This window comes from Paenibacillus sp. BC26 (assembly GCF_900116125.1).
GTDB classification, from domain to species: Bacteria; Bacillota; Bacilli; order Paenibacillales; family Paenibacillaceae; genus Paenibacillus_Z; species Paenibacillus_Z lignilyticus.
Map to the genome: position 1 here is coordinate 519,045 of NZ_FPAD01000003.1, position 57,671 is coordinate 576,715.

Below are 57,671 nucleotides of genomic sequence, written 5' to 3' on the forward strand. Positions count from 1 at the left end.
ATCGCCATCGATGCAAAAGGATTAGTGTACACCGTTACGCAGGGGGATGCGAGCGAGTCGATCAAACGGCTGAACATTTCCGGGTATAACCTGCTTCCTTCGGGGATATTCTGGGATCCCACCTATACGGACATGTTCGTTTCCGCCAGCGGCAATATATTCTTAGTCAGTCAGAAGGGATATTTCTATGAGATCAGCTCCGAAGGCGACTTGCTGTTCCAATCGGGCTCCCCGGACGACGGCAAATCACGCAGAGGGTTGCTGCTGAACGGGTCGGGCATCGCGCTTGACTCCGGAGATCATATCTACATTACGGATAAAGAACGAAATATCATCCAAATGTACGAACCGACCGAATTCGCGGATCTGGTTCATCGTGCGCTGGACCTGTACAAGGAAGGCTTCTATGTGAAGAGCCAGCAGCCTTGGCACGAAGTGGATCAACGAAACAGCCTATTCTTCCTGGCGCACAGAGGGCTCGGAGACGCCTATATCAAACAGCAGCTGTATGCGGATGCAATGGACGAATATAAGAAAGCAAACGATGTCGGCGGCTATTCCAACGCCTTCTGGGAGATTCGCAACCGCTGGCTGCAGCAGCACCTGCTGAACGTCATTTTAATTATCATCGGCCTCATGCTGTTGCGCTCGATTTTGCGATGGATCCATCGCAAAACGGGGGTATTCGGAGCGGTAATTCGCGCAAACAGACGCATGCTTAACATCCGAATCATCCAAGAGCTGCTTTTCCTATTCCGCTTCATCAAGAAACCGATGGACGGCATCTATGGCATCAAAGAAGAGAGCAGAACCTCCAATCTATCCGCAACGCTGCTTTATGCGCTGCTTCTGATCGAATATGTATTCACGCTGTACAATACCGGTTTTATCTTCAATCAAGCGGATTCGACCTCCATTAATCTGACCAAAGAGCTGGCGATGTTGATCGTGCCGCTTGCGGTCTGGGTGATTTCGAACTACTTGGTCAGCACGATCAGCGAAGGTGAAGGGAAATTCTCTGAGGTTTATCAAGGGACGATCTACTCCCTAGCCCCTTATCTGATCTTTCATCCATTTGTTGTGATCGCATCCAACGGGCTGACGCTGAACGATTCGTTTCTGTTTAGCTTCGCGAATACGATCATCACGGCATGGTGCGCGATTCTTCTCTTTATCATGGTGAAGGAAGTGCACGACTACACGATTCGGGAAACGTTCCGCAATTTATTCATTACGTTGTTCACGATGCTTATCGTCAGTTTGGTCGTCTTTATCGTGTACGTCATTTTACATCAGGTTTACGACTTCGGTTACTCTGTCATTCAGGAGATGATTACGCGTGCGGAACTATAAATGGATCAAACGTCTGCTATCACTCGGATTGATAGCCGCATGCGTGGCGTTCTTTGCACATCTTTATATGGGCGGGTCCTCGAAGGAACAGGAGGATACGGCTTCCGCCGAGGTGCTGGCAGCCGCTTTCCCGGACAAGCCTGCTGCGCAAAGTCCGCTTTCTTCCGATTATCGGCAGGTAGCCGAAAACGAACAGCTGATCTTGAAGCTGAAGGAAGACACGCTGGGCATTCAAGTGGTCAATAAACGATCCGGCTATATTTGGGCTTCCGATATCGCCAAGCCGGATGCGAACGAGTTGTGGCTGAATTTCATCCACTCGGCGATTTCCATCGATTATTTCAATAAGGCCGACAACAACCCGATTCGCACGGATCTGACCAGTCAAACGAACAAGAGCGTGCAAGTAAAGCCGATCGATCAAGGCTTTCAGGCGACGATTCGCTTCAACGATCTGAAGATCGGCATGGACCTGGTCGTGAAGCTTGAAGGCAGTCAAGTCGTCGTTAATGTTCCGCAGAAGAGCATTATCGAAGGGGCGGACAGCAAGCTTGCATCGTTGATTCTGTATCCGTTTCTCGGCGCAACGAAAGGCGGCGATATCGACGGCTACATGTTCATCCCGGACGGGTCAGGAGCGTTAATCAAGTATGCAGACAATAAGGGCAAATTCAAAACCCAATATGAAACGAAAATATACGGTGCGAATAACGGGATAGAAATTGCGCGGGTAACGGACAATCTCAAGGACGGCGCGAAGGAACCTTATACGGCCCAGTTTCCCGTCTTCGGCATGGTCCATGGGGAAGGACAGCATGCGATGCTTGGGATTGTAGAGAATGGCCGCTATAATGCCAAGATTCTCGGCTACGCCAATGGCGTCAACACGCCTTATAACTGGACGACCGCGCAGTTTCTCATCCGCGAATCGTATTTGCAGCCGACAAGCCGCACGATGGGCGGAATCGTCGTCTATGAGAAGAACCGCAACCCGGAAGATATGCAGCTGCGCTACTCCTTCCTGGATGGAGAAGAGGCCGGCTATATCGGGATGGCGAACGACTACCGTAATTATTTGATCAAGCAGGGAGCTTTCCCGTCTGAGCCGCAGCCTGCGTCGGAGAATGATATTCCGATTCATTTGGACGTCCTTGGTGCGGAAACGGAGAAAGGATTATTCGTAAATGGCATTATTCCGATGACAACGGCGGCGCAGCTTGAATCCATGCTGGATGAGCTCCATACCGAAGGCGTTAAACGGCCATCGGTCGTGTATAAAGGCTGGAACAAAGGCGGGGTATCGGGCACGAATCCTGCTCCGGTCAGCTTCGAATCGGCACTCGGATCGGCAGCGGATTTTGCCGGACTGAACAGCCGCATTGCAGAGTTAGGCGGCAAGCTTTATTACTACGCGGATTTCACGACCGCTTATAAAGAATCGAAGCACTTCTCTGCGCGCGCGGGCGCTGCGAGAAAACTGGATAAGTCGCTGCTGACGCTTCCGACTTATCAGGAAGTATACCCTTCTATGTATTACATGTCGGCTGCCTATGCGCAGCAGGTCGTACGCGATAATCTCGGCAAGTACAGCAAGAAGGGAATCGGCTCGGTTGCAGTGGATATTACGCCATTTGAGCTCTTCTCCGAGCGGGTGGACAGCACGGTTTCAAGCCGCAGCCAAACCGCTGCAGCCTATGACAAGCTCATGGGCATGCTTAAACCGGCCATGACTTCGATGGCGATGTATCAGCCAAACGATTATATGCTCCGTTATGCGGATGAGCTGCTCAATATACCGATGCACTCCTCGCAGTATACGTATACGAGCGAAGAAGTGCCGTTTGAGCAAATCGTGCTGAAGGGGTACAGGAACTATTTTGCCGAGCCGATCAACTTCTTCGCCAACCCGCGTAAAGAAGTGCTCAAAATGATCGAAACCGGCTCGTATCCTTCCTATTATTTAACGAGCGAGCCGTCTTTCCGATTGATGCATACCAACTCCAGCGATGTATACGCGTCGTCGTTTGCGGATTGGAAAGAAAATATTGTGAGCACGTACAAGATGGTCAATGATGCGCTGAAACCCGTGCAATACGCCACCATGAAGAAACGCGAATGGCTTACAGACGGCGTTGTCCAGGTTACGTATTCAAACGGAAAAGCACTCATCGTGAATTATAACGACCATTCCTATGACAGCAAGAACGGCTCCGTGCCGGCACTGGGGTTTCAAGTAATGGAGGTGAATCTGTAATGGCCGCCATTCGAATGACGAACAAACGGCGAAAAGCACTTGTCGGCACGGCATTCGTCGCGCCTTGGATCCTCGGATTCTTCTTATTCGCCCTGCGGCCGATGATTTACTCGTTATACCTAAGCTTTCAGAAGGTGAAGGTAACGCCGCTTGGCATCAAGACCGATTATGTGGGCTGGGATAACTACAAATACGCGTTTGTGTCGGATGCTACTTTCGTCGAGAAAGTGCTCCACTATTTACGAGATATGGCGCTTAATGTGCCGATTATCGTGACCTTCTCCCTGATCATCGCCATGCTGATCAATCAGAAGATTAACTTCCGCGGCTTGTTCCGGACGATCTTCTTCTTGCCGGTCATCATTACGAGCGGCCCGGTTATCAATGAACTGCTCAGCCAAGGCGTGACCACAATACCGAACATCGAATCCTATGGCATGTTCACGCTCGTGAAGGAAAGCTTGTCGCCTGCCGTTGCCGGTCCGGTGATGTATTTGTTCAAACAAATCATTATGGTGCTTTGGTTCTCAGGCGTGCAAATTTTGATTTTCCTGGCCGGGCTGCAAAAGGTCGACCATGCGCTCTATGAAGCAGCCAGAATAGATGGCGCTTCGCGCTGGGAGATGTTCTGGAAGCTGACGCTTCCGATGCTGATGCCGCTTGTGGTCGTCAATTTCATTTATACGATCGTCTATATCTCGACCTTCGCGCTGAATGAAATTATCGCCATGATTCGGGACAACATGTTCAATACTTCGACCGGATTCGGCTATGCAACGGCGATCGCATGGATTTATTTCTTGATTATCGCCATCGTATTAGGCATCTGGACGGCACTTCTGCGCACGAGAAAGAGTTAGAGAGGGGACAGTATGGTGAATCCAAGCATAAGGGCCGTGCTGAGCCGTATCCGCAAGATCGTGTTCGGCGTAGGAGAGAATGACGGACTCGTCTTTAAAGCGGTCGTCTATCTGCTTCTCATTGGAATCGGGTTTATTTACTTATATCCGCTGCTTTATATGTTCGTAAACAGTTTTATGAGCCTCGACGACTTGGTCAACTCGATGGTGAAATGGATACCGACCGAGCTGTATACCGAGAACTACACGAAGGCGCTGCAAGTTCTGGATTTCAACAAAACGCTGCTGCAGACTATTCTGGTGGCGAGCGTGCCTGCGGTCGCGCAAACCATCATGTCTGCCGTTATCGGGTACGGCTTCGCGCGCTTCGACTTTCCGCTCAAGCGGCTGTGGTTCGTGCTTATGATCGCAACCTTTGTCATCCCGCCGCAGGTGACGATGATTCCTACTTACTTAATGTTTAAGGACTATCATTTGCTAGGGACGCTGCAGACGTTTATTTATCCGGCGCTTCTGGGCCAAGGGCTGAAAGGCGCGCTATTCATCATGATTTTCTATCAATTTTTCAAAAAGCTGCCCGCCGTATTGGAAGAAGCGGCTCAGATCGACGGCGCGGGTTATTTTAAAATGTTTTATCGGATCGCTGTTCCGACGGCCGGTCCGGCCTTCATTATCGTCTTCTTGTTCTCGTTCGTCTGGTACTGGAACGAATCGTATTTGGCGGCGCTGTATTTCGGCAATTCGCTAACGATTCTGCCGCTTGAGCTGCAGCGATTCAGCGACAGCTACTCGAAGATGTTCCCGCCGGGCACGCCGGGCAGCCAGCTGAACGAGGCGATCAAGATGGCCGGTACGATGCTGACGATCGCGCCGCTGCTGGTTGTGTATTTCTTGCTGCAGCGTTGGTTTGTGGAAGGTGTGGACCGGACGGGAATCACGGGGGAATAAAGACAAGTGGGGCTGGACCGCTGCGCATGTCGGAGTCGTGTTCCGATCGCTGTTGTCCCCGGAATTCTTTGAATCCAACTCTCACGGAGTTGAATTCCGGGGACAAAGGCGACCACTATCGTTTCTACACACTGACTCCGCCCTGCTTCGCTTTGGCCCCACTTCCCGTGCGCTGTCCGCACGGTTTTTTGGAGCGACTGTCCGCTCGCTGTATGACCTTGCTCGCGTATGTACGCTTCGCGTACTAATCAAACATTGGAGGGACAACAATGACAACGAACAATTATGAAGTATCGGATAACGGTTGGAAGCTGGTATGGAACGAAGAATTTGATGGGCCGGAGATTGATTTGTCGCGTTGGGATTATGATATTGATGGCCATGGCTGGGGCAATAATGAGCTGCAGTATTATACGAGAGAAGCCAGAAACGCTTATATCGAGGACTCGAAGCTGATTATTAAAGCGATCAAAGAGGAATACGAGGGAAGCCCGTATACGTCAGCGAAGCTGGTTACGCGGAATAAGGCGGATTGGACGTATGGACGTTTTGAGATTCGCGCCAGGCTGCCTTATGGACAAGGTATTTGGCCGGCCTTCTGGATGATGTCTACCGACTTGCAAGTTCATGGCGACTGGCCAAGTGCCGGTGAGATCGACCTTATGGAGATGTGCGGGCATGAGCCAAACAAAGTGCATGGCACGCTTCATATGGGCAATCCGCATTACTATAAAGGCGACTGCTATACGCTGGAAGAAGGCATTTTCGCCGATGATTTCCATACGTTCACCGTGGATTGGACGCCGACTCAGATGCGCTGGTACATCGATGGCCGGTTGTTCTATAAGAGCAGCGAGTGGTATACGCGAGAGACGAAAACTTCCGCAGTCGAGCCTTATCCGGCTCCGTTCAACAAGCCTTTCTATCTGATGCTGAACCTGGCGGTCGGCGGCAATTGGCCGGGGTATCCGGATGAAACGACCGTATTTCCGCAGACGCTGGAAGTGGACTATATTCGAATCTATCAACCGGAAGACGGAAACTATGGTCCGGCAATCTAAACGAGCTTAGGGGGATTCATGCGATGACAGATCCGATTTGCACCTATACCGGCATTCAAACAACCTTGTCGCTGCAGCCGATAGACGGGGTACATGTTCCATTTCAGAACGGGATTCCCGTTCCTTCCTTCGATCCACAGGATCGGCTGAAGCTGGATTTGGCCGGCGCATGGAAGAAGCAGCGTTTCGAGGCTGACCATGATTTCTCCATGTCTGCGCGCGATGAGCGCTGGTTCGTGCAAGCGAGGGAGGAAGCTGGAGGCCGTACGGAAATCAGCTACAACGATTCCGCATGGGAGACGATCATGCTGCCTATTCCCGAGAATAAGCTTCAAGGCATAGAGGCGGCAAACTCCAGCGAAACCTACGAGAACGGCGTCTGGTACCGCCGTTCGTTCAAGCTGGGAACGGAATGGACCGGCAAAGCCGTTACGCTCCATGCACTATCCATAAACTACGTTGCTGATGTGTGGGTGAACGGCAAATGGATCGGCTATCATGAAGGCGGTTATACGCCATTTGCCCTCGATCTTTCGCTGCATGTCCGTTATGGCGGCGAGAACACCATCGTCATTCGCGTGGATAATCCGCCTTGGGGCAGCAGAAACGATATTATTCCGGCTACGGCAGGCACGGACTTTTTCAACTATACCGGTATCATCCATGATCTATATGTGAGCGGCAGCGCGCCTTGCCATCTGGCTAGAGTAGATGTCGTCTCGCTTGATGTTGAAGGGAATTTACGCGTGACGGCAATCGTGGAGAACCGCTCAGACCTGCCTGCTGCTTGTAAGCTGCAAGGCTCGTTGTTTGAGGCGGATCAAACGGCGGATGCATTTCTCGGCTCCCCATACGCCTCGCAGATCAAAGGCGCTCTGGCAGCATGGAATGGCGAACTATCCGCCGAGCTGACGCTGCGAGCGAGAGAAACAAGAGCGGTTGTTTTGAGCGCAAAGGTGGAGGATGCGAAGCTGTGGGCATTCTGGCAGCCGAACTTATACATTGCGGAATTCAAGCTTTCGAATACGGAGGGGCAGATAACGGATTGCTTCCATACGCAATTCGGCATTCGGACCATCACGACACAAGGAACCGATATGCTGCTTAACAAGCGTGCGATCTTTCTAGCCGGTATTGCCCGCCACGAGGAGTGGCCGAACTACGGCCGCACAGCCGCATGGGATCGCATTCGCGATGACTTGGTCCAAATGAGAGAAGAACTGCATGTCAACTACGTACGTACGGCCCATTATCCCAACCATGTCTTTACGGGAATGCTGCTCGATCGGCTCGGACTCGCCACGGCAAGCGAAATTCCGCTGTGGCAATTTACGCGGGAGCATTTCGAGGTGCAGGAAGAGAAGCGGTTGAGCGACCAAATGTGGCGGGAAATGGTATTCTCGCAATACAATCGTCCTTCCGTGCTTATGTGGAGCACCCAGAATGAATCGGTCGAGGTGGAGCTGCGGACCGTCTATAACAAACGGCTTGTCCATGATCTGAAGTTGCGCTACCCGGATGGTCGTTTGACGACGCAAAGCGCTGCGGCCGATCAGCCCGGCGCGCATGATCCATCGATGGAGCCGCTGGATGTGGCGAGCTGGACGATGTACTTTGGCATTTTTCACGGAAGCACTTATTACGAAGGAACCCGTCAATTCTTAGAAGATGCCCATCGGCAGTGGCCGAATAAGCCAATCGTAAACACCGAATACGGACACTGGTCCGGTGAAAACAACATCGTGGGCGATATCCAAATCGAGACCTATAAGGAAACGCTGAAAGCATTAATGGAGCAAGCGGTCATTTTGCCGGATGGTACGAGAAATAAAGACGGATTCGTGGCTGGCATTGATTACTGGATTATGTATGATTGGTATGTGAACCACAACAATTGGATTGATACCTTCGGCATCTATCACATGGATCGAAAGACAATCAAACCTGTAGGGGAGCTCATCAGGCAGGATTATCGATCGTTCACCGAGCATGAAGGCGGATTCGTTAACGAAGCACACGAATAGCGATTAGACCGGGAGGAACAGCACGCATGAATTATCAAGTATTCAGCATGAATGAGTGGATCTACCCTGACAGCGTCGTTTCGCAGGACGGTAACACGGCGATCAAGCTGGCGACGGCAAGAGGCAGCTATGCCGCATGCCAGGTTCTATTGAACGACGCAGCGCCAAATGCCGAGATTCATTGCGAGTTTGTACGTTCGACGAGCAGTGTGTTTTTGCGTCAGCCGGAGGTCTATCAATTAATTGATATTTTTGTAGAAAAGAATACCGGGCCGATCAGCCATTGCGTGAACGAAGGCGAATCGGCTGAAGGATACACGACGCGTCAGGCGCCGTTTCGCGTGTATGAGGCGATGAAGCCGCTGACGGAGGGCGTCGTCACTCGCGGGGCAACGGAAGCGTTGTATCTCTGCTGGGAAATTCCTGTCGATGCCGGGACCAGCAGCTTCGCAGGAGAACTGGCCGTTACGATCGGAGACGATACTTGCCTCATCCCGGTCGAAATCGAGGTCTATCAGGCTGTGGTGCCGGCCGAGGAGACGCTTGCGGTCACCAACTGGTTCAGCCTGCCGAACATGGCTAAGCGCTATAACGTGGAGTTGTGGTCGGAAGGGCACTGGGCGATGATCGAGAAGTACGGCAGACTGATGCGCCGTGCTCGGCAAACGCATTTCTGGGTGCCGATGGATGCGGTTCAGGTGAGCCTGGTTGGCGAGGATCGGTATCAGTTTAATTTCGACCGGGCAGAACGGCTCATTCGGCTGTACTTCAGTCTTGGATTTACTCATATCGAAGGCGGCCTGGTTGCAGGGCGCAAAGACTTCTGGGGCTCCGAGTTTTTTATATGGAATACATGGAACGGCGGAGAAGCGTTGAAGGCGGTATCGACGGAAGGGTACGCCTATTTGTCGCAGTTTCTGCCTGCATGGCGGACGTTCCTCGAACAGAATGGCTGGCTGGGCAAGCTGGTGCAGCATGTAGCGGACGAGCCGATCGGGACCAGCGTGGAGGAGTATCGCATCCTCTCGGGTATCGTTCGGAAGTTCATGCCGGGCATTCCGCTACTTGAAGCGGTTGAGACTTATGATCTGGCAGGTTCTGTCGACATTTTGGTACCGAAAAACATTTACTACCTCGAGCATCGCGAGCAGTTCGAGAAGCTGAGATCGCTTGGCGATAAGCTGTGGTTCTATACTTGCTGTTTCCCAGGCGGCGCTTCGATGAATCGCTTATGGGACATGCCTTTGCTGAGGACGCGTTACTTGCATTGGGGCAATTATAAATATGATTTGGAAGGGTTCCTGCACTGGGGACTTAATCATTGCGACGATGACAAAGATCCCTACGAACAGACGGATCTCTGCTTCCCGCCGGGGGATACGCATATCACGTTCCCGGGAACGAACGGTCCGATTGGCAGCGTGCGCTTAGAGGCCATGCGCGCAGGCATTGAAGATTATGAACTCCTGAAGCAGCTGGCGAAGAAGGATAAGGCGCTTGCAGATGAGCTGACGCACAGCTGTTTGATCAGCTTTAACGAAGCCAATGAGGATCCGGCGCACTTCGAGCATGTTCACCGCAAACTGCTGCAGGCACTGTCGGAGGAGAGATAACATGACCCAGACTTTTGAGACCAGATGCATGCATTCGCTAGTGAAGGTGTTCGCCGATGAAGAGCTGAGTGAGTCCGCATTTGTTGAAGGCTCTGCGCTGCTTGGCGAATATTATTCCTTCCAGGTCGCATACCGCGCTGCTTACTTGATGAAGAACATCCGGGTAGTCGCCGAATCGCCGGATTTGGCGGATGCCATCTCGATTAGAAGCGTCGGCCTGGCGCCTTCCGAGCTGACCAACTATAACGATCCCGACGATTATTTGCTGCGGACTACGCCGGGGCTTTATCCGGATCCCCTTTATCCGCTTGAGAATGGTACCGTACATGCGCTCCCGAAGCAGTGGCGATCGGTATGGGTTACCGTTAAGCTCGGAGGCGCCGGCGATGTCAATCCCGGAGATCATGCCATCGTAATCCGATTTACGGATGAATCCGGCGTGGAGCTTGGATCGGAGTCTTTCCGGCTTCGGGTTATGGATGCGGAGCTGCCGGAGCAGCGTCTTCTCCATACGGAATGGTTCTATTTCGATTGCCTTGCGACCCAATACAAGGTCGAGATTTTCTCAGAGGCGCATTGGAGCATCATTGAGACCTATGTCGCTCATTACGCCGAATACGGCATGAACTTAATCTTGACGCCGCTGTTCTCGCCGCCGCTTGAACTGGATTACGGGAAATATCGTCCGACTGTCCAGTTGATTGGCGTGAAGTGCATCGGCAATGGGCCTGAACGAGCGTATCAGTTTGATTATTCGCTGCTGGAGAGATGGGTTGAACTTTGCCGCCGCAACGGCATTCAGCGCTTCGAGTTTTCCCACTTGTTCACGCAGTGGGGGGCGAAGCATGCGCCGAAGATCATGGCGGAGGTCGAGGGTGAACCTGTGCAAATTTTCGGTTGGGAGAGCGATGCCGCCGGAGAGGAATACAAGCGATTCCTCACGCAGTTCATTCCGGAATTGGTGCAGTTCATTCGCTTGCATGGCCTCGAGCAAAGCTGTTATTTTCATCTGTCCGATGAGCCGACGCTTCATGACTTGGAATCGTACACGAGCGCAAGCACGCTTGTCCGCTCGTTGTTTGACGGCGATTTTCCGATCATCGATGCCTTATCCGAGTATGCGTTCTATGAGAAAGGGCTGCTGACGCATCCCGTTGTATCCACCGAGCATATTCACACCTACATTGCCGGCGAGGCGGATCCGCTCTGGGCGTATTATTGCTGCTGCGAGTACAAGCATCATGAGTCAAACCGTTTCTTCAACATGCCATCGGCCCGCAACCGAATTATCGGCGCGCAGCTGTATAAGCACGATATTCAAGGGTTCCTGCATTGGGGCTACAACCATTGGTACTCCCAGCGTTCGCGCCGAGCGATCGATCCGTTCACGGTAACCGATGCTGATCATGCTTTCCCTTCAGGGGATGCATTCTTGGTTTATCCGGGCAAGGATGGTCCGATTACGTCCATTCGCCTGGAAGTGCTGCGCGAGGCATTCCAAGATGTTCGGGCGCTGCAATTACTGGAGAGCCGCATTGGCAAAGAAGCAACGGTGGCACTGCTGGAAGAGGATATGGCAAGCCCTCTCACGTTTAGAGACTATGAGAAAGGCAGTGCATGGCTGCTGCGTATGCGGGAGCGCGTGAATCAGTTGATTGATGCCTGCAAGCAAGAGGAGCTGTCATGCTGAAACGAATCGAGTGGCGGGAGCCGATGCTCGTTCACGAGTCGCAGCCTTGCGGCCCTGTCCCAACCATCTGCGATGAAGAAGGTATCTATCCGTATGTGAGCTTTAGCGAGACAGCCGAACGGCCGGTGCTTCGTAAGCTGCGCATGATTGCCATCGAGAACGACTGGCTGAAGGTAACGGTATGTCCGGATTTAGGCGGCAAAATCCATTCCATCATCGATAAAGCCAGCGGCAAAGAGATTCTATTCCACGCAGGCTCGGTACGGCCGGTGCGTATCTTGCCCCGCATGGCATTCATCAGCGGAGGCATTGAAGTAAGTTTTCCGATTGCACATACACCTGTGCAGATCGAAGCGGTGCATGCCGCTGCCGAGCAAATCGGCGATCGGCTGTATGTCTGGTGCGGGGAGCGGGAAGTGCGCTATGGGATGCACTGGACGGTGGAGTATTCGATCGGGGAGCTGGACCGTTTCTTGACGCAGCGGACAACGTTCATGAATCCCACTTCGCAGGCGCATGCATGGATGTCTTGGTCGAATGCGGCACTTCCGGCGCGTGCGGATTCGCAGTTTCATTTTCCGGCCGGCCGCGTGCTGCGGCATGCCGATGTGCTTGAGGAGCTGGAGTGGAGCGGGGATCGACAATACCGCTTAGCGGATTTCGATCGGATGCAGGGATTCTTCTGGAAGACATCCGACTGCACGGCATTCGGGATGTATACGCCGAGTCTGGGAAGCGGCCTTTACCATATTGCGGACCCCGCTGTAACACCGGGGATGAAGCTATGGTTGTATGGCACGGGGCGCCATGAAGCTTGGGCGCATCAGACAGCGCAGCGTCAAGAGAGCTATGTCGAGATTCAAGCAGGGCCGCTGCTGGAGCAGGCGGACAATAACAAGCTGCAGCCGGGTGCGCGGCATACGCATGTGGAGTTTTGGCTGCCAAGCACCGAGCCGCTGGACATCCGGGAGATTTCGCTTCCGGCTCCAGAGCTCGTGGAGCTTAGCCGGGTACCGATGTTCGACTGGGCGAAGCGGGAGACAACGCTGCCTTGGCTTGCGCTGTTGTCTGCTTACGATGGCGGCGGCAGCGGTGTAAGTGAGGCGTGTTCAGTTCCGCCTGAACCGGAGAGCGGCTGCTGGCCTCCATCCGGGATAGAGCGGCTCGGCGAGGCGCTGCGCTGGGCAGAGGCGGCAGAAGCGGACGAAACGAACCGTTCGCTCTGGACCTACTACCGCGCGGTTTGGCTGGCAGCGCAGGATCAGATGGATGATGCGATAGAGCTTCTGCAAACATTGGAATTGGACTGCGCTTACGCCTTGCTTGGAAGGCTGCTGCGTGTTCTGAAGCAGAACTACGAAGCGTCTAGAGTCGCGTACGATAGCATCGAGTCCGCTGCATGGCGGCTGCATCCGCAGCTGTTCATCGAGCGGGATCTGACGCTGGAAGCGATCGGGCATTCCACGCTGGAGGAGCGGGAGCGCTGGTTCAAGCAGGTGGATGCGCTGCAAGACGACGGGCTGGTGGAGCGCAAGGCAGCGATGTTGATTTCTAGGGGTTCGTTTGTCGAAGCGAAGGCGCTCTTGGAGAGCTATCCGTTCGGCAGCATCCATCAGCGTTATGAACGAACGCTGCTGTGGATGCGAATCCATGAAGCGCTGGATACGCCCAATGTCGAGATCCCCGAGCATCTGGGCGAGGACGATTTGGCCATATACGGCGCATACCGCGTGTCGGATGCGAATAAGGAATGACAGCCGGATCAGCGATGAGCCGCCCCTTCACCCGGTGAAGGAGGCGGCTTTTTGGATATAAGGGCACTCGGAGCCGCATAAAGATAACAGACAACGCTAGCATTCGGAGGCGATCGGTATGAACGAAGAGGTCCGTCGGTATGTGCCGGTACATCAGATTCGTTTCGTTACAGCATCCGCATTGTTTGACGGTCATGACGCGTCGATTACGATTATGCGAAGGATATTGCAGGCGAGCGGGGCAGAGGTCATCCATCTGGGACATAACCGCTCCGTTCGGGAAATTATAAAAGCAGCCATTCAAGAGGATGTGCAGGGAATCGCGGTATCTTCGTATCAGGGCGGCCATGTGGCGTTTTTTAAGTACATGGTGGAGCTGCTCCGGGAATCGGGTGCCGGCCATATTCGCATATTTGGCGGAGGCGGGGGCGTTATTCTGCCGGCAGAAGCGGATGAGCTTCATCGGTACGGCGTCACGCGCATTTTCTCGCCCGAGGACGGAAGGCGTCTTGGGCTGCAAGGCATGATTAACGTCATGCTGGAGGCTTGCGATTATTCGACGGTAGCCGATTTCAGCGATAAGCCTGCGCAGCTTGCCGCTCGAAATGACCGTACGACCGCGAGCTTCATGACATTGGCAGAGCAGCGAGTTGCAGCAGCCGCGACTGAAGCGGCGCAGCTAGCAGAGCTGTTCGCGGAGGTTGCTTCAGCAGCCGGAGATACGCCTGTTCTGGGCATTACAGGTACGGGAGGAGCGGGAAAAAGCTCCCTGACCGACGAGTTCGTGCACCGCTATCTGCAGCATGACCCTGATAAGACGATTGCCGTATTGTCGGTCGATCCGACCAAACAGAAGACCGGCGGTGCGCTGCTTGGCGACCGCATTCGGATGAACGCGGTGTATTCGGACCGCGTGTTCATGCGGAGCTTCGCGACCCGCGGGTCAAGATCGGAGCTGTCCGCGGCAATCGCGGACGCCATCCTAACGGCGAAAGCCGCAGGCTATGATCTGATCGTCGTGGAGACGAGCGGTATTGGCCAAGCGGACAACCAAATTACGGCGGTGGCGGATCTCTCGGTCTATGTCATGACGAGTGAATTCGGCGCGCCGAGCCAGCTGGAGAAGATCGAGATGATCGATTACGGCGATCTGATCGTCATTAATAAGTTCGATCGCCGCGGCTCGGAGGACGCGCTGCGCGAGGTGAAGAAGCAGGTCCAGCGCAGCCGGCAGCAATTTGACCGGAATTGGCAGGACATGCCGGTGCACGGCACGAATGCGAGCCAATTCAACGACGCGGGCATGAGCCGGCTGTTCGCGGCTATTATGCGGAAGATTGGCGAGCGAAGCGGAGAAGCGGGAGCAGGCGCGGCGACAGTAGCGGGGAGTCCGGCCGGCGAGGCGGATGCGTCCCCCGCCATCGCCGCAGCCAAGCCAGCGCAGAAGCAAACGATCATCCCGGATGAACGCAGCGGCTATTTGAGTGAAATCGTGCAAACGGTGCGGCGCTACAACCGGCTGACCGCGGAGCAAGCCGCGGCCGCGCGCATGTGCTACCGCATCGATGGCGCGATTGAAGCGGCACGATCGGTTGGCGACGAGTCCGCGCTCCCTTCACTTGAGCGGCTGCGCGATGCGCATTACGGCAAGCTGAGCGAAGCGTCCCGATCGATGCTGCAGCAGTGGCCTGCGATAGCTGAAGCGTACCGGGCCCAAACGCTCACCACTACGATTCGCGGCCAAACGATCACAAACGAGCTGTACACCAAGAGCTTGTCCGGCCTCGACATTCCGCGGGTCGCAGTCCCGTCCTACGAGGATTGGGGCCAGCTCATCCACTGGACGTACAGAGAGAACCGCCCCGGCGAGTTTCCGTACACGGCAGGCGTATTCCCGTTCAAGCGCGAAGGGGAAGATCCGAAGCGCCAGTTCGCCGGCGAAGGCACCCCGGAACGGACGAATCGCCGATTCCACTACCTCTCCAAGGGCGAGCAGGCCAAGCGGCTCAGCACCGCTTTCGATTCGGTAACCTTGTACGGCGAAGATCCCGCATACAGACCTGACATCTACGGCAAAATCGGCGAGAGCGGCGTCAGCGTATGCACGCTCGACGACATGCGCAAGCTGTACGCCGGTTTTCAGCTCTGCCATCCGGCAACCTCGGTCTCGATGACGATCAACGGGCCGGCGCCGATGCTGCTGGCGATGTTTCTGAATATTGCCATCGAGCAGCAGCTGGAAGCGGCGGCAAGCAAGCTCGGCCGCGCGCTCACCCCGGAGGAAACCGCGGCTGCCCGCAAGCAAACCCTCCACACCGTCCGCGGCACCGTGCAAGCGGACATTCTCAAAGAGGATCAAGGGCAGAATACATGCCTCTTCTCCATGCCGTTCGCGCTTCGGATGATGGGCGATATTCAGCAGTATTTTATCGATCATGAGGTCCGCAATTACTACTCCGTATCGATCTCCGGCTACCATATCGCGGAGGCGGGCGCGAATCCCATTACGCAGCTTGCGTTCACGCTGGCAAACGGTTTTACGTATGTCGAGTATTATCTTAGCAGGGGAATGCCTATCAATGCGTTTGCCCCGAACCTATCGTTCTTCTTCAGCAACGGGCTGGACGCCGAGTATTCGGTAATCGGCAGGGTAGCGCGGCGAATTTGGGCGGTTGTGATGCGGGATCGGTATGGTGCCGATGAGCGAAGCCAGAAGCTGAAGTACCATATTCAGACCTCAGGCCGCTCGCTCCACGCCCAGGAGGTGGACTTCAACGACATTCGCACCTCGCTCCAAGCGCTGATGGCGATTATGGATAATTGCAATTCCCTGCACACGAACTCGTACGATGAAGCCGTCACGACGCCGTCCGAGGAAGCAGTCCGAAGGGCAATGGCGATCCAGCTCATTATTAACAAGGAGCTCGGGCTGATGCGCTGCGAGAATCTGCTGCAGGGCTCGTATCTCATCGAGCAGCTGACGGATTTGGTAGAGGAAGCGGTGCTGTTGGAATTCGAACGGCTGCATGTGCGAGGCGGCGTGCTCGGGGCGATGGAGTCGCAATATCAGCGGGGCAAGATCCAAGACGAATCGTACGTCTACGAAATGAAGAAGCACAGCGGCGAGCTGCCGATCATCGGCGTGAATACGTTTCTGAATCCGCAGCCGAAGGAGCATGTCGCGGAGCTGCAGGTAGCGCGGGCAACGGAAGAAGAGAAGGAGCAGCAGATCACCGGCTTGCGCAGCTTCCAAGAACAACACAAACAGGCTGCGCCTGAGGCTCTGCAGCGCTTGAAGCAGATCGCAATTAGCGGCGGCAATTTGTTCGAGGAGCTGATGGAAACGGTCAAAGCAGCGAGTCTCGGGCAAATCACCCATGCGCTCTATGAGGTCGGAGGCCAATATCGGCGCAACATTTGAAGACCAGTGTACGGCCCAGCGCATCATTGACAACGTCTAATGGACACGGATGACCGTTAGACGCCGCTTTTCAGCAAAATGAGCGCTCTAACGGCCATAAATGTCCGTTATAGCTGTATTTCACGCTGGAATCCTTGTTTTTCAGGTATAACGGCCATAAATGTCCGTTAGATTTCCAATTTCCCTGTATGAAGGCGTCTAACGGTCAAAAATGGCCATTAGACGGCGGTTATGCTAAACGCTCCTTCTTCATGAAGGAGCGTTTTTTGTTTGTTTTCGGTTGCCTTTACTGCGCACGATTTTACCATTCGACATCTGATCGACCGTTTTTGATTGATAGAATTGGGCAGTGTGATGTACGATGTACTGAAAATAGGATGATGGCGAGGATGGCTCATGCGCGGTTCGATTAGACGGTTATGGTCTTTTTTCATGGTGCAAAACAGTATGCAGAAGAAGCTGACGGCAGTGTTTCTCTTTCTCATTATCAGTCCCATCATAGCCATCAGTTATATCTCTTACCAAAACTACATCAGTTCGATCAATGACAATACGACGAAATACATGAACGAAGCGATTTACAACTTCCAGAGCAAGCTCGAAGAGAACATTTCCAACATGATGATGATTACGAAGATCCCTTTGTTTTCCTCCGAGCTGCAGCAGTTTCTCGTCTCGCCGAGCCTCGATTTGTCGAAGCAGAAGAAGATCGATTTCTATATCGGCCTCATGAACAATATGAACAAGGATATGAGCTCCACGTATATTTTGGATCTCTACGGCAACGTCTTTTACAGAATGAAAACGGATTCAGTCCGCTCCGACCTCAAGGAACAATTCCCCGAATGGAAGAAGCTGGCCGCGCAAAGCAAAGGGAATCCGGTCATTCTGAGCACGCAGGAGATATCGATTCCGGGCCATACCCCCTACTATGTATTCTCCGTTATTCGGGATATCCGCGACGTCAGCTCCTATAAGTCGATCGGCACCATCGTCGTCGATACGAAGCTGAGCATCATCGAGGATACGGTGAAGCAGATGGATTCCATCACCAAAGGCAGAACGCTCATCATCGACAATGCGCATCAGGTCATCTACGACAGTCTCAAGAAGTCGATCGGCAAGCCGCTCTCCGACCCGCAGCTGCTCGCAGACATCAAGGGAACGCAGGGCAGCGTGGAAACTGCGATTGACGGCGAAAGCTATATTGCCACCTACAACGAGTCCAAAATAACCGGCTGGCGCACAATTGTCTATATCCCGGTCAAGCATCTGCATAAGGACGCGAAGATTACCCGCAACCTTACAACGGGTTTAACGATTATCATCATGATCGTCGCGCTCATCGTTTCGATTGTGATTTCATTCCGGCTCACGCATCCGCTCCGCAAGCTGTCGAGTCTGATGGGCGCTGTCCAGCAAGGCAACCTCGATATCAGCTTCCGGGTGAAGAATAAAGACGAAATCGGCGTGCTGGGCACCCAGTTCAACCGAATGCTGAGACGGATTAAAGACCTGATCGACGAGATTTACGTCATCCAGAACCGCAAGAACGAAGCCGAGCTCGAAGCGCTGCAAAGCCAAATCAATCCGCATTTTATCTATAACACGCTGGAGACCATTCGCATGAAGGCCATCTTAAACGACGATAACGATGTGGCCGATATGACCTTCATTCTTGGCAAACTCATGCAGTACAGCATTAACCGCGGCAAAGAAATGGTAACGGTGCAGGAGGAGCTCCAGCATCTGGGCAACTATCTCGATCTGCTCAAATACCGCTTCAAGAACCAGTTCCAGTGGGAAGCGGATTTGCCGCCTGAGGTACTGAGCTATCACATGCTGAAGCTGACGTTCCAGCCGATCGTGGAGAATGCGATCCTGCATGGCGTGGAAGGCAAGAAAGCAAAGGTGCATATCCGCGTCTACGCGACATTGGAGAGCGAGCTGCTGCATATTCACATCCAGGACGAGGGGAACGGGATCAATCCGCATACCCTCCGGCATCTGCAGCACTATTTGAACGGGCAAACGGAGCAAACAGAGATGAAATCCGGTATTGGCCTGAAGAACGTGAACGAGCGCATTAAGCTGCGGTACGGGAACGCTTACGGCGTTGCGATCGACAGCCGCGTCGGCGAGGGCACGATCGTGACGCTCTCATTGCCTTATCCGTCGGCCGCGCACAGCATAGAACAGAATACTGGGGGAGTATAACCATGCTCAACATCGCCATCGTGGATGATGAAGAAATTATAAGGCTCGGTCTGGAGAAAATGATTAAGAGATTCTCGAGCGACTACCGCGTTGTCGGCAGCTATGAGGACGGAGCCGAAGCGCTGGCAGCAATCGGCACGCCGGATCTGCAGGTGGATCTTATCATTACGGATATCAAGATGCCTTACATGGACGGGCTGCGGTTCATCGAGCTTGTGAAGGAGAAGCTGCCCGGTATCCGCTGCTTGATTCTGAGCGGCTATAACGACTTTGAATATGCGCGCAAAGCCATTCAGTTCGGCGTTGATGATTACATGATTAAGCCGGTCGATCTGCAGGAGCTGTCGAAGCTGCTGCAGACCGTGGACAAGCAGCTGTCGGAGCGGAGAGAGAACGAAGAACAGCAGGCGTTGGCAGCGAAGCAGCAGAGGGGCCATGAGCTGGAGGAGCAGCTGAGAAAGCTGCTCCAAAGCGGCGGTGCCGGCGAGCATGCAGCGCCAAGCTTGCTGCCGGAATTGCAATCCGGCCGAGGCGCCGTGATCGTATTCCGCACCTCTAATATGCTCGCTCATGAGAGCCTGCTGCATTACCTTGATGAGATCAAAGCGATGTTTCATCATGTCGTCGTCATGGACAATAACCTCATCGCGGTACTGCTTTCCGTTCAAGAAGACGGCAAGCAGCCCGAGAAGAGCGTACGCGCCATCAGTCTCCGGCTGATGGACTATATGCACAACCGCAGCGGCGGCTTTATCGCCATTGGGGAAAGCGTGCTGCCGCACGTCGGCGGCACTTGGCATGGCGCCTACGTCGAAGGGCTTACTGCGAGCAGGCATCAATTCTATAAGGAACGCGAAACGTTCGCGATGAATTTGAAGGACCTGCCCGCGAAGGCAGAGCTGTGGAAATTCAATATGCCTGCGCTCGATGAGCAGTTTAAGACGGCATGCGAGATGCTCGACGCTCAGACGATCAAGACCGTCATTCCGCTGTTCTTCGCGGAAGCGGAGCGGGGCAAAGCCGGCTATGACGAGATCATGCATATGGCCGGACATTTGTTCTACACGCTCACGACCAAGATCGACGGCTTCTTGGATGCGCTCTATGAGCTGCAGGGGGCGACGTTTGATTTTCATCGGACGGTTGCCTCTCATTTTGCGATGCGAGATTTGAAGGAATGGCTGATCGCGATCGTCGATCAAGTGGTGAAGGCGTTGGAGCCGACCCGCAATGCGAGCAGCAAACGCGTCATCGAGACGGTCAAGCTGTGGATCCAGGAGCATTACCGGGAGGAAATCGAGCTGACCGCGCTCTCGGAGACCGTCTTCTTAAACGCGAGCTACCTCAGCTTCCTGTTCAAGCGGGAGACGAATCAAACCATTACGGAGTATATCACTTCGGTTCGCATGGCCAAGGCGAAGGAATACCTGAAGGATAGGCTCGACCTCAAGGCTTACCAGATCGGCGAGCTCGTAGGTTATGCCGACGGCATCTACTTCAACAAGCTGTTTAAGAAAACAGTCGGCGTCACGCCGCAGAAATATAGGAATCAGACGAGCGGCAGCCAGTAGCGGACGGTACCCAAAAAGAAGACAATAAATACAAAACGGCTGCATAGAAAGCGTTCTCAAATTCCTCCATAATTCAAAATGTAAACGATAACAAAACGCTCCAGTACGGATGAGGGGGAAGAAGGAAATGAAGAAGTGGGCATCACTGGTGTTGTCGACGGTTGTATTCGGGGCCGCGCTTGCAGGCTGTTCATCAGGCGGCAACAACGAGAGTAACGAGGGGAATAAAGAAGCGGCGGCGACAGAGAGCACGACCAATACAACGACGAACGAGGCTGCGACGAACGAAGCCGAACCGGCTGCGGAGAGCGCGATTAAAGGGAAGATCGTATTCGCGACGAACCGTACGGATTTAGTCGAAACCGAGCTGAAGGAATACGCCAAGCGGTTCAAAGAGAAGTACCCGGAAGCAACGGTTGAATTCGAAGCGATCAAGGACTACGAGGAATCGATGAAGGTGCGTCTGGCATCCAATGAGCTGCCTGATGTCATTCTCGTTCCGAAGACGGTAACGAAAGCGAATTTGCCGGAGTTCTTCGCGCCGCTGGATGATTTGGGCCTGAACGACCGCATTTATTTTAAAGAAAATTACACGCAGGACGGCTCTACTTACGGTATCGTGTCCGGAAGCTCCGCGATGGGCATTACCTACAACAAGAAAGCTTTCGAGAAAGCAGGCATTACCGCCGTTCCGAAAACATTGGATGAGTTCTATGCCGCTTGCGAGAAGCTCAAAGCTGCCGGTATCGTCGCGCTCTCCACGAACTTCAAGGACAAATGGCCGCTCATGGGCTGGGATCAAGAAGCGTTCCTGTTCGCGAATGACCCGGGTCTGCACAACACGATGGCCGGTCAAGACGAGCCGTTCCCTGTAGATGGCCCGCACTGGAAAGCGATGAATATCATTAAGACGATCGTGGATAAAGGCTACGTGGAGAAAGATCTGATGTCCACGAACTGGGAAGGTTCGAAGAAGGACGTTGCTTCCGGCACGACTGCGATGTACCTCCTTGGCAACTGGGTCATCAATCAAGTCATCGATAATGGCGCGAAGTCCGAGGATGTTGGTTTCTTCCCGCTACCAATCGACAACAGCGGCGAGGCAAAAGCACTCCTAAGCCCTGATTACGCTTACGCAGTCAGCAAGAACAGCGCGAATGTCGAAACAGCTAAAGCTTTCTTGAAATGGCTCGTTGAGGAATCCGGTTATGACGATTTCGGCGGCTTCATTCCGGTGCTGAAGGATAAAGAATCCAAGCTGCCGCAGCTGGCGGAATTCATGTCCTTCAAGCCGCAAGTGGTTGAAATGGTAGCGGAGAGCGACGAGTATGTAAGCATCGGCAACAAAATGCAATTCGATACGAGCGGCTTTGCACAGGATGTCATTATGGCGGACGATGTAGCCAAAGTATTCGCCGACTACAACAAACGCTGGAAAGAAGCACGCGCCGCAGTAGCAGCGAAATAACGTTTTGAGAGAGAGGGGCATGACGTGAACGGTTCATGTCATGCCCCGTTTCTATTGAACCAGGAAGGGGCTTTGCATGTATTCCTCCATTTACAAGAAGCAGAAGACCATCGTGTTATTCACCTTTCTGCTGCTGCCGGTCACCCTATTGGTCCTCTTCTCCTTGTATCCGGGCGCGATGCTGCTCTATTTAAGCTTAACCTCTTGGGATGGCTATAGCGCGGCGAAGGGTTGGGTTGGCTTAGACAACTACCGCGAGATCTTCCGCAACAGCGAAATTTTCAGCGTGTTCTCCCACAACCTGTATTACTTCTTCGGCGGCATTATTCAAAATATCATCGCCCTCTATTTCGCCGTCGTGCTCAATAAGAAGCTGCGCGGACGCAACATCTATCGCGTGCTGATTTTCCTTCCGTACATCATGAACAGCGTAGCGATTGCTTATATGTTCTCGTACGTGTACGACTCGCAGGACGGCTCGCTTAACGGGCTGCTCACGTTGCTTGGTCTCGATAGTCTCATTACGAGCTGGTTGGGCAACAAGCATACGGTCAATATTTCGCTGGCTTTCATCTCCATGTGGAAGTATCTCGGTTTCAATATGGTCATTTATATAGGCGCGTTGCAGTCAATTCCGGATGATCTGTATGAAGCGGCACTGATCGATGGAGCGAATGAACGGCAGTCGTTCTTCTACATCACGTGGCCGAGTATTCTCAAGATCGTCGAGCTCTCCATGCTGCTCACCGTAACAGGCGCGCTGGAAGTGTTTGATTTGCCGTTTATTATGACCAAGGGCGGACCGGCGGGAGCCAGCGATACCTTTGTGACGAAGACGGTGGATACGGCTTTCCATTACAGCAACTACGGCCTTGCTTCGGCGATGGGCGTCGTGCTGCTGCTCATTGTCATAGTTGTCATTACGATTCAGCGTAAATTTATTCTTCGGGAAAAGAAGGGATGATGGAACTCCATGTCGTCGATCTTTAAACGCAACAATCCCTTTCTTGCCCTGCATTACTTGCTGCTGACGCTGGCTGCCTTTCTCGTTCTTTTCCCGCCTTATGTCGTGATTCTGAACGCCTTCAAGGGAACGGAGGAGTACAACGCCTCATCCGTATTCGAGCTGCCGCGCAGCTTCTTCAACCTGGAGAACTTCGAGACGGTGATGCGAATCGGACATATGGGGCGCGCCTTCTGGAATACGAGCATTATCCTCGTGCTGGCGCTGATCGGGAATATCATCATCGGTACGATGGCAGCTTACGCGCTCGGTCGATTCCAATTTAAACTCAAGAAGTATTTGCTTGGCGCTTACGTGCTCGCAACGCTGATTCCTTCCGTGACCACGCAGGTGGCTACGTTCTCGATCGTGAAGGAGCTTGGACTGTTCAATTCGCATATGGCGCCGGTGCTGCTCTATTTGGGCACAGATGTGGTGCAGATTTATATCTTCCTGCAATTCATTCGCAGCATTCCGTTTGATCTTGACGAGAGCGCGATGATGGAAGGCGCGAGCTTGGTGCGGATCTTCCGTTCCGTGATCTTCCCGCTGCTCATTCCCGCGACGGCAACGGTCACGATCATTAAGACGATTTCCATCTATAACGATATGTATATTCCGTATCTGTACATGCCGGCGCAGAAGCTGGGCGTCGTCTCGACATCGCTTATGAAATTCGCCGGGGTGAACAGCGCCCAGTGGAATTTGATCAGCGCGGCCGTTGTGATTATCTTAATTCCTACTGTAATTATGTATCTGTTTCTGCAGCGTTATATTTTCTCGGGTATTGTAAGCGGTTCGGTAAAATAAGCTTTGCTTCTCCACACATTCCATGTTCGGGAGGTAACGATCTTGTTCAAACGTTATATACCTATCCTGATGACCCTGGCTCTCACGGTGTCATCTTTTTTATCGGTTTTTTCTGCCCCTCAGCGGGCTGAAGCAGAGGATTTGCCTGCGGCTGCATCTGTTTTTGAGCATTTCATCACGCGTGATGGGGATACATTGAAGGACGGCGGGGCGACGTTTCGGTTTATTTCGGCCAACGTGCCCACGCTTAGCATGATTGAGGATATCTATTGGCGGGTTCCGATGGCTTGGGAGCAGGAGGATGCCTTTCAAGCACTCGTTCAATTGGGCGGCACCGTGACGCGGCCTTATGTGCTGTCTGTAAAGAAAGCGGATGACACGACGGAGGAGCGGGCTGTTATGGGGCCGGCAACGCCGGAAGGCCCGCTGCAGTTTAACGAAGAGGTGTTCAAGGCGCTGGATAAAATGCTGCAGCTGGCCAATCAGTACGGCGTGCGCATTATTCTGCCGTTCGTCGATCAGTATCAGTGGCAAGGCGGCATTAAGGAGTATGCGGCTTTTCGCGGCAAGAGCGAAGCGGCTTTCTGGAGTGATCCGCAGCTGATTGCGGACTTTAAGTCGGTCGTTGCTCACGTGCTGAACAGGGTGAACAGCTATACAGGTGTAGCTTACAAGGATGATCCTGCGATCCTCGGCTGGGAGACAGGCAACGAGCTGGTGCCGGCGTCGCAAGCATGGACCCGCGATATCGCGGCTTACATCAAGAGCTTGGATTCCAATCATTTGGTCATTGACGGCAAATACGGCATTGACGATGCTTCGCTGAACGATCCTAACATTGACATCGTCTCCAACCACTATTATCCGGACCATTACTCTGATTACGGCGCGCAGGCTAATCTGGATATGGGCAAAGCACGCGGCAAGAAAGCCTTCATCATTGGCGAGTTCGGTTTTAAACCGACGGCGCAGGTGGATGATTTCTTAAGCATCGTGGAGGAAAGCGGTGCAAGCGGTGCTATGATCTGGAGCTTGCGCATGCATAACCGCGACGGCGGCTTCTACCCGCATACGGAGAGCGTGAAGGATGGCGTATTCTACGGCGCGTACCGCTGGCCGGGCTTCCCATCCGGCGACGGCTTCGATGAGACGAATCTGCTGCGGACTTTAAGCAAACATGCTTATCATATTCGCGGCATTGACGAGATTCCGCCGCTGCCTATTCCGGCAACACCGCAGCTGCTGCCGATCGATGCGGTTTCTACGATATCTTGGCTTGGCTCCGCGGGAGCAAGCTCCTATACCGTTGAACGCGCGGATGCGGTTGAAGGACCTTGGAGTGTCGTTGGAGATCGGGTTTCCGATGCGGTTGAGGGCGAAACGCAGCTGTTCCATGACACGTCTGCCGTAACGGGCGCGTCTTATTACTACCGAGTCAAAGCGAATAACGCATCCGGTTCATCCGATTATTCGGCTATGGTCGGTCCGGTTGATGCCAAACATGTCATCAAGGATGTCATGCGCAATTTCTCGATGCTGTATGACTATTCGACCGACTTGGAATTCGAAGCGAAGAATCCTTCTCGATTCGGCGGCGATCCTTCGCGGCTCAAGCAGCTCGAAACGTCGCAGGAGCAATACATTACGTACGCGCTGCCGACATCTGAATCCGGTGTGACGGGGCTAGAGGTGAAGGCAACCGCCTATATTGACCCTGCGAAGCTGGCTTCTTCCGCTTATAGCTTGTTCACGTCGGCAGATGGAGAGTCCTATGAGGCACTTGAAGTTACGCCGGTTGATAACGGCGGGCCGTGGCATCAGGTTCAGTATTCGGGCAGTCTGCCGGCAACGGCGAAGTTTGTGAGAATCGTGTTCCCAAGCGACTACAGCGCTTCTGAGCTTGGCGAAGTGGAAATCGAGTACGGCACGGACGGCAGCGCGCTGACCTTCCCGGATTCGATTCAGCGTCCGGAGCTCGCAAACGGCGTGTTGATCGATGATATGAACAATTTTGTCAAAATGAATGACCGCAGCATCAATCTCAGCTTCAGCACCGACAACCCGGATGCGTTTTTTGGCGGTGATAACAAACGGCTTGTCCGCAGTACCGATACGGAAGAATACTTCCAGTATAAGACGAGCGGCGATATGAATTACTTCAAGCTGCTTACGTATGCAAGGCAGGAACCGAGCGTGTATTTGGTGGCGGATTTCAAGTTCTTCACGTCTGCGGACGGTACTAACTTCACGGAATACGGCACGGCCGTGAAAGCGAGCAAAGCCGGAGACGGCTGGTGGACGCGCACCGAGTATACGGCTTATAAGCTGCCTGCCGGAACGCGGTACTTGAAAGTGCAGTTCCCGTTGAGTAAAGCGGATCAGACCTGGAACCCGCAGGTCAGCAGAATCGCGATCGGCGTAGGCGACGAGAAGCTGGATGCACCGACGGAGCTGTCGAAGAGCCAGCTCATTGATGGGTTTGACGGCTATAGCGGCTCGAGTGCTTCACTTCGCAGTGCCTATGCGGTGAATAGTTCCGGTTCGCCGATTACGCTCAGCTTGGATGCTTCGCATAAGAACGAAGGCGATTATGGCATGAAGCTGGAGACCTCTATGAGCCAAGGCTGGGGCGGACTGGAGATGGCGCTGGACAATGCCGATTGGTCAGGGAACAGCGGCATGCAGTTCTGGGTTCAGCCAACGGGCGCCGATATGGGCGTTACGCTGCAGCTAACAGAGGGCATGGATACGGCAGGCGAAGTGTGGAAGACGGATCTGCGGATTTCCGGTACGGATCCGGTTCTTGTGCAAGTTCCATTCAGCCGATTCTACATTCCTCAGTGGTGGAAGGATAGTCATGTTTCGCAAGGCAACGGCATGATCGATGCCGGCAAGGTAGCTTCGTTTGGACTTTACGTGGACGGTGCTCCGGCGGAGAATTATGTGGTTTATTTTGACAGCATTAAGCTGTACCGGCTTCCGACGATCGATACCTTTGAATCGTATGAAGGCGACGATTCACGTTTGCAGGCGGCCTATACGCCGAATTCCGGCGGGGATGCGGTGAGCTTGTCTCTCTCCCCTGATGTGAAGGCCGGCGGAGAATATGGACTGCAGCTGGATTATTCGCTTACGGATGCGAAGGGCTATGCAGGCGTTTCGAAGAACATGGAAGGCATCGATTGGAGCGGCAACAATGGCATCGAGTTGTGGTATAAGCCTGATGGCCGGAACCGCGGGATCACCGTGCAGTTTAAAGAAACAAGCGGCGAATATTGGGAAGCGAAGCTGCGTGTCTCGGGGGATGAAGCAAGGCTTGTGCAAATTCCGTTTCATGCCTTTGCCAGACCGGGTTGGAACGCGCCTGTCAATGGCGTGATCGACCTGGGTTCCATTGCGGAATTCTCTCTCTATGTGGAGAAGGGCGGCAGCGGAGCGGGTGAAGGGACGCTGTACTTCGACTCCATTCAAGTAGCTAAAGTCGGTCATATCGAGGGCTTTGAATACTTCCAAGGCTCGGATAATCTCGCATCTGCTGCTTATGTGAGCAAAAGCGACGGCGATGAAATGGTTGTCAGTTTGGACGCGGCGCATAAGTCCGAAGGGGATTACGGTCTCAAGCTGTCCTATACGCTGACGGATGAGAAGGGTTATGCCGGCGTGACCAAATCGCTCGGCGGAATGAATTTGGCCTCCGGCGGCAACGCCCTTTCGCTGTGGCTCCAATCGGATGGTTCGCAGAACGGCGTCACGCTGCAGCTGAAGGACGCGGATGGGGACTATTGGGAAGCGCAGTTGAATCCAGCCGGAATCGAAGGCGCTGTTTATGAAGTGCCGTTCAGCGGGTTTGCGCGTAACCAATGGTCAAGCGGAGACGGCTTGCTCTCCTTGTCGGCGCTGACGGAATACTCGATCTTCGTCAATAAAGGCGCGGGATCGGCAGGCAGTCATGTGCTTTATGTCGATGATCTGAAGCTCGGGAATGTCCCGATAATCGACAACTTTGACTATTATGGCGGCGGCGAGCTGCTTGCGCAGAAAGCTTACACGAGCAATACGTGGGGCGGACCGGTTACATTGACGCCTGACAGCGAACATAAGGAAGCCGGCAAGTTTGGTCTTCGTTATTCGTACACGTTGACCGTGGCTACGAACTTTGCCGGGATGACGAAGAACCTGAACGGCATGTCTTGGGCAGGTTACGATGGCATCTCTTTCTGGATGACACCGGACGGATCGGGCCGTAAGCTGACCATTCAATTTATTGAACCGGACGGCGAAGCGTGGGAGGCTTACCGCGTGCTGTCGGGTACGGAAGCCGGTATCTTGAAGCTTCCATTCTCTGAATTCCGGCATGCGCCTTGGAATACCAAAGGCAATGGCATCATTGATCTTGGCTCCGTCGCAGAGTTCTCGCTGTACATTAATCAAGGAGATGGACCGGTCGGCGACGGTACGCTCTATGTGGATTCGATAGGCGTTTACAAAGCAGCTGTCGATCCGGAAGATCCGGATGATGGTAATGGCGGACCGGGTTACGTCTATGTGCCGGATCAGGTGCTGCAGAACCAAGAGAAACTGAGCGAGGCTGCAGTGAAGAGCGGCACTAAGGATGGCAAAGTTTCTGTTGCGCTGCAAGGCGGTAAGAATGAATTGCTGATTCCTGCGACTCTGGCGAGTACGTTGGGGAGCAATACCCTTGTGGTGGATGCTGAAGGAGTGAAGGCTTCAATCGCTCCTGAGGTGCTGCAGGCTTTACTTGCGCAAGTGGAGCCGAATGCACGCGGGGAAGCGACGATTTCTCTCCAAATTGCAACGAAGGAGCAGAATACCGACGGAGCTCCTTTGCAAGAGGGTTATCGTTTGGAAGGTAAAGTCTATCAACTGGAGCTCTCTATCGTAACGAAAGACGGGAAGCGGCATAAGCTTGCGAAGTTCGAGAAGCCGGTCATTCTAACCATTCCGGTAGACGTTGGATCGGCGGGACAGCCGGAGCTTCTGGGTATCTACTATTTCAACCCGACTTCCGGTGTTTGGGAATATGTAGGCGGGCAAGTCGATAAGCAAGCAGGCAGCATCTCTGCACCGCTCTCTCATTTCAGCACCTATGCAGCTATGACTTATAAGAAGACATTTAAAGATATGCCAGCTACACATTGGGCTTATGAAGCTGTTACAGAAGCAGCGGCGCATCATCTGGTGAAAGGCGTCAGCGACGATAGCTTCGCGCCGACGCAAGCGATCAGCCGTGCGGCATTCGTTCAGCTGATGGTGAATGTTTTGCAGCTATCGGCAGATAAAGGTGCGAAACAGGTATTCACCGATGTTGCTGCAGATAGCTGGTATGCGGATGCTGTAAATGCCGCCTATGAACATGGATTGATCCAGGGCAGGAGCGCTGATCGATTTGCCCCGCAAGCGACAATCAGCCGCCAAGAGATGGCGGTGCTGATCAACAGAATGCTCGCTTTCAGCAGCAAGAAACAAGCTGCTGGCACAGCTTCGGCAGCAGAAGTACAGCCATTCGCGGACGCGGAGCAGATTGCTTCGTGGGCGACAGAAGACGTGAATCAAACGGTTGCTTCAGGATTAATGAAGGGAACCGGAATGAATAAGTTTGCGCCGCTTAGCACCGCGACTCGCGCGGAAGCCGTGCAGGCGATTATCAATTTCTTGCATCGCCAATAGCGATGACGAAGGCCGGCTGCGGATGCAGCCGGCCTCTTCATTTTGTTAATTTCAGCGCTACGGGTACGGCCACCGGCTGAGTAAGACCGGAACCGTACCGCTTCTGTTTATACTTTGAAGAAATTGATGTTCTTGTTGAGCTCTTCCGAGAGATGCGCAAGCGTCTGCGAGGAGCTTGCCGTTTCTTCGGCTGCAGCCGCGGATTCTTCGCTTGCTGCTGCAATCGTTTCAACGGCGCGCATGACTTCTTCGGATTGCGCGGCTTGCTCTTCGCTCGCTGCCGCGATTTCAGTCACTTGGTCGGCAGTCTCACTGACCATGCGTACGATGCTTTCGAAGGTTTGGCCGGTTTTGGACGTTTGTAGCGTCGCATGCTCCATTGCTCTTAAGCTTTGATCGGTATTATGCTGCATGCCTTTAATGATCTCGGCGATTTGCTGCGTAGCTTCGCTGCTGCGTTCGGCCAGCTTGCGAACTTCGTCGGCGACAACGGCAAAGCCGCGTCCTTGGTCGCCGGCACGCGCCGCTTCAATCGCAGCATTAAGGGCAAGCAAATTCGTTTGTTCGGATATTTCGTCGATCACCTCAATGATTTGACCGATCTTCTGCGAGTCTTTCTCCAGCAATTGCATTTGGGCGGAGAGGTTCTCCATGCTTTGCACCGAGGCGCTGACCGTATCGCTGCCGTCCTCGGCGCCGCGTTTTGTTTTGTCGGACAGTTCGGCCACGACGGATGCTTTGTTCGCAACATCGTTAACGGCGATTGACATTTCGCGTACAAGCTCGCTGATCACTTGGGCCGACTCTGCTTGCTCCGTGCTTCCTTTCGCAATCTCTTCCGTCGTAGCGGAGATTTCTTCGGAAGCCGCGGCCACGCTCTGTGCGGATGTTACGGAATGGCTGATCAGCTGGCGTAAATTATCCATCATATCATTGAACGCGGCTGCAAGCGTGCCAAGCTCGTCCTTGCTCTTGGTGAAGGCTTGTTCGCGCAAATCACCTTTTGCCGCTTTCGTTGCTACGTTGAGAATGGAACGAATCGCTCTTACCATGGATTCGGAGATTAGAAACGCAAGGCCAACACCTACTGCTATGGCGAAGATGCCAAAGCCGATGATAAGCGATTTGCCGACTTTATTCGTTTGCGCGGCGCTGTCGACTTCCGCTTTAACGCCGGCATTATTGAAAGCAATCCAACGACTGAAGTCTTCCGTCACCTTCTTACGATGCGGGGTTAGCTCATTGACAAGTGCATACCCCTTTTCAGGTTCATTGTCTATTCTCGCTTGAATAATTGGCGGCAGCATATCGGAGTAAGCCTGCATGTTGGCGCGGAGTGAATTGAAAATTTCAGTCTCCTCCGGTGAAATAAGGAGATGCTCATAATCCGATAGCCCCTTCATTGCTTTATCCATACTTTCGTTAATGGTTTGTTCAATATTTGCGATTCCGGCAGGATCGCTTTCCAAGTTGATTTTATTGATATTAACGCGCGCTTCCATGAAGTTATCCTTAATGACCCCGATATTATTAAGACTCGGCAACCAGTTGGTTTGAAGAATGGAGCTGGATTTCTGAAGCGACCCCATTTGCACAATGGCTAGTACCCCGATCCCGGTCAGCAGTGCAAGAATTGCAATAAAGCTGGACATTAGTTTTATGCGTATGGACAATTTCACATGGTTCACTCCTGTTTGATAGGATTAGGTATTTCTTTGTTACTAAGATACATGGAAAGTGTTAAAACAAATGGGTAAAAACTATTTGATTTCTGTATGGAATTGGGTAAAAGCAGGTTCATTTCACGATCAATTGCTAGGAAAGTGCGAGGTAAGGCCAGACTGAGGAATAGGGCTTGCTCGCAGTATAAACATAGGATGAAAGGTTCGTAGTTTAGCGGTGAATCCGGTGCAGTTTCTATGAAAATGAGTCATATAGTAGAAGGGAAAATACGAGCTGCAAGCATATTCTTAATGATTAAAGTTTCATTAAAAATCATCATTGACAATGAGAATCATTATCGACTATTATTATTTGTATTCATTGATATTGATTATCATTATTATTTAGGGAGAGTGGTCATGTGTTTTCCAAAGTTTTAACTCGTTCATTATTAGCTGCGTCGGTGCTTGCAGCTCCGTTAGCAGCAGGGTCAGGTCAACCGGCACAAGCAGCAAGTTCATCTATCGGCGTTACTCTCGATGGGAAATCCGTTTCGCTCGATGCCGCTCCTAAAGTAATCAACGGCAGAACGCTTGTACCATACAGCAGCCTCGTTCAAACACTTGGCGGTCGGGCAACATGGGATGCCAAGAATAAAGCAGTTTCCGCTGTCCAAGGCAGCGTTACGGTTAAATTGACAGTCGGTTCTACTTCCGCATACATAAACGGTGAATTGAAATCGCTGGATTCCGCGCCATTGATTGCAGACGGCAAAACTTACGTTCCACTTCGTCTGATCTCTGAAGCTTTTGGCAAATGGGTTACATACAATAAGAACTTCAATTCCGTTGCCATTAACAGCACAATGACAGTGACGACAAGCACCGGCGCGTTTACGCTGAAGAAGAAACCAAGCCGTATCGTAACGCTGTCTTCCTCCGATACCGAAATCATTTATGCACTGGGCAGCAAAGTTGTCGGCCGTTCCACTGCAATCGGCAAAGTATTCCCTTCTGAAGCTACGTCTGTTCCGGAAGTGGGAAGCTCGCACGGCATTAATTTCGAGAAACTGGCTACATTGAAACCGGATCTGGTTATTGCAAGCCCTGCACTTAAAACGCAACAAGCGACGATTGAGAAGCTTGGCGCGCAAGTGATGTTTAACTCCCACAATACCTTTACGGAAATTCAAGCTTCCGTTAAACTTTACGGCCGTATTCTTGGTCAGGAAACGAAAGCCGCACAGCTGATCGCTAAGATGAACAGCGATGTTGCAGGTTTGAAAAAACCGGCTAAAGCACCGAAAACGCTGATCGTTTACGGCGCACCGGGAAGTTTTGTTATTGCGCTTCCTACCAGCTACCCGGGCAACTTCTTGGAGCTGGCAGGCGGCAAGAACGTAGCTTCTTCGTTCAAAGGCATGGATGGCATGCCGCAATACGCGGAGCTGAGCCTTGAGCGGATCGTAGCTGCTAATCCGGACATTATTCTATTCATTACGCACGGCGATGCAGCAGATGTAAAAGCAAGCTTTAAGAAAGAGTTCGAAACAAATGCAGCTTGGAAGAGCTTGCCTGCTGTGAAGAACGACAAGTTCGAAGTGCTGCCCTCTGATCTGTTCGCTGCAAACCCTGGCATCAGAGCGCCGCAAGCGATCGAAACCATCAATAAACTGCTTCTGACGGTGGATTAATCCGATGGCTACAATCGTAACCGGACAAAGAGCGCAAGAGGTGCGGACCTCGAGAAGTATTCGCAGAGGCAGTGTACTAATTATTAGTCTTGTCCTGCTGCTGCTTGCAGGGTTGTATGGCTTGATGTCAGGCTCAATTCCGATTCCGGCGCGCGAGGTGTGGAGCTCATTGCTTCACGCCTCCGACTCGGAATCGAGACAAATTGTTTGGAATCTCAGACTCCCGCGTGTATTGACCGGCATGCTGGCAGGCATCTGCCTGGCGATCTCAGGCACCTTCTTGCAAGGTGTCTTCCGTAATCCGCTTGCTGATCCCGGTATTATCGGCGTTTCTTCGGGCGGCGGGCTTGCGGCAGTTGTCATTATGATTTTGTTCCCCGAGAAAATCGCTTATTTACCCATCGCGGCTTTCCTTGGCGCGCTTGCTGCAGCAGCAGTCGTCTATGCTCTATCGTGGAAAGGCGGCGCTTCGCCGATCCGGTTGATTTTGGCGGGAGTTGCGGTCAATTCACTGCTCGGCGCGGCGATGACGGCGCTTATGATTTTGAACAGCGAGAAGGTTCAATCCGTTCTGCCATGGATGTCGGGCAGCTTGAACGGACGGAGCTGGCCTCATTTTCAAACGCTGCTGCCGTATGCCGTTATTGGCATCATCGCTTCGATCTTCTTGATTAAGACGGCCAACCTGCTCGTCCTCGGCGACGATGCCGCAAAGCTGCTCGGAAGCCGAGTGGAAATCGGAAGATTGCTTATTATTTTGCTGTCTACGTTCCTGGCAGGCGCTTCGATCAGCATCGTTGGGATGGTCGGCTTCGTCGGTCTTGTTGTCCCGCATATCGTCCGGTTGTTAGTCGGCAATGATTATCGGATTCTGCTGCCTATTTCAGCCATTGGCGGGGGAACGTTGGTCATGGCCGCGGATACGGCCGCACGCAGCTGGTTTGATCCGATTGAGTTCCCGGTAGGTATTTTACTTGCACTTCTCGGTGCGCCTTTCTTCCTCTATTTGCTTAGGAAAGGGGTCAGACGATGAATCCTGCAATAGCTGCAGATCAATTAAAGTATGGCTATGAGCGTTCTGCTCCGATCGTGAACGGCTTCAATCTAAAAGTTGCTGCCGGTGAATGGCTCGGTATCGTCGGTCCTAACGGCTCGGGGAAATCGACCGTTCTGCGCATGTTGGCAAGACTTGCTACCCCTCAATCAGGTAAGATTGAGCTGGAGGGCCGGGATCTTGCAAGCATGGACAACAAATCCGTTGCGAGAACGATGACGATGCTTGCGCAAACACAGGAAGGCGCCTTAGACATTACGGTGCGCGACCTGGTTCGCAGAGGGCGTAATCCTCATTTGAAGTGGTACGAAGAATGCAGAGGCCCTCACGAGGAAGTGGTGGATTGGGCGCTGCAGGTTACCAGCATGACGAGGCTGCGGCATCGTTCCTTGTTGGAATTATCGGGCGGCGAGCGTCAGCGTGCGTGGCTTGCCATGTGTATGGCACAGACGCCGCGGGTTCTGCTGCTGGATGAACCGACGACGTATTTGGATATCGCGCATCAATTGGAATTAATGGAGCTGATCCGCAGCTTGAATCAGGATCAAGGCATCACGGTTGTGATGGTCCTGCATGATTTGAATCAAGCGGCTCGTTTCTGCGACCGGATTGTGGCGATGAAGAGCGGGGCGATCGTGAAGCAAGGGACGCCCGGCGAAGTATTCCGCGTGGAGTTCTTCCGCGAGGTGTTCGGCATCGAAGCTAAAGTTTACTACGATGATGGTGTTCCGGTTTATTTGCCAAGCGGTATTGTAAACAAACAGCCTCATGAAGCGACAGCATAAAATTGAGTTATAATGAGGAGGAGATTCGATTGGCTAAACCAGCTTTAAGCACCGAATTGGTACGGGAATTCGTAGGCGCAGCGCACGCGGATTTGAATAAGGTTCAAACTTTGCTCGCGCAAGAGCCTGCTCTGTTGCACGCATCCATGAACTGGGGCGGCGATGATTGGGAGACAGCTCTGGGAGCGGCTTCTCATGTCGGACGCCGTGACATTGCAGAGTGGCTGTTGTCCAAAGGTGCACGGATCGACTTATTTGCTGCCGCTATGCTGGGTGACCTGGAAGTGATCCAATCGACACTTACCAAATATCCGGAATCGATTCATGCGCGTGGACCGCACGGCATTACGCTGCTGCAGCATGCGATGATTGGCGGCGAGCAAGCGAAAGAGGTTGTCTCGTATTTGAAGTCGCTCTTGAATATCGAGGAGAAAGGGAGTAGAACGATGATCGTAGTTGAGAATCGGATTGAGGTTCGTGCCGGCTTTGCGGAGGCGGTATTGGAACGCTTCAAGACGCCTAAGAGCGTACATACATTCCCTGGATTTGTCCGGATGGATGTTCTGCATGCCGTCGTCTCGGAAGAAACCGAAGAGATTCGCGTATGCACAACTTGGGAGAAGGAAGAAGATTTCCAAGCTTGGGCCAACAGCGATTCCTTCCGCCATGCCCATACACGCCGCGAGGGAGCTCAAGGTTCCCCTCATGGGCAAGGACAAGGTCATGGACATGGCCAAGCACATGGTCAGGGTCAAGCGCATGGTCAAGGCCACGGCCAGCCGGCTGCGGAAGCAGCAGCAGGTCCGATCGTCGGCAACAAAGTGACCATCTATCAAGTTGTGGTCTCCCATTTGCCGGAGTCCGCTCCGGTTGAATCAGGCGCTAACTAATGTGAAGATCCAGAAAAGAAGCCTCCATTATGGGGCTTCTTTTTTGTATAAAACCTGCCGAGAACCCGCCGAGAACCCCACCTAGAACCCTATCGAGAACCCAACCAAAACCCACTGAGAACATTATCGAAAACCCACAGAGCCCCGCCGAGCCAATACCGAGAAACCCATCGAGCCCTCACCGAGCCCACTACCGAGAAAACCATCGAGCTCCCACCGAGCCACTACTGAGAAACCCATCGAGCACCCACCGAGTCACTACCCGAGAAATCCATCGAGCCCGCACCGAGCCACTACCGAGAAACCCATCGAGCCCGCACCGAGCCACTACCGAGAAACCCATCGAGCCCCCTACCAGCCTTTCGCTCAATTGCCCCGCATCCCGTCCCGACATTCGGGGCGAAAGATACAATCCCTCGCCGAGGCGGGAGGCGCTGAATTCTAACGGTTGATATAGCGCTTATTTGGTCTTTTTTTGCTTTCAATTTTCTCTAACGGTTGCCAGAGGCCTTATTTGTCCTTTTTCAGATGGAATCCATACCTAAATCGCGAAATAGCCTCTCTGGCAACCGTTAAAATTGTGGGACGCCGAAAAAGGGGAGATTAAGCGCTCTGGCAACCGTTAGACTTCGGGGAGCGACTTTCGAAGGCAGCCAGAAGCTTCTATTATGGAGGCTTTTTGGTTGCACGGTATTTTAACGTGAGTGAGAGTAGGAAAAACCGACTCTCGGAATCCAAACCGCGGCGAAAAGAAGCTGAAAGTCGTGAAAACCGACTCTCAGCAAATGAACCGACCACATTGCCACGGATTATGATGGTGAGCCCCCGCAGAACAGCATTTCCATAGCAAACTAAAAGAAGGGCTGCCCCAGTCATCGAAGATGACCGGGACAGCCCTTCATGCGTATTACCACATCTCTTTTACTTTGATTACCCACACTTGCGTTTGTTTGTCAGTGATTTTCAGGACGCCGTTAGCATCGTATTCGCCAACGCCGAAGTCGTTATCATTGGCGATAACCAGCGTGTTCTTGTTCAGCACGGTCAAACCTTCGAATTTCTCGAACGGATAGTCGAGCGTCGTCAGATCGACAACCAGCTCTTTCGGCGCAGTTGTAACGTTCAGCGCTTTCCAATCGGATGTACCTTCGACGTTACCGCTTACCGCTGCGTTGTTAAGGATGTTCGTTGCTTTCGCAAGGTCGATCCGGTAAACGCGTTTGATTTGCGCTGCCGCGCCTTCGTTCTTATCACGCTCATCAACGAGCAGCACATCATCTGACAGTGCCTGTAGATCGGAGATGACTACGTCCTTCTGCGAAACGTTCACGAATGATTTGGCATCCTCGGCTACATAAACATATTCGCCTACAAGCTTCTTCGTCGCCAGATCCATTTTCAAAATGCGCAGATTGCGCGAAGCCTCACCTGTCGCTTTGTCCGGCACAGCCATCGGGCTTTGGATGGAAGCATAGAGGAATTTGCCGTCAGGGCTGATCGTAACGCCTTCGAAGCCGCGGTTGACGATCCGTTTGGAATAGACAGCGGGGATCGATTCAATGACCGGAATTTGGGCGTTTGCGAGCTTCGTTTTATCGCCTACAGGGACATAGCGGCTGATAATCGTACCATCACGTTTCAATTGAATGAGCGAAGGACGGTACTCGTCGGACATCCAGAACGTGTCATCTGTTGGGCTGTACGCGATGCCTTCGAGATCGAGTCCGTCAGGATCAAGCGGCAGCAAAGTTTTGCCTGCATTGTCGTATGATTTCTCATCGGAGGCGATGTTGCTTAGACCGGTCGTGAAACGGCTGCCCGATACGACGCCTTTTGTGCCTTCCGGAAGAAGCAGCTTGGTCGTCTCGAGAATGTTCACGGAGCTGCCTTCAAGCTTGATTTTATAGAAACGAGGTACATAATCCTGCACCGGGAACGTGCGGTTAACCGTCTTGTCGATCGTAATTTGTCCGTTTGGTCCACGGTCAGCCAGTGTATAGAAGACATTGTCCGGATCGCCCGGCATATGGGCCAGACCGGAGAAGCCGCCTTCCTTCAAGCCGAGTCCAAGGCTCGGAGGGTTCGTCCACGTGTATTTGCCGGCAACATAAGGATACTCGCGTAAGGTCACTTTCTTATTCTTGCTGTCCCAAGCCACTTCTTGTCCAAGTGCCTCGCCCATTGCTCTCACCGGCACGTATAAGCTGCCATTGATCGTGACCGCATCTTTATCCAGCTTCACTTCGGTATCGCCTGCAAACAGCTTGATTTGGACTGCAAGCGCTTTGAGCGCAGTGTCCGCAGCTTGTACAATTTGCGTGCTCCCCATAACGATGCAAGCTGCGCCTGCAACGGCAACCCATTTCTTTGTTAAGGCTTTCATTCCCATCTCTCCTCTATTATACATACTGGCATAGCCATATCTCTGATCAATATAGAGGAGAATAATTAAGCTAATATGATAGCGAGTTGAAGAAATTGTAAAAAGGAACACTTATTCGAAGAGTCAGTCCCATGGCAATCTTGTTGAGTTGCGGGCAGCAGGATTGTTTTTATCCCTCACGAATACTTCATAGATCGATACCTAAATTCACAAATCGGAGTGTGCCAGTCATGGGAGCATGGGGAAACGGAATATTCGAGAATGATGATGTATTGGATTGGAAAGCAGAGCTCCTTGAATCTGAGGATCTCGAGATGATCGCGGCAACCCTTGAAACGGTGATGGACGAAGAGTATATAGAAGTGGATTTAGCATCTAATGCACTGGGAGCAATTGAAATTCTTGCAGCCCTGCAAGGCAAGCCGGGCGAGGAACTAAAGCGTGACTCAGGTGAAGTAGAAGGCCTAAAAGAATGGATTGAGCAGCATCAAGGCCAAGGGAAAAGCTTATTACCGCTTGCCAAGAAAGCGATTAAGAAGATAAAAAAGGATTCTGAGCTGAAAGAGCTTTGGGAAGAATCGGAAGATCACGAAGCCTGGCTGCACGTAATAAAGGACTTAGAAAGTCGCTTGTAAGTTAATGCATGCAGTGGAGAGCCTTTCGGGGCTCTTCTTTTTTATATCGATATCGATCCCGCAAGCTTGTCATGCTAGTCTGCATAATTGTCCAAGTCCTCTCATAGACATAGTACAAGTCAAGCGTAAACGGCTTTCGTCAATGTGTAATTCCGGATACGTTTAAAATTTGTGATGAGGGGTGGATCTCATGCGTCGTCGATTCAGTTTAATCGCCGCTATTTTGCTTTGCCTTACGGCGGTGCTCGCAGGCTGCGGGACTAAGGACGCGGAATCGGTTGTCAAGGAATTGGACAAAACACTAACTAACTTGGGCAGCTACCATGGCAAAGGCACGATGACGCTGTTTACGGGCCAGCAGCCGCTGGAGTATCAGGTGGATGTTTCTTATCAGAAGCCGCAATACTATCGCATCGCTTTGACGAACGCGAAGAAGGACATCACGCAAATCGTGTTGCGCAACGATGAGGGCGTTTTTGTCTTGACGCCGCGCCTGAATAAAGTGTTCCGCTTCCAGAGCGATTGGCCGGCCAACCAAGGCCAAGTGTACCTGTATCAAACGCTGGTCCAAAGCATCCTGCTCGACAACTCGCGCCAATTCGCAGTGGACAACGATGCTTATGTATTTGATGTCATGGCTAATTATCAGAACGGATCGCTGGCAAGGCAGAAGATTTGGCTGAACAAATCCGACTATGCCCCAAGCAAAGTGGAAGTCAGCGATGCCAATGCAGCCGTGATGGTATCCGTCAAATTCGATTCCTTCGAATTCGGCTCCAAGCTCGAGAAGAGCGTGTTTGATACGCAGACGAATATGGGCGCGGCAGCCGACAAACCGACGACAGCCGAGCCGGATTCCGATCAAAGCAATACAAATGTAAATGCAGAGACCGATACGAATACAGATGCGAATACGAACAACACTGTCGATTCCGATGCAACCGCGAATCCGGACAATAACGGAACGAGCAGTGAAGAAACCGATGATGGCTCACAAGGTACTTTAGGACCGATCAATAAAGCTTTCACAGCTATGGAACCGTCCTATCTCCCTGATGGCGTATCGGAAAAAGACCAGCAGGATATCGTGTTCGGCGGCAACGCGGGTATCATCATTCGTTATGCAGGCAGCTTCGACTACACTTTAATTCAAACGCAGCCGAAGGATGTCGCGGTGTCCGCAATGAAAGGCGATCTGATCGATTTGGGCTTTACGTACGGCTCCATCAGCGGCGACGAACAACGTACACTGACATGGACGTACGACGGCACAGAATTCAGAATCACAACCGGCAACCTGCCACAAAATGAAATGATCAAAGTCGCGCAATCCGTACAAGGCGAGATGAGTAAATAGTGTGTACAAAAAACATTTTCCAGCACGAATCGGGCCTGTTCGACCCTCCAATTCATTGACATCAGGAAGCCAAAACGTTTAACATATAGGCTACGGGTTAATAAGATAAACGCCTGCCCTCACCAAGGCGGGCGTTTACTTTTTGGAAATGAAGGTGGAGCAAGTTGGATGTGAACGCTTATTATCGCCCCACTCGGGCAGAGATATCTTTAGATGCGCTTTCTCATAATTTGCAGTCCTTTCGCAAGGCAATGCCTGAAGGCATGCTGCTTATGGCATCGGTGAAAGCGAACGCTTACGGCCATGGTGCCGTCGAAACGGCTCGGGAAGCGGAACGCAGCGGCGTTGACTTTCTCGGTGTCGCTTTTCTGGATGAAGCTCTTCAGCTCCGGCAGGCCGGAATTAAGGCGAACATTCTGGTGCTTGGCTATGTACCGCCGCAAGGTTTAGCTGCCGCGCGGGATGCGGACATTGCAATTGCGCTTTTTAGTGATGAAATCTTGGAAGCTGCGGGAGCATTACCGGCTACCGGCAAGAAGCTTACCGTTCATATGAAAATCGATACCGGCATGGGCCGACTGGGCAAGCTGGCTGGGGACGAGGCGGTTGCCTTTATTTCGCGCGCCATGCAGGAGCCTAATATAGAGGTTGAAGGATTGTTTACGCATTATGCGAAAGCAGACGAAGCCGATAAAGGCTATACGGAGCTGCAGTATGAGCGTTTCTCGGCAGTAGTCGGCAAGCTAAAGGAAGCCGGCTTGCACATTCCGATCATTCACGCGGCCAACAGCGCCGCCGGCATTGACACGCCTCGGATGGGCGGCGGCATGCTTCGCCTCGGGATCAGCATGTACGGGTTGTACCCTTCGGCTGAGGTCAATCGGAAGCGCGTCGAACTTAAGCCTGTGATGACGCTCAAGACCGCTGTCGTCATGGCCAAAGAAGTGCCGGAAGGCTGGGGCATCAGCTACGGCACGCGCTATGTGACGAAGGGCAAGGAGCGGATCGGGACGCTGCCGGTTGGATATGCGGATGGCTTTAGCCGCATGCTGTCAGGTAAAGCGGAAGTGCTGCTGCGTGGTCAGCGAGCACCGGTACTGGGTACGATTTGTATGGACCAGTGCATGATAGCGCTGGATGGCGCTGATGCCTCCGAAGGTCCGGTTCAAGTCGGCGAAGAAGTCGTGCTCATGGGTGGGCAAGGCGACGAGGTGATCTCCGCGGAGGAAGTTGCCGATAAGCTCGGTACCCTCAATTATGAAGTCACATGCATGGTCGCAGCGCGTGTACCGCGAGTATATCTGCGAGGGCAGCAGGTTGTTGCCGTGTCGAATCCGCTGCTGTAAGCGGCATGCATGAGGCACGAATTACCATCTAAGGATTTTCAATGGATTTAAAGGATTTTATCGTCTTATCTCGAATAATGTTGTTAAGATGTTCTTTGTTGTCGGTCTTAAGCGTTTATCTTCGATGCAGCATACTTGATATACGGTCTGCATACATATGAAGGTGTATAATACGGACCAAACAATGACATACTGTTACTGTTTTTTGCTGGAAATGTTTTGGGGGTGCGAGTTCGGTGGCCAATTTGCAAAATACCAAAAGGATTATGATCAGTTTACCGGATCATTTGCTGGAGGAAGTCGACGGAATCGTCGCCAAAGAAAACTCGAACCGAAGCGAATTCATTCGTCAGGCTATGAAATTGTATTTAATCGAGCGGAAGAAACGACAGATTCGCGATTCGATGCAGCGAGGCTATCTGGAAATGGCAAAAATCAACCTAGTGATGGCGTCGGAAGCTTTTCAAGCGGAGGAAGATGCCGGCGATACGCTCGGCCGACTCGTAAGCGGGGTGTAAAGCTTGATCGTTAAACGCGGCGATGTGTTTTTTGCGGACTTGTCACCTGTTGTCGGTTCTGAACAGGGGGGCGTTCGTCCTGTTCTGGTTATTCAAAATGATATTGGCAATCGCTTCAGTCCAACCGTCATTGTAGCAGCCATTACAGCCCAGATCCAGAAGGCTAAGCTGCCGACGCATGTGGAGATTGATGCGGCATTGCATGGATTTGACCGTGATTCCGTTCTGCTTCTGGAACAAATCCGCACGATTGATAAGCAGCGTCTGACCGACAAAATCACTCACCTGGATGATGAGACGATGCGTAAGGTAGACGAGGCGCTTCAAATCAGTGTCGGTCTAATCGATTTTTGAACAAAAGAGCATTACACGACAGCAGGGCCAGATGGCTCTGTTTTTTTTTGTCTTTTTTGGAATCCGTAATATCCGCCTTCGGATGTAGCTCATGTTCCATCCTGCGCCGCTGTTTGCAAGCGTCGTTTCACTCCATAATGAAAGTAACATATGGAATGGATGGAGGGGTCATGAGAATGACGACAATGAATCGACCTGATTTTGCAATTGCGGGAGTGGGAACTACGGGCGGAGGAGACTTTCACCGCGTCGAGCTTGAAGGTGTCAGCAAAGTAGACGGAAGCTTGGATTGTTACTCCTTTAAGATGAACGGCCTAGCTAAGGTGAAAGGAAGCATTTGTGCTGTAGAGCGCTTCGAAGCGTCCGGCAAGTTGACCGTGGATGGTTCGGTGAAGGCGGCAATGGCTAAAATCGAGGGTCAGGCTACGGTGCGCGGCAATTTGGATTGTGAAGTCCTTAAAGCGAATGGTTTTATCAAAATCGTCGGCGATTGCAGGACGCATGGATGCGATGTAAGAGGTGCGATGACCGTGGATGGGGTGCTGGATGCGGACCGTCTGAATATTTACATGGAAGGCCCGGTACGAGTGGAAGTGATTCGGGCCAAGCAAATCAGCGTGAATATTACGAGAAGCGGGACAATTAAACGTCTGATGCAATCGATATTACCGGCACCATGGCAAACTCAACTGCGTGCAGATCGCATTGAGGGCGACGATGTCTATTTGGTTGATACGACGGCAGCGCTTGTTCGCGGCCGACAAGTTAAGATCGGTGCCGGCTGTGTTATTGACCGAGTCGAGTTCGAGTCGGAGCTCATAGTACATCCGGATGCGGTTGTTCGCTCGCGAGAGCGGATTTTCGGCTAGGAGGCGAGGTGTAGATGCAGATGATGACGGGTACAAGAAGAAAAGTGCGGATTACGGGAACAGGCTCGACCTCCGGCGGTTACTACGAGAGCATCCGTGTGTTAGGTGAAGGGCAAGTGCTCGGTTCTATAGAAAGTGAATCCCTCCATAGCATGGGGAACTTGTCCGTATCAGGCGATTTGAAGGTCGGGCTTTATCGCCAGGTTGGGGAAACGAACGTCCGCGGCGATATTTATGGCGCTCAGATGCATGTGCTTGGCGAGTTGGACGCGGCAGGAAGCATTCGCAGCAAGTCGATGAAAGTCCGGGGACAGCTGGCTGTTCGCGGAGAATGCGAAGCTGAATATTTTGATGTTCGGGGCGGATTCCAGATCCATGGTTTAGTAAGTGCGAACGTAGTCGAGATTCGTCCATGGGGACCTTGCCATGCCAAAGAAATTGGCGGCGGGCGGATCAATGTTCGGCGGAGCAAGTGGGGCGGAATGAAGCAGTGGTTCTCAAAGCCGCGTTCGATGGAACTGAACAGCGAGCTGATCGAAGGCGAGAATATTTATTTGGAGCATACGACTGCCGATGTTGTCAGAGGAACGAACGTGACTATCGGACCGGGATGCAGGATCGGGTTAATCGAGTATCGCAAGTCGCTGAAGGTAAGCAAGGGATCGGTTGTGAATGAAGAAATAAAAAGATAACATTTTTTGAGAAAATGACAATTTATGCTAGACAGTGAATATTGGGTCTGTTATTATGAGTTCAATATTATAGTAGCAGAAATTTAGCGACCGCTGTGCGAAGAACGCAAGCTTGGGCTCCATGCCCCTGCTTGCGTTCTTTTTTTATTTATCGCTATTTAAGCTGCGGAAAGGAATCGCCATGAATCGAAAGCGTCATCTATGGGTTACCGCATCGGCCGCCGTTCTATCCGGCTTGCTTGTCTACGGGGTGTATGTACTGCAGCTGCGTCAGGTGAAATTTCAAGAGACGGTGAATGTTGTCGTTCCGGTACGGTTTATAGATGCAGGCGAACGGCTGACAACGGATATGCTGGGCGTGAAGCAGATTGCGAAAGCTTCCTATGTTCCGGAAATGTTTCTGCATGCGGAAGAGATGGACGGCATGGAGGTGATTGTGCCTCTGGGGGCAAACGAGCCTTTGCTTAGCTGGAAGGTGGACAAGTTCCGGTTGCTGCCAAGCCGAGAGCAAGCCACTTTTCAAATCCCGCGCGATTATGTCCTCTCCGTCTCGAATGGAATTCGCGCCGGGGACAAAGTGATGCTTTATTTATCGGGAGAGGCTGTAGCTTCTGCCAGGTTATTTGCCGAATCGGTAACGGTTGCTTCGGTGAAAACATCGGGTAATCTCGAAATTGACGATACTAGCAATTCTAACTTGATGTCGCTGGCCAACTCGGATAAGGAAGGCATGTATGCCGCCAGACGAGATGCGAACGGCATGATCGATTCCGTCAATTTGAATTTGACGGAGGCACAGTGGCTGAAGCTCGATTCGATCTGTAAAGGCGGCAATAGCAAAGTGGTTATTGCTTACTCGTCCGAATCGCTTGATATCGCGGAAGCCAAAGGCGGTGCGAGATGAGTTATTTTGCCGGTCCGATCATCACCTTTCTCGGTACGACACCCAATATCGGTACTACTGCCGCGGCTTTCGCTTCGGCCTGCCGAATTGCAGAGGAGAGCGGGCGGTCAGTTGGGTATCTGTGTCTGAACCTCAAGAGTGCCAAGGTACATCGTTTTCTTGGCGTTGATAAGCCCGGCGCAACACTGGATTCGTTACGACCGGAGCTGCTTACGGGATCTTTGCAGCCGGATAAACTCCTTCGTTCCATGCACCGCTGCCGAGGCGTGCCTGATCTGCACGTGCTGTTCGGCAACATTATGCGAGATCAAGCTGAGTTTTTCACCATTGAAGAGATGGAGCATTTGCTCACTGTCGCAGAACAGACCTTCAGCATCGTGATCGCGGATGTCGGTGCGTATTGGGATAATGCTGCAACTCTCTGTGCGCTCCGTAAGGCACATAAACGGATTATCGTAACGACAAGCGCATTGTCTCACTTTCAAGAGGATGGACAGCGCTGGATGAAGCAGCTTTCCGCTATGTATGGGATTGCCGCTCATGATTATGAAGCGATTATTATACACCAGCCTTGGGGCAAGGGAGGATTTCACGTGAAGGAAATTTGCAAAGAGCTCGGAGTGACGTTTTTGGGGGAACTGGCCTTGTCGGAACCGCTGCTATCCCAGCTTGATAGCGGAACACTCGATGAGTGGCTGCTTAATGACGAGAGAGGGAAGGCGGTCATGAAGGAGCCTTCGAGGAAGCTTATTGAGCAATATGGCTTGAAGCGGCAAATGAGGATGACGGTGCAGCCTTGGTATAAGAAGCTGCTAACCCATCGCGGCGGAGTAAGCTCCTAATGAGAGGCGACGGGCGCTTCTCGCCATCGGCTTTCTCGGCGAAGCTGCTGGCGGTTGAATCGGTGGCTGATACTGCTGCTTCGGTAACTGAGCATGATGCGCAGCGGGACTTCAATCGGTTATCGGAAGATGTGCGCGCCTACTTGGCGCTGCCGCGCGGTGAGACAGAGGAAGAGCGGCGTGAATACAACGAGAGCTTGAATCGAGCGGTGCTTGGCTATACGTACGATCGGGAGCGGATTCTCGCGGTTATTGCGGATCGTCTGCTGCGGCAACGGATTCATGAGCTGCCCGGTTATCAGCATCCGTATTCGACGCTTGCAGAGGCATTGTTCGCCGAAGTGATCGGGATGAGCGTGCTGGAGCTGGTGCTGCTGAAACGTGAAGGACTCGAGGAAATACAGGTTGTTGGCACGAGAATATTCGAAGTGCGTGACGGGCGGAGCGTGCCGTCTCAGTATGCTTTTGAATCGCTTCGCGAGGTGGAGCGGATTCAGCAGAATCTGGTGCTCTACAATAATGATCGCATCAATCCGCGCAAGCGATGGGCAGAAGTGATGCTGCGAGACGGTACCCGCGTCACGATGACCGGCCATGGGTTCACGGCTCAGCCTACGCTGACATTGCGATTCTATACCGTTAGACGGTTTCAATTGGAACAGCTTGGGCGAGCGGAATTAGGAACGATTAATGAGCGGCTTCGGCGGATGCTGCTGGCCATTCTGGAAGCCAGATTCAACGTTGTTGTCGTTGGCCCGACCAACTCGGGCAAGACGAATCTCATCAAGGCGCTGATCGGTGAACTGCCGGACGAGGAGCGCATCGTAACGATAGAGGGCAGGCATGAGCTGATGCTGATGAGGGATTTCCCGACGAAGAATGTGATCGAATATGAAGCAGATGAGGAAGATGCGATGCACCGGTCTTCGCAGGCGTTCAAGCTGGCGCTGCGGCAGTCGCCGCAGCGGATTATCCATGCTGAGATTCGAGATGAGGATGCCAACATCTATGTGCGTGCGTGTACGAGAGGACATGCAGGCAGCATGACGACGCTTCATGCCAATATGCTGGAGGATGTGCCCGAAGCGATTGCAGATATGTGCATGCTTGATGGCCGTGGGATGGACCCGGAGCGGCTGACGAAACGGATCGCCGAATATGTGACTCAGATCGGAATTGAGATGCGTATTGCCGCAGGACGCCGCCGCCTTGTGCGATTGGCGGAGATGGGGTGGGCCGGCGGTGAAGTGTTTGTCAGAGATTGGGCCGTATTCGATGAGGAGCTGGCTGATTGGCGGTATCCACAGGCACCATCCGCAGCGGCGCAGGCAAGATTGATGGCGGCGTCTGCGGAGCACTGGAGCTCTGTATGGCGCCCGGAACCGGAGCGCAAGCTGGGAGCTGAGCCGAAATGATCGTCAAGCTGGGGCTTCTTGCATTCATCATTGCACTCTTCGGTACGGTATATGTTGTAGTTCGAGGAATGATGGGAATATGGCTGCATCGGCAGCAAGTCATCAGTCGGCTGCATTATCGGCGCAATCGCGGTGTTCATGAACGTTTTACGCGTTTTCTGCAGCGCTTCGATCGTTCGTATCGCCATCTGTCTGAGCTGCTTGAATCCCTGCAGCTGAACTGGCATCCGGTCTCATTTGCCGTAACAAGCTTGCTTCTTCTGCTGATTGGCATATCGTTCGGAACCCTGTTTTTTCAAAGCGCAAAAGGAGTATTCCTGCTGGGCGGTGTGATGGTCACCGCACCATATATGCTGCTTCGGACGATGCTGGTGCACCGCCAAATGAAGACGCGAATCGATTTCCTGCCGGCAGTGGAGCTGTTCTATCAGTGCTGCCTCGTCAGCGGGGGGAGGCAGATTAAAGCGGCACTTCAGCGAACCGTAGAAGAGAAACGGCTGCTCGGGCCCATGCAGGCCGTGTTCGAGCAGCTGTACCGAAATGTATCCGTTCGCGGCGATGATGAAGCTAGTTTGCGAATTTTTGCGGCGTCGCTGGGACATGTGTGGGCGGATTATTTTGTGAATATCGTTCGGGCCGGTTTGGCGGAAGGGCATCCAATCGCTGCGAACTTAAAGGATCTGATTACGGATATGCGAAAGGCGCGTAGAGCTAATCAGCAAGAGCGCAATAAGCTGCTCGAAATCCGTATCGCGAATTTCTCACCGATCTTATTTCTGCTTCTCTTTATTGGGATTAACTTTCATTACAATCCCGAGAATGCTTACCAGTATTATATTGTCGACCCGGCCGGGCGGGATTTATTGCTAAATGCAGGGATGATGATATTTGGCTCATTCGTCATGGGATTATGGTTATCCCGCAAGAAAATGTAAAGGAGGTCCATGCCGACTATGAGCGACTCGATTGCGAAACTGGTCATGTGGGCAGCGCTAGCCGGCCAATATGCAGCATTATTCATGCTCTTTGCCTCATTAATGAAGCTGCTGACGTTTAAGAAGCCGCGTTATGTGCATGTCTTCATGAAGCATTGGCGGAAGAAGACGGTCAGCGATCAGTGGCTTACATTTGCGAGGATCAGCCGTGAAAGCAGCTCATTCAAGGAACGGGAACGATTACTCGCCGGATGCGGATATACAGGAGATGCGGCGTTGTATGTGCTGCTGCGCAGACTCTTCTTCCTGCTTATCCCGATCTGGTCGGCAGCAGCGTACGGTTTCACTTATGTGGAATGGAATGCTTTGCCGCGTGTGAGCGCGCCGCTGCTGCTGTCGTTCGTGATCCTGTTTTTGCTCTGGGATCTTCCTTGGCTGGAAGCGATTCGGAAGACGAGAGCAGAGCGGATGACGAAGGAGATTTATATCGTCAGCAATCAACTGCTCTATCTGGCAGGTTCATCGCTGCATATTCATACGAAGCTGATGCGATGCTTGCCTTACACGCGGACGATACGAAGCGAGCTGCAGATGCTGCTTGGCGAGTGGTATCACGACGCGGAAGGGGCATTAAGGCGGCTTAAGCTGCGGCTTGGAACCGAGGAGGGGCTGAGCTTCGTTGAGACGATCGATTCCTTGCGGCTCCATGAGAGCGAACAGTATTACGAGCTGCTGCGAGAACGAATCCAGGATTACAAGGAGAAGCTGGAATTGGCTAAGGACAGTCGCAAGGAATCGACATCCTACTTGTTGTTTGCCATTGCGGGGCTTCCGATCATGTATACCTTTCAGATTTTTATATACCCCTGGGTTCGAGAAGGCCAGAAGCTGTTTAGCTCTCTAAATTAACAGGTGGAGGATATGAAGGAGGTGAGGGCATGCGGAATATTTTGATAACGGTGATGATGCTTGTTGTCGTTGTCCTGTTGTTTAATGCGATTGTCGCCAAGGATACGACAGGAACGAAGGATCAAATCGAAACACAAGGAAATGCTGCGAATACGAAAATAAACACCATTACGATTCCATAAGGAGGCAGTAGCATGCGCTCGCTATTGATGACGCTGCTGCTTATCATCGTTACGGTCATTCTATACAAGGGTGTAACCGGGGGCGAGCAGGGGACGAACGCTCAACTGGAGCAATCCGGCCGGCATATGAGCGATGGGATTCGGAGGATGAGCCCTTGAAGAGTTTGCTTGTATTTATCCTCCTGTCTGCCATGATGTGCTGGTTTATGTTTTCTCCGATTTATAAGCATGTTCTGATTGTCCGGCAGGCCGTTCTTCAGCAGGAAGTCGATTACTTGCTGGAGATTGGCGCTAACGGCGACCATGGTTATATTGATGCCGCAATGCTGCAGGAATCGAGGCTTCGATTAGCCAAGTACGGGCTACTCCCGAGCTCGGTTGAGTTCGTAGTCAGTTCGGGGAGCGGCGGCTCAGCAACCGATGCCAATCAGCCGCTGCTTCGCGGAACTTCCTTGTCGCTGACGGCGAGCTACCCGATAGAAGGCTTGCTCGCCATTGACCGGTTAATTGGGCTGGCACCGCCACCGGCGAATACCAGGCTGCGAGCCTCCGGGATGAAGATGAGCGAATATGTCCCGTAACCATCTCGGGGAGAGGAACCTACCAAATGTATAAGCTGGTGCTTGTCATGCTGATGATGGTCGTATGGATGCTGCTGCACGCGCTTCAAACCGATGAGGAGCTGGCGATAACGGCGCTGTTTCAGGGGAAACATGCGGTGAATCGCGCTGCGCATGCAGCGGCCCAGCAGGTGGATGAAGCCGCATTGGCAGAAGGCCGACTGCACATTGATGAGCTTGCGGCGAGCAGGGCGGCCGGGCTTTACTTGCAGCGCAATCTGCAGCTGGATGAGAGCGGGCAGCCCTTGCCCGGCTCGTATTTACAGGAACGAGTGGAGGTCATGGATTTCCAGGTAGTCAACGGGGACTCGGCGGCTTTTCCCTATACCTATCGCAATGCTGCTTATGATTACGAAGTAACTCTGAATCGACCCGGCGTCATTCTGATCGCCAAGATCGTGTATCCCCGAGTATTTACTGTAATAGAGCAAATTGAATGGACGATTAAAGGAGCAGCGGAGCTGACGTCAGGTTGACGGGACCGCTGCTTTTTTTTGTAATATGAGTAAAACCTCGCAGTGAAAACTCAGTGTATTTGTGCACCTTTTCAGTTTCACAGTGTACCTTTCTGATGAAAGCGTTTGCTATACTGTGTTTATCAAACCGGCAGCGCTTCGGAAAGGGAGAAGGAGGAAGCAATAGTGGCAAAATCAAGCCTGAAGTCGATCGCAGCGCTGCATCCCGGCAGAGCTGCGGCGCCGTCGAAACGCAGCCTATGGCAGCGGATCGTGGATCATCGTGTGCTGTATCTGATGTTTCTGCCCGTTATCGCGTATTACGTTATTTTCCGGTATTGGCCGATCGTGCTGGCATGGATCGTTGCCTTTAAGGATTTGCAGCTGGGTACCGGGGTGTTCAACAGCGAGTGGGTGGGCTTCGGTAATTTTCGGATCATGTTCGAGGACCCCGAAATCGTCAACGTGCTGCGCAATACGGTCGAGATCAGCCTTCTTCGTATTGTAGTCGGCTTCTTCCCGCCTATTATTCTGGCAATTATGTTCCATGATCTGGCGTCGAGCAGATTGAAGAAATGGCTGCAAAGCGCCGTATATATTCCGCATTTCTTCTCGTGGGTCATCGTTTACGGCATTGTGTTTGCGTTCTTCTCCACAGGGTCCGGTTTCGTCAACAACGTGCTGGCGTGGCTGGGTTACAATCGCTTCGAGTTTTTCCTATCGGAAACGTGGTTTCGGCCGCTGTTACTCGGTTCCGCACTGTGGAAGGAAATCGGCTGGAGCACGATCATTTATTTGGCGGCACTGACGACCGTCGATCCGCAGCTGTATGAAGCCGCCACAATCGATGGCGCAGGACCGATGAAGAGAATTACGGCGATTACACTGCCAAGCATTTTACCCGTCATCACCTTTGTGCTGTGTATCAGTCTCGGAAATATCCTGTTCGCCGGCGGTGAGCAGATTCTGCTCTTCTATAATAAGGCCGTGCTGGATTCCGCGGACGTCATTGAGACTTGGGTGTATCGTGAAGGACTTAATCGGCTTCAATTCAGTATCGGTACGGCAGTCGGCGTCTTCCAGTCCATTATCGGAATGGTCTTCATTATATCCAGCAACTTCATCGCCAAAAAATACACCGGTCGTGGTATCTGGTAGAATGGAGGACCACCTGTGATCTATAAATCGCGAAGCGATAAGATTTACCAGACGATTATACATATCATCGTTATTCTCGTGGCAATCACCGCCATCTTCCCGCTGATCTACGTCCTTGGGATGTCGTTTACGACCAAAGCGGAGATGATTCAACGCAATTATTTCGTCATTATTCCTAAGGAGCCGACGCTTGAAGCGTACAAAAGGATCATGGCTTCCTCCGTTGTGTGGCATTCGTTCATGATATCCGTGTTCCGCAGTACGGTCGGACCGCTGCTTTCATTGGCGCTGACGACGATCGGGGCATACGTCTTGGCACAGCGGACGCTGCCGGGCAGAAAGCTGTTTCTGTTCTTTATTTTGGCAACAATCCTGCTGAATGGCGGCATGATTCCTACTTATCTCGTTATTAAGCAGCTGGGACTCATCAACTCCCTATGGTCGATGGTGCTGCCGCTCCTGGTAGATAGTTTCGGTCTGCTCGTCATCAAGATCTTCATCGAGAATCTGCCGGATGGCCTCATCGAATCCGCCAAAATGGATGGAGCCGGAGAATGGAGCACCTTGACGCGTATCGTGCTTCCGCTGGCCGCGCCGGCGCTTGCTGCCATCGGGTTATTTAACCTCGTAGCGCATTGGAATAGCTGGTTTGACGCATTGCTCTATTTGAATGACAAGTCTCTCTATCCGCTGCAGATGGTGCTCAAGAACATGCTGACCGTCGATTCCATCAGCGGTGACAATATGAATGGCATGTTGAAATCTACGCAAGCGGTGAGTACGGAAACGATCAAGATGGCCACCGTCGTCATCGGCCTCGTCCCGATTCTATGCGTCTACCCGTTCCTGCAAAAGCATTTTGTCAAAGGCATGTACATGGGTGCTGTCAAAGGGTAACGATCAAGCAACGTGTAACAGTGGTGTCGAGAAGCCATCCGGAGGTGCTTCTTCACATATATCATTGGTTTCAGAGAGGGGATCAAGAGCCATGAGAAAGAAAATGACCTATACCGTATTGGCCGTTCTATTGGCTTCCGTTACGATGCTGAACGCCTGCTCCGACAACTCGACGAATAACGGCGCCGCCAATAATGCGACGAATAACGGAGGGGGCAATAACGAAGCGACGAATACCGGCAACGGAAATGCTGACAGCGGCAAGGCTGAGCCGCCGCTCCAAGAGCTTAATTTTCCGGATGCGTTCCCGCCGGTTCCCAGAGCAGTGGATCAATCCAGCTATGCCTATGATGATATGAGTAAATCCTACGACCTGGATATTATGGTATCCGGCTCCTTCAACCAGTCGGTGCCTGAAGATAAGGTGAAGGAATTCTTGGAGAAACAATTCAACGTGAAGCTGAAGTTCACGAGCATGAATGCGGATGATCTGAAGAACTCCGTCAGCGTGCGCTTTGCTTCCGGGGACGAACCGGACATGGTCATGATGCCGGTTAAGGATGTCGCCTTATCGCTTTATAATGCAGGTCAACTGCTGGATGGCAAAGAAGTGCTGCCATACATGCCGCAGGCTATGCAATATGTCACGAAGGAATACAAGAACTGGGCTACCACGAAGGATGATCAATTGATCGGGGTGCCGCGTTACAGCGTGTTCCCGGACAACTGGGCTTATTTTATCCGCCAGGACTGGTTGAAGGAATTCGGCATGAGCATGCCGACGAATGAAGACGAGCTGTTCGCTTACGCGAAAGCAGTCGTCGAGAAAGATCCTAACAAGAACGGCAAAGCCGATACTTGGTTAATGGGCGCTGCGGGTGCCGGCAACGGTTGGTCCATGATGGATGCGCTGAAGACGATGTACGGCCATCCGAGCTGGAATGAACAGGACGGCAAGATCAATCATCCGATGCTGGATGGTACGACCAAACAGTTCCTGCAGTTTGTGAAGAAGCTATACGATAACAAGCTGCTCGCACCGGATTGGTATACGATCGGTTGGGAGCCGTTCAAAGCCTACAGCTTGAACGATCAGATCGGCCTCGTCTGGTACCCGGGCTGGAATATCGTGCAGGAGCAGTACGATGCGAAGAAGAAGGATGCAGTGGCAGCTACGCTGTGGGAACCGCTTAATCCGCTTAAATCGAGCGACGGTAAAGGCGGCATGTACGGACCGGGCGGCAATCCGGGCGGATTGTTCATTTTCTCCAAGAAGCTGCAGGATGACCAAGGCAAAATGATGCGTCTTGCCCATATGCTCGATACGATGATTTATCCGAATCAGAATTACTGGGCCGTTTCGCAAGGCGGCGGACCGGAAATCTTCCCGGATGACTCTATGGTTAAGCTGAATGATGACGGTACGAACGTCTTCTTCATCAAGGATTCGCACATCTCGAAGGTGAAACCGGAATACCAATCGCTGGCAGACTGGCAGTTCTTCGGTTACACACTGATCTGGCAAGTCTACGACGATGAGCCGGTCGGCGTCACCGGAAGCAAATGGAATCAACAGGTCATCGCGATGCCGCGCTATAAGAACTTTGATATGAACCTGACGCTCGACGGCCCGACCAGCCAGAAGCTGACGGACTTCCAGAACAAGAATGAAATTTCCTTCGTGCTTGGCAAACGTTCCTTTGACGATTGGGACGCTTATGTGGAAGAATGGAAGAAAGCAGGCGGTCAGAAGCTCATCGACGATGCTGCGTCGCAGCTGGGCGTTGAGAAACAATAAGACAGTAAATGAAGTCGGTATACTCATGAATGTGCATCCGTGCATTCGTGAGTATACTTGTCTATTTACGGGATAACGCCGCCTAGGAAGGGTGCATCCGGATTGAATCCTCGCTTCGCGCTTGGTTCGCGCGCCAAATTGATTCTGCTTTTGTTCATACCAAGCACGTTGTTCGTATTTTTCGTCGTGCAGATCGCCAAGGACTATACGCTCGGTTTCCTCAGGGAAACGCAGAACGAAGCACTTGCCGGCATGTCCAGTCAGGTCACGCACTTGATCTCCATCTATAATAGTGAGATTACCTACAACATGCTGGAGATGGAGCAGACGATCAAGCAGGAAGGCGGCGCCGGCGATAATCTTAGCCGTTCCATGCATACCGCCGCGCAAATCCGCTCGGACTTTGTTCGAGGCATCGTTTATATTCGTAAGGATGGCGTCATTACAGGGTATCCGCAAAATTTCTGGGGCAATTTCTCGGAGAAGGAAGAGCAGCTTGTGCGGAAGCAGGCGGAAGAGAGCCGAGGCGTGTTCGAGTGGTCGGATACGATCCGCTCCGATATCGGCCGAACGGGGGCATACGGCCCGACCAGCCTGGTAACCAAAACGGTTTTCGACGAAGAGGGGCATACGTCCGGCTATCTGGCGTTTCTGGTAGATTTGTCTGGATTTCTGGATCGAAGCGCAGCCTTCGCCGGCAGCTACGATACGCAGACGCTGCTCTATGGCAGCGACAATCAATTGATAGATTACATCTGGGCAAGCCCGTCAACGCAGTTCAGAAGAAAGCTCGTTGAGGAGAAGAACGTAGAGACGCTGCCGCAGGCACTGCGGTATTTCAAGAAAGCCGGCGTCTATCATTCCGTCTCGTACATGAATACGAACCTGAAGTGGAAGGTCATCGTCGTTGGCGACGTCAACAAGCTGGAGAACCGGTTCAAGCCGCTCGGGCAGATCGCTTGGTCGCTGCTGTTGTTCGGTTTGATCGGGTTTCTGGGTATATATATTACGGTCTCTTGGTGGTTTACGAGGCCGATTCTCGCATTGACCAAAGGGATACGGAAGGTTGCCAGAGGCGATCTGGAAGCCAAGGTGCAGGTGAAGCAGCGCGATGAGTTAGGTGAGCTGGCAAATCAGTTCAACCAGATGACGGGCAAAATCTCCGATCTTGTCATCGGCCTTCAGCGAACGGAGGAAGCGAAGCGTCAATCCGACATGCAGGTGCTACTGTCGCAAATCAATCCGCATTTTCTGTACAATACGCTGAATACGATCGACATCATGATTGACGTCAGCCCCAAGCCGGAGCTGCACGAAATGATGGAGGTGCTGTGTCGGCTGCTCCAATACAGCCTGGACGACAACAAACAGCCGCCGCTGGCAGAGGAACTGCGGTATGCAAGCGACTATTTGCATATCCTATCCGTTCGTTACGGCAACCGCTTTCATTTCCGTATTGGATCCGCGCCGCCGGAGATTGCACAGATGCCGGTAATGAAGCTGGTACTGCAGCCGATCGTTGAGAACGCGGTGTTCCACGGCCTGCATGCACTGGAAGGACGGCAAGGCGAGCTTGACGTCTCGGTTCATATCGAGGAACGAGCGGTAGCGATTTACGTGCGAGACAATGGTGTCGGCATTCCGCCTGAGAGGCTGGAATGGCTGCGGCAGGCATTGCGGGAAGACGTAGACCCGGGCAGCGAGCGCGGCATCGGAGTGCTGAACGTTCATCGGCGGATCCGGCTTCATTTTGGAGAACGCTACGGTTTATCCATCCGCAGCGAATTCGGTGAAGGAACGACCGTCGTCATTCTACTGCCACGCTTGTAAAAGAACTCCCGAATCTGTGAGAGTTTGACTCCATCAAATTCCCTATTACAGGAGGTTAGCGCATGCATGAACCTACTTTTCGCCTGCTAATCGTCGATGATGAACCGCTAGCCAGGATGCGAATTCGTTCATTTGATTTGGCGGCCCGCGGTTACGAAATCGCCGGGGAAGCGGAGAACGGCGAGCAGGCTTGGCGGATGATAGAGAAGCTGCAGCCGGATATTGTGATCGCCGATATTGGCATGCCGATACTGGATGGCCTGGGCTTATTAAAGCGAATCCGCGGCATGACATCGCCGCCGGCAGTCATCCTCTTAACCTGCTTCGAGGATTTCGAGAAAGTGCAAAGCGCGATGCGATACGGTGCGGTTGATTATTTGACCAAGCTGCTGCTCAGCGAGACGGAGTTTATCTCCTGCCTGGATCGGGCGGTCGAGGAAATCCGCAAGGCGCGCATGCAGAAGCATTGGACGCTGCGGCAGCTGCTGCAGGATTTGCTGCTATCGGGAGGCACATCGGCATCGGCGGATGCACTGGAGTATGAATTGTCGGCCTTCAAGCAATTTAGGCTCGGGCTGTTGCGGTTTCCCGGTGACGTCAAGCATGATGCGGCGAGGATGATCGAAGCCTATGAGAAGGAATTCGCCCCGTATGCCTCGTTCGTCATTCGGCTGACAGGGCCGCTGTGGGCGGTGCTGATCGCTTCGAGCGAGACGAACGGCAGCGCGGATTTCAATGCCTGGACGATGCAAACCTTGAAGCAAGGCTATGATGAATGTTTGAATCGCGATTTAGAGCCGCTTCAATCGCTATCGGGCTTTAAGTATAAATTGGCTCAGCTGCCGGATGCGCTCGTAACCTGCCGCAAGCTGCTCGAGCAAGCTTTCTATGAGCCTAAAGGGTGCGTCATCGTCGGTGAAAACAGTGCGGAAGGCGAGACTTCATCATCGTCGAATGCCAGACTGAAGACGCTCTATACCGATATCAAAAAGACTGCGGAAGAGGACGATGCCGCAGCACTTGCGACGCTGCTGACTTCGTGGCGCGATGAGATCGCCATGTATTCGAAGCCTGGCACCGAACAGCTGAAGCATGCCGGCTTCGAGCTTAGCAGCTGCTTCCGGGAGGACTTTGATTTGGAGACGGAGGAGAGGGCGGTTGCTGCTCGCGAATGGATTCTTTCCGCGATCGAAACCTGCGAGCATGTTAGCAGCCTCTCCTCGATCATCACACAGTTGATCGAAAGCTTAAATCGCCGGACAATGCCGACGCACCGCTGCCGGCAAGAAATCCGCGAGGCCATCAAGTATATCCGCAGCAACTATCAGGAGGATATCGATCTGGTTACCGTTGCCAGACAGGTTAACTTGAGCCCCAGTTGGTTCGGAACGCTGTTCCGCAATGAAACGGGACACAGCTTCCTCGATTACCTCCAAGACTTCCGACTGGAGCAGGCGAAGGCCATGATGGCACAGTCGGATCTCAAAATCTATGAAATCTCCACCTTAGTCGGGATTGCGAATCCGAGATATTTCTCGCGCCTGTTCAGCGATAAATACCGGATCAGCCCGCAGGATTACCGCAGCAAGGCGAGAAGCAAGCTGCTGGGATGACCCGCCGTATAGTCCATAATCAATCAAATAGACGATCGAAAGAACAGCGGAGCTTTCCGGCAAGTTGACGGAGCCGCTGTTCTTTTGTTGTAATGGAGGAAATAAGCTTGGAGCAAGGAGCGGTTGAGAGTGCAGGTGAA

General features: G+C 52.6%; 43 protein-coding genes and 1 pseudogene (1 of these 44 only partly in view). 42 read left to right on the top strand and 2 right to left on the bottom strand.

What is annotated here, in order from left to right:
* The 16 genes from BM412_RS23315 to BM412_RS23390 all read left to right on the top strand — a co-directional run.
* Positions 1 to 1,353, top strand: the 3' portion of a protein-coding gene (locus BM412_RS23315; protein WP_091223766.1) for a YIP1 family protein. Its footprint begins 678 nt before the window's first position; 1,353 of the gene's 2,031 nt are visible here — the last part of the coding sequence; its start codon lies off the left edge, out of view; the stop codon is at positions 1,351 to 1,353.
* Positions 1,340 to 3,607 (top strand): DUF5696 domain-containing protein, encoded by a 2,268-nt coding sequence (locus tag BM412_RS23320; RefSeq protein ID WP_091223768.1) that lies wholly within the window; start codon positions 1,340 to 1,342, stop codon positions 3,605 to 3,607. Before BM412_RS23315 ends, BM412_RS23320 begins: the two co-directional genes overlap by 14 nt.
* Positions 3,607 to 4,467, top strand: coding sequence for a carbohydrate ABC transporter permease (locus BM412_RS23325; protein ID WP_091223770.1), 861 nt, complete (start codon positions 3,607 to 3,609; stop codon positions 4,465 to 4,467). The genes BM412_RS23320 and BM412_RS23325 overlap by 1 nt, the downstream gene beginning before the upstream one ends.
* Positions 4,468 to 4,479: 12 nt before the next feature.
* Positions 4,480 to 5,415, top strand: coding sequence for a carbohydrate ABC transporter permease (locus BM412_RS23330; protein WP_091223772.1), 936 nt, complete (start codon positions 4,480 to 4,482; stop codon positions 5,413 to 5,415).
* Between the two features lie 269 nt (positions 5,416 to 5,684).
* Entirely contained in the window at positions 5,685 to 6,476 is a 792-nt protein-coding gene (locus tag BM412_RS23335) for a glycoside hydrolase family 16 protein (protein WP_091223774.1), read from the top strand.
* A 23-nt stretch (positions 6,477 to 6,499) separates the two neighbouring features.
* Positions 6,500 to 8,500 (top strand): glycoside hydrolase family 2 TIM barrel-domain containing protein, encoded by a 2,001-nt coding sequence (locus tag BM412_RS23340; protein WP_091223776.1) that lies wholly within the window; start codon positions 6,500 to 6,502, stop codon positions 8,498 to 8,500.
* A 26-nt stretch (positions 8,501 to 8,526) separates the two neighbouring features.
* Positions 8,527 to 10,113 carry a DUF4091 domain-containing protein gene (locus BM412_RS23345; RefSeq protein ID WP_091223778.1) on the top strand — a complete coding sequence of 529 codons (1,587 nt, stop codon included), beginning with the start codon at positions 8,527 to 8,529 and terminating at the stop codon, positions 10,111 to 10,113.
* Position 10,114: 1 nt separating this feature from the next.
* Positions 10,115 to 11,803: a glycoside hydrolase domain-containing protein gene (locus BM412_RS23350; protein ID WP_091223780.1), complete on the top strand. Its 1,689-nt coding sequence runs from the start codon at positions 10,115 to 10,117 to the stop codon at positions 11,801 to 11,803.
* A complete protein-coding gene (locus tag BM412_RS23355; protein ID WP_091223782.1) occupies positions 11,797 to 13,557 on the top strand; it encodes a DUF5107 domain-containing protein in 1,761 nt (586 codons plus the stop codon). The genes BM412_RS23350 and BM412_RS23355 overlap by 7 nt, the downstream gene beginning before the upstream one ends.
* 118 nt (positions 13,558 to 13,675) lie before the next feature.
* The gene (icmF, locus tag BM412_RS23360; protein WP_091223783.1) at positions 13,676 to 16,978 is read left to right on the top strand and encodes a fused isobutyryl-CoA mutase/GTPase IcmF; all 3,303 of its coding nucleotides are present in this window, start codon (positions 13,676 to 13,678) and stop codon (positions 16,976 to 16,978) included.
* Between the two features lie 432 nt (positions 16,979 to 17,410).
* Positions 17,411 to 19,195: a cache domain-containing sensor histidine kinase gene (locus BM412_RS23365; protein ID WP_177246040.1), complete on the top strand. Its 1,785-nt coding sequence runs from the start codon at positions 17,411 to 17,413 to the stop codon at positions 19,193 to 19,195.
* Positions 19,196 to 19,197: 2 nt separating this feature from the next.
* Positions 19,198 to 20,766 carry a response regulator gene (locus tag BM412_RS23370; RefSeq protein ID WP_091223787.1) on the top strand — a complete coding sequence of 523 codons (1,569 nt, stop codon included), beginning with the start codon at positions 19,198 to 19,200 and terminating at the stop codon, positions 20,764 to 20,766.
* A gap of 127 nt (positions 20,767 to 20,893) precedes the next feature.
* Positions 20,894 to 22,234, top strand: a complete 1,341-nt coding sequence (locus BM412_RS23375; protein WP_091223789.1) for an ABC transporter substrate-binding protein — start codon at positions 20,894 to 20,896, stop codon at positions 22,232 to 22,234.
* A 76-nt stretch (positions 22,235 to 22,310) separates the two neighbouring features.
* On the top strand, positions 22,311 to 23,198 hold the full coding sequence (locus BM412_RS23380) for a carbohydrate ABC transporter permease (RefSeq protein ID WP_091223791.1): 888 nt from the start codon (positions 22,311 to 22,313) through the stop codon (positions 23,196 to 23,198).
* 9 nt (positions 23,199 to 23,207) lie between these two features.
* Positions 23,208 to 24,047 carry a carbohydrate ABC transporter permease gene (locus tag BM412_RS23385; RefSeq protein ID WP_091223793.1) on the top strand — a complete coding sequence of 280 codons (840 nt, stop codon included), beginning with the start codon at positions 23,208 to 23,210 and terminating at the stop codon, positions 24,045 to 24,047.
* 42 nt (positions 24,048 to 24,089) lie between these two features.
* A complete protein-coding gene (locus BM412_RS23390; protein WP_091223795.1) occupies positions 24,090 to 29,735 on the top strand; it encodes a CIA30 family protein in 5,646 nt (1,881 codons plus the stop codon).
* A gap of 107 nt (positions 29,736 to 29,842) precedes the next feature.
* On the opposite strand, the gene BM412_RS23395 is transcribed toward BM412_RS23390, so the two are convergent.
* Positions 29,843 to 31,414, bottom strand: a complete 1,572-nt coding sequence (locus BM412_RS23395) for a methyl-accepting chemotaxis protein (protein ID WP_177246041.1) — start codon at positions 31,412 to 31,414, stop codon at positions 29,843 to 29,845.
* 404 nt (positions 31,415 to 31,818) lie between these two features.
* Between BM412_RS23395 and BM412_RS23400 the strand changes: the two genes are divergently transcribed.
* The 5 genes and pseudogenes from BM412_RS23400 to BM412_RS32645 all read left to right on the top strand — a co-directional run bounded on the left by BM412_RS23400 (position 31,819) and on the right by BM412_RS32645 (position 35,819).
* Positions 31,819 to 33,090, top strand: a complete 1,272-nt coding sequence (locus BM412_RS23400; RefSeq protein ID WP_091223799.1) for an ABC transporter substrate-binding protein — start codon at positions 31,819 to 31,821, stop codon at positions 33,088 to 33,090.
* Positions 33,091 to 33,094: 4 nt separating this feature from the next.
* Positions 33,095 to 34,123 (top strand): FecCD family ABC transporter permease, encoded by a 1,029-nt coding sequence (locus BM412_RS23405; protein ID WP_091223801.1) that lies wholly within the window; start codon positions 33,095 to 33,097, stop codon positions 34,121 to 34,123.
* The gene (locus tag BM412_RS23410; protein ID WP_091223802.1) at positions 34,120 to 34,929 is read left to right on the top strand and encodes an ABC transporter ATP-binding protein; all 810 of its coding nucleotides are present in this window, start codon (positions 34,120 to 34,122) and stop codon (positions 34,927 to 34,929) included. The genes BM412_RS23405 and BM412_RS23410 overlap by 4 nt, the downstream gene beginning before the upstream one ends.
* A gap of 29 nt (positions 34,930 to 34,958) precedes the next feature.
* Positions 34,959 to 35,345: pseudogene (locus tag BM412_RS32640) on the top strand (ankyrin repeat domain-containing protein); the annotation flags it as partial.
* 30 nt (positions 35,346 to 35,375) lie between these two features.
* Positions 35,376 to 35,819, top strand: coding sequence for an antibiotic biosynthesis monooxygenase (locus BM412_RS32645; RefSeq protein WP_256256551.1), 444 nt, complete (start codon positions 35,376 to 35,378; stop codon positions 35,817 to 35,819).
* 907 nt (positions 35,820 to 36,726) lie between these two features.
* Here BM412_RS32645 and BM412_RS23420 read toward each other — a convergent pair.
* A complete protein-coding gene (locus BM412_RS23420; RefSeq protein ID WP_256256540.1) occupies positions 36,727 to 38,202 on the bottom strand; it encodes an esterase-like activity of phytase family protein in 1,476 nt (491 codons plus the stop codon).
* Between the two features lie 230 nt (positions 38,203 to 38,432).
* Between BM412_RS23420 and BM412_RS23425 the strand changes: the two genes are divergently transcribed.
* The 21 genes from BM412_RS23425 (at position 38,433) to BM412_RS23515 (ending at position 57,531) form a co-directional block, all read left to right on the top strand.
* Positions 38,433 to 38,837 (top strand): DUF4259 domain-containing protein, encoded by a 405-nt coding sequence (locus BM412_RS23425; RefSeq protein WP_177246044.1) that lies wholly within the window; start codon positions 38,433 to 38,435, stop codon positions 38,835 to 38,837.
* Between the two features lie 190 nt (positions 38,838 to 39,027).
* On the top strand, positions 39,028 to 40,194 hold the full coding sequence (locus tag BM412_RS23430; protein ID WP_091223808.1) for an outer membrane lipoprotein-sorting protein: 1,167 nt from the start codon (positions 39,028 to 39,030) through the stop codon (positions 40,192 to 40,194).
* Between the two features lie 170 nt (positions 40,195 to 40,364).
* Positions 40,365 to 41,540, top strand: coding sequence for an alanine racemase (gene alr, locus BM412_RS23435; RefSeq protein ID WP_091223950.1), 1,176 nt, complete (start codon positions 40,365 to 40,367; stop codon positions 41,538 to 41,540).
* A gap of 236 nt (positions 41,541 to 41,776) precedes the next feature.
* Positions 41,777 to 42,058 carry a CopG family ribbon-helix-helix protein gene (locus BM412_RS23440; protein WP_090644307.1) on the top strand — a complete coding sequence of 94 codons (282 nt, stop codon included), beginning with the start codon at positions 41,777 to 41,779 and terminating at the stop codon, positions 42,056 to 42,058.
* Positions 42,059 to 42,061: 3 nt separating this feature from the next.
* Positions 42,062 to 42,412 carry a type II toxin-antitoxin system PemK/MazF family toxin gene (locus BM412_RS23445; RefSeq protein ID WP_090581240.1) on the top strand — a complete coding sequence of 117 codons (351 nt, stop codon included), beginning with the start codon at positions 42,062 to 42,064 and terminating at the stop codon, positions 42,410 to 42,412.
* 176 nt (positions 42,413 to 42,588) lie between these two features.
* The gene (locus BM412_RS23450) at positions 42,589 to 43,281 is read left to right on the top strand and encodes a hypothetical protein (protein ID WP_091223811.1); all 693 of its coding nucleotides are present in this window, start codon (positions 42,589 to 42,591) and stop codon (positions 43,279 to 43,281) included.
* Positions 43,282 to 43,295: 14 nt separating this feature from the next.
* Positions 43,296 to 43,973, top strand: a complete 678-nt coding sequence (locus BM412_RS23455; RefSeq protein WP_091223813.1) for a hypothetical protein — start codon at positions 43,296 to 43,298, stop codon at positions 43,971 to 43,973.
* A 181-nt stretch (positions 43,974 to 44,154) separates the two neighbouring features.
* Entirely contained in the window at positions 44,155 to 44,877 is a 723-nt protein-coding gene (locus tag BM412_RS23460) for an SAF domain-containing protein (protein ID WP_091223952.1), read from the top strand.
* Positions 44,874 to 45,719, top strand: coding sequence for a CpaE/TadZ family protein (locus BM412_RS23465; protein ID WP_091223815.1), 846 nt, complete (start codon positions 44,874 to 44,876; stop codon positions 45,717 to 45,719). Before BM412_RS23460 ends, BM412_RS23465 begins: the two co-directional genes overlap by 4 nt.
* Positions 45,719 to 47,134 (top strand): ATPase, T2SS/T4P/T4SS family, encoded by a 1,416-nt coding sequence (locus BM412_RS23470; RefSeq protein WP_091223817.1) that lies wholly within the window; start codon positions 45,719 to 45,721, stop codon positions 47,132 to 47,134. The genes BM412_RS23465 and BM412_RS23470 overlap by 1 nt, the downstream gene beginning before the upstream one ends.
* Positions 47,131 to 48,069 (top strand): type II secretion system F family protein, encoded by a 939-nt coding sequence (locus BM412_RS23475; protein ID WP_091223820.1) that lies wholly within the window; start codon positions 47,131 to 47,133, stop codon positions 48,067 to 48,069. Before BM412_RS23470 ends, BM412_RS23475 begins: the two co-directional genes overlap by 4 nt.
* An 18-nt stretch (positions 48,070 to 48,087) precedes the next feature.
* Positions 48,088 to 48,978 (top strand): hypothetical protein, encoded by an 891-nt coding sequence (locus tag BM412_RS23480; protein WP_256256541.1) that lies wholly within the window; start codon positions 48,088 to 48,090, stop codon positions 48,976 to 48,978.
* Between the two features lie 29 nt (positions 48,979 to 49,007).
* Positions 49,008 to 49,160: a hypothetical protein gene (locus BM412_RS32210; protein WP_177246046.1), complete on the top strand. Its 153-nt coding sequence runs from the start codon at positions 49,008 to 49,010 to the stop codon at positions 49,158 to 49,160.
* 12 nt (positions 49,161 to 49,172) lie between these two features.
* Positions 49,173 to 49,319, top strand: coding sequence for a hypothetical protein (locus BM412_RS32215; RefSeq protein ID WP_177246048.1), 147 nt, complete (start codon positions 49,173 to 49,175; stop codon positions 49,317 to 49,319).
* Positions 49,316 to 49,741, top strand: coding sequence for a hypothetical protein (locus BM412_RS23485; RefSeq protein ID WP_091223824.1), 426 nt, complete (start codon positions 49,316 to 49,318; stop codon positions 49,739 to 49,741). The genes BM412_RS32215 and BM412_RS23485 overlap by 4 nt, the downstream gene beginning before the upstream one ends.
* Positions 49,742 to 49,767: 26 nt before the next feature.
* A complete protein-coding gene (locus BM412_RS23490) occupies positions 49,768 to 50,256 on the top strand; it encodes a hypothetical protein (protein ID WP_091223826.1) in 489 nt (162 codons plus the stop codon).
* Positions 50,257 to 50,421: 165 nt separating this feature from the next.
* Positions 50,422 to 51,393, top strand: a complete 972-nt coding sequence (locus tag BM412_RS23495; RefSeq protein WP_091223828.1) for an ABC transporter permease — start codon at positions 50,422 to 50,424, stop codon at positions 51,391 to 51,393.
* A gap of 15 nt (positions 51,394 to 51,408) precedes the next feature.
* Positions 51,409 to 52,290 carry a carbohydrate ABC transporter permease gene (locus tag BM412_RS23500; RefSeq protein ID WP_091223830.1) on the top strand — a complete coding sequence of 294 codons (882 nt, stop codon included), beginning with the start codon at positions 51,409 to 51,411 and terminating at the stop codon, positions 52,288 to 52,290.
* A gap of 91 nt (positions 52,291 to 52,381) precedes the next feature.
* Positions 52,382 to 54,088, top strand: a complete 1,707-nt coding sequence (locus tag BM412_RS23505; protein ID WP_091223833.1) for a type 2 periplasmic-binding domain-containing protein — start codon at positions 52,382 to 52,384, stop codon at positions 54,086 to 54,088.
* Between the two features lie 102 nt (positions 54,089 to 54,190).
* On the top strand, positions 54,191 to 55,918 hold the full coding sequence (locus BM412_RS23510; RefSeq protein WP_091223835.1) for a sensor histidine kinase: 1,728 nt from the start codon (positions 54,191 to 54,193) through the stop codon (positions 55,916 to 55,918).
* 62 nt (positions 55,919 to 55,980) lie between these two features.
* Positions 55,981 to 57,531 carry a response regulator gene (locus tag BM412_RS23515; RefSeq protein ID WP_091223837.1) on the top strand — a complete coding sequence of 517 codons (1,551 nt, stop codon included), beginning with the start codon at positions 55,981 to 55,983 and terminating at the stop codon, positions 57,529 to 57,531.
* The last annotated feature ends 140 nt before the right edge of the window (positions 57,532 to 57,671 follow it).

What these genes read in the sequence shown, in the direction of transcription:
- BM412_RS23515 (WP_091223837.1), top strand. Translation starts at nt 55,981, where the DNA reads ATGCATGAACCTACTTTTCGCCTGCTAATCGTCGATGATGAACCGCTA.
- BM412_RS23325 (WP_091223770.1), top strand. Translation starts at nt 3,607, where the DNA reads ATGGCCGCCATTCGAATGACGAACAAACGGCGAAAAGCACTTGTCGGC.
- BM412_RS23365 (WP_177246040.1), top strand. Translation starts at nt 17,411, where the DNA reads ATGGTGCAAAACAGTATGCAGAAGAAGCTGACGGCAGTGTTTCTCTTT.
- BM412_RS23430 (WP_091223808.1), top strand. Translation starts at nt 39,028, where the DNA reads ATGCGTCGTCGATTCAGTTTAATCGCCGCTATTTTGCTTTGCCTTACG.
- BM412_RS23470 (WP_091223817.1), top strand. Translation starts at nt 45,719, where the DNA reads ATGAGAGGCGACGGGCGCTTCTCGCCATCGGCTTTCTCGGCGAAGCTG.
- BM412_RS32210 (WP_177246046.1), top strand. Translation starts at nt 49,008, where the DNA reads ATGCGGAATATTTTGATAACGGTGATGATGCTTGTTGTCGTTGTCCTG.
- BM412_RS23490 (WP_091223826.1), top strand. Translation starts at nt 49,768, where the DNA reads ATGTATAAGCTGGTGCTTGTCATGCTGATGATGGTCGTATGGATGCTG.
- BM412_RS23475 (WP_091223820.1), top strand. Translation starts at nt 47,131, where the DNA reads ATGATCGTCAAGCTGGGGCTTCTTGCATTCATCATTGCACTCTTCGGT.
- BM412_RS23460 (WP_091223952.1), top strand. Translation starts at nt 44,155, where the DNA reads ATGAATCGAAAGCGTCATCTATGGGTTACCGCATCGGCCGCCGTTCTA.
- BM412_RS32645 (WP_256256551.1), top strand. Translation starts at nt 35,376, where the DNA reads ATGATCGTAGTTGAGAATCGGATTGAGGTTCGTGCCGGCTTTGCGGAG.
- BM412_RS23375 (WP_091223789.1), top strand. Translation starts at nt 20,894, where the DNA reads ATGAAGAAGTGGGCATCACTGGTGTTGTCGACGGTTGTATTCGGGGCC.
- BM412_RS23455 (WP_091223813.1), top strand. Translation starts at nt 43,296, where the DNA reads ATGCAGATGATGACGGGTACAAGAAGAAAAGTGCGGATTACGGGAACA.
- BM412_RS23480 (WP_256256541.1), top strand. Translation starts at nt 48,088, where the DNA reads ATGAGCGACTCGATTGCGAAACTGGTCATGTGGGCAGCGCTAGCCGGC.
- BM412_RS23355 (WP_091223782.1), top strand. Translation starts at nt 11,797, where the DNA reads ATGCTGAAACGAATCGAGTGGCGGGAGCCGATGCTCGTTCACGAGTCG.
- BM412_RS23385 (WP_091223793.1), top strand. Translation starts at nt 23,208, where the DNA reads ATGTCGTCGATCTTTAAACGCAACAATCCCTTTCTTGCCCTGCATTAC.
- BM412_RS23350 (WP_091223780.1), top strand. Translation starts at nt 10,115, where the DNA reads ATGACCCAGACTTTTGAGACCAGATGCATGCATTCGCTAGTGAAGGTG.
- BM412_RS23345 (WP_091223778.1), top strand. Translation starts at nt 8,527, where the DNA reads ATGAATTATCAAGTATTCAGCATGAATGAGTGGATCTACCCTGACAGC.
- BM412_RS23465 (WP_091223815.1), top strand. Translation starts at nt 44,874, where the DNA reads ATGAGTTATTTTGCCGGTCCGATCATCACCTTTCTCGGTACGACACCC.
- BM412_RS23335 (WP_091223774.1), top strand. Translation starts at nt 5,685, where the DNA reads ATGACAACGAACAATTATGAAGTATCGGATAACGGTTGGAAGCTGGTA.
- BM412_RS23370 (WP_091223787.1), top strand. Translation starts at nt 19,198, where the DNA reads ATGCTCAACATCGCCATCGTGGATGATGAAGAAATTATAAGGCTCGGT.
- BM412_RS23420 (WP_256256540.1), bottom strand. Translation starts at nt 38,202, where the DNA reads ATGAAAGCCTTAACAAAGAAATGGGTTGCCGTTGCAGGCGCAGCTTGC.
- BM412_RS23410 (WP_091223802.1), top strand. Translation starts at nt 34,120, where the DNA reads ATGAATCCTGCAATAGCTGCAGATCAATTAAAGTATGGCTATGAGCGT.
- BM412_RS23330 (WP_091223772.1), top strand. Translation starts at nt 4,480, where the DNA reads ATGGTGAATCCAAGCATAAGGGCCGTGCTGAGCCGTATCCGCAAGATC.
- BM412_RS23505 (WP_091223833.1), top strand. Translation starts at nt 52,382, where the DNA reads ATGAGAAAGAAAATGACCTATACCGTATTGGCCGTTCTATTGGCTTCC.
- icmF (WP_091223783.1), top strand. Translation starts at nt 13,676, where the DNA reads ATGAACGAAGAGGTCCGTCGGTATGTGCCGGTACATCAGATTCGTTTC.
- BM412_RS23380 (WP_091223791.1), top strand. Translation starts at nt 22,311, where the DNA reads ATGTATTCCTCCATTTACAAGAAGCAGAAGACCATCGTGTTATTCACC.
- BM412_RS32215 (WP_177246048.1), top strand. Translation starts at nt 49,173, where the DNA reads ATGCGCTCGCTATTGATGACGCTGCTGCTTATCATCGTTACGGTCATT.
- BM412_RS23450 (WP_091223811.1), top strand. Translation starts at nt 42,589, where the DNA reads ATGACGACAATGAATCGACCTGATTTTGCAATTGCGGGAGTGGGAACT.
- BM412_RS23405 (WP_091223801.1), top strand. Translation starts at nt 33,095, where the DNA reads ATGGCTACAATCGTAACCGGACAAAGAGCGCAAGAGGTGCGGACCTCG.
- BM412_RS23340 (WP_091223776.1), top strand. Translation starts at nt 6,500, where the DNA reads ATGACAGATCCGATTTGCACCTATACCGGCATTCAAACAACCTTGTCG.
- BM412_RS23425 (WP_177246044.1), top strand. Translation starts at nt 38,433, where the DNA reads ATGGGAGCATGGGGAAACGGAATATTCGAGAATGATGATGTATTGGAT.